The sequence below is a fragment of the Nonomuraea sp. NPDC003727 genome (assembly GCF_053586935.1).
Genome location: NZ_JBSFNE010000035.1, coordinates 1 through 57,671 on the forward strand (window position 1 = coordinate 1; position 57,671 = coordinate 57,671).

The 57,671-nt window shown below is 72.2% G+C and carries 51 protein-coding genes and 1 tRNA gene (1 of these 52 running past the window's edge); 16 read left to right on the top strand and 36 right to left on the bottom strand.

The features are described from left to right. Positions 1-200: 200 nt before the first annotated feature. Entirely contained in the window at positions 201-1,097 is an 897-nt protein-coding gene (locus ACWDLG_RS43205) for an RNA polymerase sigma-70 factor (RefSeq protein ID WP_449931188.1), read from the top strand. Between the two features lie 67 nt (positions 1,098-1,164). Here ACWDLG_RS43205 and ACWDLG_RS43210 read toward each other — a convergent pair whose 3' ends face one another. The 9 genes from ACWDLG_RS43210 to ACWDLG_RS43250 all read right to left on the bottom strand — a co-directional run bounded on the left by ACWDLG_RS43210 (position 1,165) and on the right by ACWDLG_RS43250 (position 7,954). Beyond that, positions 1,165-1,728 carry a GNAT family N-acetyltransferase gene (locus ACWDLG_RS43210; protein WP_449931190.1) on the bottom strand — a complete coding sequence of 188 codons (564 nt, stop codon included), beginning with the start codon at positions 1,726-1,728 and terminating at the stop codon, positions 1,165-1,167. 327 nt (positions 1,729-2,055) lie between these two features. After that, on the bottom strand, positions 2,056-2,595 hold the full coding sequence (locus ACWDLG_RS43215; RefSeq protein WP_449931192.1) for a Clp protease N-terminal domain-containing protein: 540 nt from the start codon (positions 2,593-2,595) through the stop codon (positions 2,056-2,058). A gap of 2 nt (positions 2,596-2,597) precedes the next feature. Next, positions 2,598-2,813: an RNA polymerase subunit sigma-70 gene (locus tag ACWDLG_RS43220; protein ID WP_449931194.1), complete on the bottom strand. Its 216-nt coding sequence runs from the start codon at positions 2,811-2,813 to the stop codon at positions 2,598-2,600. 62 nt (positions 2,814-2,875) lie between these two features. Further along, positions 2,876-4,054, bottom strand: coding sequence for an amidohydrolase (locus ACWDLG_RS43225; protein WP_449931196.1), 1,179 nt, complete (start codon positions 4,052-4,054; stop codon positions 2,876-2,878). A gap of 57 nt (positions 4,055-4,111) precedes the next feature. Further along, entirely contained in the window at positions 4,112-4,948 is an 837-nt protein-coding gene (locus ACWDLG_RS43230; protein ID WP_449931198.1) for a metal-dependent hydrolase, read from the bottom strand. Further along, positions 4,945-6,204 carry a CynX/NimT family MFS transporter gene (locus ACWDLG_RS43235; protein WP_354916470.1) on the bottom strand — a complete coding sequence of 420 codons (1,260 nt, stop codon included), beginning with the start codon at positions 6,202-6,204 and terminating at the stop codon, positions 4,945-4,947. Before ACWDLG_RS43235 ends, ACWDLG_RS43230 begins: the two co-directional genes overlap by 4 nt. 281 nt (positions 6,205-6,485) lie before the next feature. Beyond that, positions 6,486-7,115: an SRPBCC family protein gene (locus ACWDLG_RS43240; RefSeq protein ID WP_449931200.1), complete on the bottom strand. Its 630-nt coding sequence runs from the start codon at positions 7,113-7,115 to the stop codon at positions 6,486-6,488. A 31-nt stretch (positions 7,116-7,146) separates the two neighbouring features. Further along, the gene (locus ACWDLG_RS43245) at positions 7,147-7,530 is read right to left on the bottom strand and encodes a hypothetical protein (protein ID WP_354916465.1); all 384 of its coding nucleotides are present in this window, start codon (positions 7,528-7,530) and stop codon (positions 7,147-7,149) included. 61 nt (positions 7,531-7,591) lie between these two features. Next, positions 7,592-7,954 carry a hypothetical protein gene (locus tag ACWDLG_RS43250; protein WP_449931203.1) on the bottom strand — a complete coding sequence of 121 codons (363 nt, stop codon included), beginning with the start codon at positions 7,952-7,954 and terminating at the stop codon, positions 7,592-7,594. A 120-nt stretch (positions 7,955-8,074) separates the two neighbouring features. Here ACWDLG_RS43250 and ACWDLG_RS43255 point away from each other — a divergent pair, with 120 nt between their 5' ends. Further along, the gene (locus tag ACWDLG_RS43255) at positions 8,075-8,236 is read left to right on the top strand and encodes a DUF6069 family protein (RefSeq protein ID WP_449931205.1); all 162 of its coding nucleotides are present in this window, start codon (positions 8,075-8,077) and stop codon (positions 8,234-8,236) included. A gap of 4 nt (positions 8,237-8,240) precedes the next feature. Further along, positions 8,241-8,735 (top strand): DUF523 domain-containing protein, encoded by a 495-nt coding sequence (locus ACWDLG_RS43260; protein WP_449931207.1) that lies wholly within the window; start codon positions 8,241-8,243, stop codon positions 8,733-8,735. Here the strand turns inward: ACWDLG_RS43260 and ACWDLG_RS43265 are convergent. Further along, a complete protein-coding gene (locus tag ACWDLG_RS43265; protein ID WP_449931209.1) occupies positions 8,711-9,091 on the bottom strand; it encodes a hypothetical protein in 381 nt (126 codons plus the stop codon). The genes ACWDLG_RS43260 and ACWDLG_RS43265 overlap by 25 nt on opposite strands. A 185-nt stretch (positions 9,092-9,276) precedes the next feature. Between ACWDLG_RS43265 and ACWDLG_RS43270 the strand changes: the two genes are divergently transcribed. The 6 genes from ACWDLG_RS43270 to ACWDLG_RS43295 all read left to right on the top strand — a co-directional run bounded on the left by ACWDLG_RS43270 (position 9,277) and on the right by ACWDLG_RS43295 (position 15,814). Beyond that, the gene (locus ACWDLG_RS43270) at positions 9,277-10,266 is read left to right on the top strand and encodes a serine hydrolase domain-containing protein (protein ID WP_449931211.1); all 990 of its coding nucleotides are present in this window, start codon (positions 9,277-9,279) and stop codon (positions 10,264-10,266) included. A 56-nt stretch (positions 10,267-10,322) separates the two neighbouring features. Next, entirely contained in the window at positions 10,323-11,558 is a 1,236-nt protein-coding gene (locus tag ACWDLG_RS43275) for an alpha/beta family hydrolase (RefSeq protein ID WP_449931213.1), read from the top strand. A 106-nt stretch (positions 11,559-11,664) separates the two neighbouring features. Further along, positions 11,665-13,038 carry a Dyp-type peroxidase gene (locus ACWDLG_RS43280; protein ID WP_449931215.1) on the top strand — a complete coding sequence of 458 codons (1,374 nt, stop codon included), beginning with the start codon at positions 11,665-11,667 and terminating at the stop codon, positions 13,036-13,038. 236 nt (positions 13,039-13,274) lie between these two features. Then, a complete protein-coding gene (locus tag ACWDLG_RS43285) occupies positions 13,275-13,670 on the top strand; it encodes a hypothetical protein (protein ID WP_354916439.1) in 396 nt (131 codons plus the stop codon). A gap of 543 nt (positions 13,671-14,213) precedes the next feature. Next, a complete protein-coding gene (locus ACWDLG_RS43290; RefSeq protein WP_354916437.1) occupies positions 14,214-14,384 on the top strand; it encodes a hypothetical protein in 171 nt (56 codons plus the stop codon). A gap of 137 nt (positions 14,385-14,521) precedes the next feature. Continuing rightward, positions 14,522-15,814: a nucleobase:cation symporter-2 family protein gene (locus ACWDLG_RS43295; RefSeq protein ID WP_449931218.1), complete on the top strand. Its 1,293-nt coding sequence runs from the start codon at positions 14,522-14,524 to the stop codon at positions 15,812-15,814. Here the strand turns inward: ACWDLG_RS43295 and ACWDLG_RS43300 are convergent. Continuing rightward, the gene (locus tag ACWDLG_RS43300) at positions 15,805-16,254 is read right to left on the bottom strand and encodes a MarR family winged helix-turn-helix transcriptional regulator (RefSeq protein ID WP_354916431.1); all 450 of its coding nucleotides are present in this window, start codon (positions 16,252-16,254) and stop codon (positions 15,805-15,807) included. The two genes, ACWDLG_RS43295 and ACWDLG_RS43300, sit on opposite strands and share 10 nt — an antisense overlap. 72 nt (positions 16,255-16,326) lie before the next feature. Here ACWDLG_RS43300 and ACWDLG_RS43305 point away from each other — a divergent pair, with 72 nt between their 5' ends. From ACWDLG_RS43305 to ACWDLG_RS43320, 4 genes are all read left to right on the top strand, one after another. Then, complete coding sequence (locus ACWDLG_RS43305; protein WP_354916429.1) at positions 16,327-16,701, top strand: cupin domain-containing protein; 375 nt, start codon at positions 16,327-16,329, stop codon at positions 16,699-16,701. Continuing rightward, positions 16,701-17,078, top strand: a complete 378-nt coding sequence (locus ACWDLG_RS43310; RefSeq protein ID WP_449931220.1) for a cupin domain-containing protein — start codon at positions 16,701-16,703, stop codon at positions 17,076-17,078. The genes ACWDLG_RS43305 and ACWDLG_RS43310 overlap by 1 nt, the downstream gene beginning before the upstream one ends. 333 nt (positions 17,079-17,411) lie before the next feature. Next, positions 17,412-22,238 (top strand): amino acid adenylation domain-containing protein, encoded by a 4,827-nt coding sequence (locus ACWDLG_RS43315; protein WP_449931222.1) that lies wholly within the window; start codon positions 17,412-17,414, stop codon positions 22,236-22,238. Continuing rightward, positions 22,235-27,493 carry a non-ribosomal peptide synthetase/MFS transporter gene (locus ACWDLG_RS43320; protein WP_449931224.1) on the top strand — a complete coding sequence of 1,753 codons (5,259 nt, stop codon included), beginning with the start codon at positions 22,235-22,237 and terminating at the stop codon, positions 27,491-27,493. Before ACWDLG_RS43315 ends, ACWDLG_RS43320 begins: the two co-directional genes overlap by 4 nt. A 144-nt stretch (positions 27,494-27,637) precedes the next feature. On the opposite strand, the gene ACWDLG_RS43325 is transcribed toward ACWDLG_RS43320, so the two are convergent. Continuing rightward, positions 27,638-28,165 carry an anthrone oxygenase family protein gene (locus ACWDLG_RS43325; protein ID WP_449931226.1) on the bottom strand — a complete coding sequence of 176 codons (528 nt, stop codon included), beginning with the start codon at positions 28,163-28,165 and terminating at the stop codon, positions 27,638-27,640. Continuing rightward, positions 28,162-28,920 (bottom strand): hypothetical protein, encoded by a 759-nt coding sequence (locus tag ACWDLG_RS43330; RefSeq protein WP_449931228.1) that lies wholly within the window; start codon positions 28,918-28,920, stop codon positions 28,162-28,164. Before ACWDLG_RS43330 ends, ACWDLG_RS43325 begins: the two co-directional genes overlap by 4 nt. Before the next feature lie 180 nt (positions 28,921-29,100). Here ACWDLG_RS43330 and ACWDLG_RS43335 point away from each other — a divergent pair, with 180 nt between their 5' ends. Both ACWDLG_RS43335 and ACWDLG_RS43340 read left to right on the top strand, forming a co-directional pair. Beyond that, the gene (locus ACWDLG_RS43335; RefSeq protein WP_449931230.1) at positions 29,101-30,246 is read left to right on the top strand and encodes a sensor histidine kinase; all 1,146 of its coding nucleotides are present in this window, start codon (positions 29,101-29,103) and stop codon (positions 30,244-30,246) included. Continuing rightward, complete coding sequence (locus ACWDLG_RS43340; protein WP_449931232.1) at positions 30,221-30,871, top strand: response regulator; 651 nt, start codon at positions 30,221-30,223, stop codon at positions 30,869-30,871. The genes ACWDLG_RS43335 and ACWDLG_RS43340 overlap by 26 nt, the downstream gene beginning before the upstream one ends. A gap of 127 nt (positions 30,872-30,998) precedes the next feature. Here ACWDLG_RS43340 and ACWDLG_RS43345 read toward each other — a convergent pair whose 3' ends face one another. The 5 genes from ACWDLG_RS43345 to nadD form a co-directional block, all read right to left on the bottom strand. Further along, positions 30,999-31,664, bottom strand: a complete 666-nt coding sequence (locus tag ACWDLG_RS43345) for a hypothetical protein (protein ID WP_449931234.1) — start codon at positions 31,662-31,664, stop codon at positions 30,999-31,001. 95 nt (positions 31,665-31,759) lie between these two features. Continuing rightward, positions 31,760-31,832: transfer RNA gene (locus ACWDLG_RS43350), tRNA-Ala, on the bottom strand. Between the two features lie 128 nt (positions 31,833-31,960). Next, positions 31,961-32,590 (bottom strand): histidine phosphatase family protein, encoded by a 630-nt coding sequence (locus ACWDLG_RS43355; RefSeq protein ID WP_354916405.1) that lies wholly within the window; start codon positions 32,588-32,590, stop codon positions 31,961-31,963. Further along, positions 32,587-32,982 carry a ribosome silencing factor gene (gene rsfS / locus ACWDLG_RS43360; protein WP_449931236.1) on the bottom strand — a complete coding sequence of 132 codons (396 nt, stop codon included), beginning with the start codon at positions 32,980-32,982 and terminating at the stop codon, positions 32,587-32,589. The genes ACWDLG_RS43355 and rsfS overlap by 4 nt, the downstream gene beginning before the upstream one ends. Before the next feature lie 198 nt (positions 32,983-33,180). Further along, on the bottom strand, positions 33,181-33,795 hold the full coding sequence (gene nadD / locus ACWDLG_RS43365; protein ID WP_449931238.1) for a nicotinate-nucleotide adenylyltransferase: 615 nt from the start codon (positions 33,793-33,795) through the stop codon (positions 33,181-33,183). Between the two features lie 86 nt (positions 33,796-33,881). Between nadD and ACWDLG_RS43370 the strand changes: the two genes are divergently transcribed. Further along, positions 33,882-34,904, top strand: coding sequence for a M48 family metallopeptidase (locus tag ACWDLG_RS43370; protein ID WP_449931240.1), 1,023 nt, complete (start codon positions 33,882-33,884; stop codon positions 34,902-34,904). A gap of 135 nt (positions 34,905-35,039) precedes the next feature. Here ACWDLG_RS43370 and ACWDLG_RS43375 read toward each other — a convergent pair whose 3' ends face one another. The 18 genes from ACWDLG_RS43375 to ACWDLG_RS43460 all read right to left on the bottom strand — a co-directional run. Next, the gene (locus ACWDLG_RS43375; protein WP_449931242.1) at positions 35,040-37,070 is read right to left on the bottom strand and encodes a protein kinase domain-containing protein; all 2,031 of its coding nucleotides are present in this window, start codon (positions 37,068-37,070) and stop codon (positions 35,040-35,042) included. A gap of 78 nt (positions 37,071-37,148) precedes the next feature. Continuing rightward, complete coding sequence (locus ACWDLG_RS43380) at positions 37,149-37,325, bottom strand: hypothetical protein (RefSeq protein ID WP_354916391.1); 177 nt, start codon at positions 37,323-37,325, stop codon at positions 37,149-37,151. A 51-nt stretch (positions 37,326-37,376) separates the two neighbouring features. Further along, a complete protein-coding gene (locus tag ACWDLG_RS43385; RefSeq protein WP_449931244.1) occupies positions 37,377-38,657 on the bottom strand; it encodes a glutamate-5-semialdehyde dehydrogenase in 1,281 nt (426 codons plus the stop codon). 18 nt (positions 38,658-38,675) lie between these two features. Then, on the bottom strand, positions 38,676-39,794 hold the full coding sequence (gene proB / locus ACWDLG_RS43390; protein WP_449931246.1) for a glutamate 5-kinase: 1,119 nt from the start codon (positions 39,792-39,794) through the stop codon (positions 38,676-38,678). Between the two features lie 86 nt (positions 39,795-39,880). Then, positions 39,881-41,233 (bottom strand): GTPase ObgE, encoded by a 1,353-nt coding sequence (obgE, locus tag ACWDLG_RS43395; RefSeq protein ID WP_449931248.1) that lies wholly within the window; start codon positions 41,231-41,233, stop codon positions 39,881-39,883. Positions 41,234-41,477: 244 nt separating this feature from the next. Beyond that, positions 41,478-41,735, bottom strand: coding sequence for a 50S ribosomal protein L27 (gene rpmA, locus ACWDLG_RS43400; RefSeq protein ID WP_012893687.1), 258 nt, complete (start codon positions 41,733-41,735; stop codon positions 41,478-41,480). A 15-nt stretch (positions 41,736-41,750) separates the two neighbouring features. Then, positions 41,751-42,053 (bottom strand): 50S ribosomal protein L21, encoded by a 303-nt coding sequence (gene rplU, locus ACWDLG_RS43405; protein ID WP_184973140.1) that lies wholly within the window; start codon positions 42,051-42,053, stop codon positions 41,751-41,753. Positions 42,054-42,327: 274 nt separating this feature from the next. Beyond that, positions 42,328-45,207, bottom strand: coding sequence for an Rne/Rng family ribonuclease (locus ACWDLG_RS43410; RefSeq protein ID WP_449931250.1), 2,880 nt, complete (start codon positions 45,205-45,207; stop codon positions 42,328-42,330). A gap of 221 nt (positions 45,208-45,428) precedes the next feature. Continuing rightward, on the bottom strand, positions 45,429-46,172 hold the full coding sequence (locus ACWDLG_RS43415; protein WP_449931252.1) for a TIGR03936 family radical SAM-associated protein: 744 nt from the start codon (positions 46,170-46,172) through the stop codon (positions 45,429-45,431). Between the two features lie 108 nt (positions 46,173-46,280). Next, positions 46,281-48,191: a TIGR03960 family B12-binding radical SAM protein gene (locus tag ACWDLG_RS43420; RefSeq protein ID WP_449931254.1), complete on the bottom strand. Its 1,911-nt coding sequence runs from the start codon at positions 48,189-48,191 to the stop codon at positions 46,281-46,283. A 45-nt stretch (positions 48,192-48,236) separates the two neighbouring features. Continuing rightward, positions 48,237-49,400 (bottom strand): rod shape-determining protein RodA, encoded by a 1,164-nt coding sequence (rodA, locus tag ACWDLG_RS43425; RefSeq protein ID WP_449931256.1) that lies wholly within the window; start codon positions 49,398-49,400, stop codon positions 48,237-48,239. Next, complete coding sequence (gene mrdA, locus ACWDLG_RS43430) at positions 49,397-51,508, bottom strand: penicillin-binding protein 2 (RefSeq protein WP_449931258.1); 2,112 nt, start codon at positions 51,506-51,508, stop codon at positions 49,397-49,399. Before mrdA ends, rodA begins: the two co-directional genes overlap by 4 nt. Beyond that, the gene (mreD, locus tag ACWDLG_RS43435) at positions 51,505-51,969 is read right to left on the bottom strand and encodes a rod shape-determining protein MreD (protein WP_449931260.1); all 465 of its coding nucleotides are present in this window, start codon (positions 51,967-51,969) and stop codon (positions 51,505-51,507) included. Before mreD ends, mrdA begins: the two co-directional genes overlap by 4 nt. Beyond that, positions 51,966-52,844: a rod shape-determining protein MreC gene (mreC, locus tag ACWDLG_RS43440; RefSeq protein WP_354916361.1), complete on the bottom strand. Its 879-nt coding sequence runs from the start codon at positions 52,842-52,844 to the stop codon at positions 51,966-51,968. Before mreC ends, mreD begins: the two co-directional genes overlap by 4 nt. Before the next feature lies 1 nt (position 52,845). After that, complete coding sequence (locus ACWDLG_RS43445; RefSeq protein ID WP_354916358.1) at positions 52,846-53,877, bottom strand: rod shape-determining protein; 1,032 nt, start codon at positions 53,875-53,877, stop codon at positions 52,846-52,848. A 789-nt stretch (positions 53,878-54,666) separates the two neighbouring features. Then, positions 54,667-55,077 carry a nucleoside-diphosphate kinase gene (ndk, locus tag ACWDLG_RS43450; RefSeq protein ID WP_354916355.1) on the bottom strand — a complete coding sequence of 137 codons (411 nt, stop codon included), beginning with the start codon at positions 55,075-55,077 and terminating at the stop codon, positions 54,667-54,669. A gap of 100 nt (positions 55,078-55,177) precedes the next feature. Further along, positions 55,178-57,544 carry a hypothetical protein gene (locus tag ACWDLG_RS43455; RefSeq protein WP_449931263.1) on the bottom strand — a complete coding sequence of 789 codons (2,367 nt, stop codon included), beginning with the start codon at positions 57,542-57,544 and terminating at the stop codon, positions 55,178-55,180. 11 nt (positions 57,545-57,555) lie between these two features. Continuing rightward, a protein-coding gene (locus tag ACWDLG_RS43460; protein WP_354916349.1) for a DUF4233 domain-containing protein crosses the window boundary here: on the bottom strand, positions 57,556-57,671 show its 3' end. The gene runs 226 nt beyond the window's last position; the window shows 116 of its 342 coding nt (coding positions 227-342); its start codon lies off the right edge, out of view — the gene reads right to left on this strand; it ends in the stop codon at positions 57,556-57,558.

The following is a 57,671-nucleotide window of genomic DNA, read 5'->3' on the forward strand; positions in this document are numbered from 1 at the left end:
GCGTCACTTCGGACAGGGAGGGCATATGCGGGCCATGGCTGAGTTCCTGACCGACATCAAGACCATCCGCGAGCTCGAACTCCTGACCCCCTCCATGCCATGGAGGTGCGCTACCAACTGCGCTATAGCCCCTTGCGATGTTGGACAGTGTAGCCGAATCCGCCACCGACCACGAATCGGCGCCGTGCCAGGCTCTGTCCATGTCGATCGAAGTTTTCGAAGATCATCGCAAACTCCTGACAGGGGTGGCCTACCGGATCCTGGGCAGCGTCGCCGACGCCGAGGACGTGGTGCAGGAGGCGTGGCTGCGGTGGGCGGGGGTGGAGCACGAGACGGTCGAAGACGCCAGGGCCTACCTGATCCGCGTCACCTCGCGCCTGGCCGTCGACCGGCTCAGGTGGGCGCGGTCCCGGCGCGAGTCCTACGTGGGGCCGTGGCTGCCCGAACCGATCGGCACCACGCCGGACGCGGCCGAACGCGCCGAGCTCGCCGACACGGTGGAGCTGGCCCTGCTGGTGGTGCTGGAGACGTTGTCGCCGCTCGAACGGGCGGTGTTCGTGTTGCGGGAGGCGTTCGACCTGCCGTTCCCCGAGATCGCCGAGGTGATCGGCCGGAGTGAGGCGGCAACCAGGCAACTGGCCAAGCGGGCCCGGGACCACGTGCACGACAGGAGTCGCAGGTTCGACGCCGACCGGGGGCGGCGGCGGGACATCACCGCGCGGTTCCTCGAGGCGGCGGCCGGCGGCGACCTCGACGGGCTGATCGCGCTGCTGGCGCAGGAGGTGACGCTGGTCGGCGACGGCGGCGGCAAGGCTCGCGCGCCGCTGAGGGTACTGGTCGGCCAGGACAAGGTGGCCCGCTTCCTCGCCTCGGTCGGCAGGCCTGGCGAGATGGACAAGTTCATGGCGTCGGTCGGCGCGCAACCGCAGGCGGAGCTCGCGATGGCGGTGACCGAACTGAACGGGGCGCCCGCAGCGGTGTTGAGCGCGGCGGGCCGCGTGGTCACGGTGGTGTCGCTGGCGATCTCGGACGGGAAGATCGACACGATCTACCTCATCGCGAACCCCGACAAGCTGGGCCACCTCCGCCCCGCCTGACCGGAGCCCGGGTCCCGGGCGGTGGTCGCTGCCTGCGACACCGCGGACGGGCGGCGATCTCCAGCCGTCAAGCAGGAGTGTCGGCCCGTCGTACATGCAGGTGGCCGTCCCTCGGGAAAGGCGGCCGAGCCGGAAGGACCTGGTGATACTGGTATCTCGCCTTCTCCGCGACCCGGCACGAGGCGAGATTGTCCACCTGGTGGAGCAGGTCGAGACGTTCCAGGCCTTCGACCGCGAAGACGTCGAAGGCCCACGTGGTGAGCGCTTCGAGAGCGCGGGGGGCCACGCCCAGGCCACGGGCATGCGCTGCCGTCCAGTAGCCGACCTCCGCGGATTCCTTGCCGGGACCGGTCCGCTTCATGACCACGTTGCCGACCAACCGCATTCCGTCGGTGCCAGGATGATCGTCATGCACGGCGAAACTCAGCCGTTCTCCGGTCTCCCAGCCACGTCTCTGGAGCTCCAGCCACTCCGCCGCATCCTTGACGCTCTCGACCGGGAGCCTCGTCCAACGACGCAGCGTGGGATCGCGATAGGCCTTGATCAGCGGTTCGACGTCGCCATCATTCCAGGGGCGCAGGAAGAGCGCGGAGGCGGACGGCGTCGCGTCTGCCCACAAGGTGACATTCATCAAGGCCCTCCCTGAAAGATTCAACTGATCATCTCTCATCCGCGACCCCGCGCCCCCGCGTGAAAGCACCACCTCGACGAGAGGGGCCGATCTCTGTGACCCGCTCCAGGTCGTACGGCTAGTCAGAGCTCTCCACGCCCGCGGGGTGAGGAGCTGGTTCTCGGCCTGCTCGGTGACGCTGCGGTCGATTTCCGCGTCGTATGTGGCGACGCCAGGCAGCCCGCCTCACGTCGTGAGCTTGCGGTGTGCCGTGACGGCCGAGGCGAGGATCGCTCTGAGGTGCGGGGGTGGGGCAGGCGGCGGACTGGCGGCCACCGAGGGGTCGGTTCAGGCGGTACGGCGGGGCCGGTGGACGGGGATGCCCGCGGCCCGCACCAGCGCGGGCACGTCGGCTCCGCAGCGCCGCAGAAGGGCGGCGGTGCCGTCGGCGCCGTCGGCCAGCAGCCCCCACAGCAGCCGCTCGCCCGTCACCGGACCTGGCTTCCACATCGCCACCTCGATGACCTTCCGCGCGTGCGGCTCGAGCGCCAGCATGCCGAGCGGGCCCGACAGTGTGACGCGCAGCGGGTTGACGCGGGAGCGGCCGAGCCGCCAGCGGGCGGGGTCGTCGGCGCCGTGGCGGGTGCGCCGCCGTACCTCGTCGACGTCGATGCCGATGGCGGCGAGCAGTTCGCGGGTGCGGCCGGTGTCGAGGTGCGGGCGCAGCGTCTCGGCGGCGGGCAGGTGGGGCAGCGGGTGCTCCTCGGCCAGGCCGAGGAGCATCAGGTCGGGGGCGAGGGCGGTACGGCCCGCGTCCATGGACAGGATCCCGGCGCGCATCACGGCACGGCGGGCCGGTTCGGTGAATCTCTCGAACATCGAGAACACGGCTACCTCCCGATCCTGCGGGCGTGCTTGCGGTGCGCGGACTGCCGCCTGACGCCCAGCGCGTCGGCGATCTGTTCCCACGACCAGCCCTGTGCCCGCGCGTTGGTGACGTGGACGGCCTCCAGCTCCTCCAGCAGGCCGCGCAGGGCCGCCACCGCGGCGAGCCCCACGCCGGGGTCCCTGTCGGCGGCCGCCTCGGCGAGCTCGGTGACGTTCATGAGTGTCAGCATGTGCTGACAAGCACCCGCTTGTCAACCCAAGCTGACAGAGCGGCCTCGTGTCAGACGAGAGCGCCGTCGCGGGCGACGACCCGGCCCGCCTTCAGCACCAGCGACCTGGCGGGCCGGACGCAGACCGCCTCGGCGGCGTTGCGGGCCTCGATCACGACCAGGTCGGCCACGTCGCCCACGCCGAGGCCGTAGCTGTCCAGCCCGGTGACGCGCGCGCCGCCGTAGGTGGCCGCGTCGAGGGCCAGCTCGACGTCCTCGTCGAGCGGACCGGTCTGCTGGGCCTGCAGCAGCGCGCGGTCGAGCATGCACCCGGTGCCGAACGGGCTCCACAGGTCGCGCACGCCGTCGTTGCCCAGGGTCATCGGCACGCCCGCCGCCGCCAGCTCCTTCAGCGGCATCGCCCGGCCCGGCGGGGCGATGGAGGCGATGGCGACGCCCGCCTCGGCCAGCCCGTCGAGCAGTTCGGCCCGTACGGCGGGCGAAGCGTCGGAGAGCGCGAACCCGTGACTGACGGTGACCTTGCCGCGCAGGCCGAGGACCTTCGCGCGCTCGATGATGAGGCGGTACTGCCATTCGCCGAGCGAGCCGCGGTCGTGCAGGTGGATGTCGACGCCGACGCCGTGCTTGTCGGCCAGGCCGAACACGATGTCGAGGTGCTTGACCGCGTCGCTGTCGAGACCGGCAGGGTCGAGGCCGCCGATGAGGTCGACGCCCTGCTCGAGCGCCTGCTCCAGCAGGCGGTCGGTGCCCGGCGCGATGAGCAGGCCGGCCTGCGGGAAGGCGACGAGCTGGGCGGTGATGCGGCCCTCGTGGCGCGCGAGCGCCTCGCGGACGGCGTGGACGGCGTCCAGGCCCATGAGGGTGTCGACGTCCACGTGCGTGCGGACGTGGGTGGTGCCCAGCGTGATCATGTTGGCCAGGAGGGCGGAGATGTAGTCGGCGCTGGGGATGCCGAGTTCGGGACGGCGCTCCTGGCCGCCGCGGATCTTGCCCATGAGGCCGGGCGCGGAGCTGTGGGGCGTCCACGGGCCGCCCCACAGCGTCTTGTCGATGTGGGCGTGGCCGTCGATGAGGCCGGGGATGACCAGCTTGCCGCCGAGGTCCTCGACGGCGGCCGCGCCGCCCTGGAGCCCGGACCCGATCTCGGCGATGCGGCCGTCCCTGATCACCAGGTCGGCGGGGCCCGCGCCCCAGAGGTTGGCGTTGCGCAGCAGCAGCTCGGTCGTCATGGGAGTTAATGGTATACCGCTATGCCCCGCACAGGACGCGGGCAGCGGCCTCGGACCTCAGCCCGCGGGCGCGACCGTCGTGCGCATCGTGAGCGCGCTGCCGTCCGGCGACAGCGTGAGCGCCACGCTCACCGCGCCCAGCAGCGAGGTGCGCTTCACGTGCGTGCCGCCGCACGGGATGGAGACCTCCCCCTCGGGCAGCGCGCAGTGCCAGGTACGGCGGGCGGTGAGCCCCTGGTCCGGCACGTCGATCCAGACCGGCGCGTCGGCGCCGATCCACTCCTTGAGCGTGTCGTCGGCCCGCCGGGCGACCTCGTCGAGGTCGAGCCCCTCGGCGGAGAAGCCCTTCTTGCGCAGCGACTTGCCCAGCCGGTACTCGTCCACGCTGCCGTCGGGGATGATCCGCGACGAGGTGATCGCGCTCTGGTCGAAGTCGGGGTGGCCGAGGGCGTCGAGCCTGGCCTCCTTGCGCCAGTGGCCCGCCAGCGCGGCGTTGAGGGCCAGCGCGGCCAGGTGGCAGCCGGTGTGCCCGGCCGACAGCGCCCGGCGGTGGGCGGCGTCGACCTCGAGGTGGACCTCGGTCCCGACCTCGATCGGCGCCTCGGTGACGTGCACGACGAGCCACTGCCAGCCGTCGGTGCCCCGCCGTACGGGGATGTCCTCGCCGAGGAAGACCTCGCCCTCGGCCGACACCGCGCCGGTCACGCAGTCGACGACGGGCAGCCCGCCGATCGTGCCGCGATCGGCGGGCTGGTCGGGCCAGGTGTGGTCGAGCGGGTGGAAGGGAGTGGAAGCGGTGACGAGGCCGTGCCGTACCCCCGCCGGCACGGACCCCACGATCTCCGAACGGCCGCTGACCTGGCCTTGCGGGAAAGTGACAACAGTGGATCTCACACCGCTATGGTCTCAGCCTTCTCCTTCTCGGCCGGCACGGGGCGGCGGGCGCCCTCGTCCTCGAGGAAGCGGTTGCCCCCGGCGTACCAGCCGGTGAGAAGCTGGACGCCGACGACGGCGAGCATCATCAGGTACGGCACCTGCCACCCGCCGGTGACCTCGTACAGCACGCCGACCAGGAGCGGGCCCGCCCCGGCGATGAGGTAGCCGACGCTCTGTCCGAAGGCAGACAGCGCGGCGGTGGCCTCGGCGGTGCGGGTGCGCAGCGCGAGCATGGTCAGCGCCAGCGGGAACGAGCCCATCCCGATGCCCACGAACAGCACCCACACCCACGCGGTCGACGACGGGGCGAACCACAGGCCGAGGAAGCCGACCACGTAGAAGCCCACGAGCCCCGCCACGACCGGCCGCTGGTCGCGGAAGCGGGTGGCCAGCGAGGGCAGCACCAGGGAGACGGGAATGCTCAGCGCGGTGAAGACGCCGAGGATCATCCCGGCCTGGCCGGTGGTGTAGCCGCTGTCGGTGAGGATCTTGGCCAGCCAGCCGAACATGATGTAGGCGATCATCGACTGGGTGCCGAAGTAGACGGCCACCGCCCACGCCAGCTTGCTGCGCACCAGACGACCGCGGCTCGCCTGCGACCTGGTGGTGTCCCGCTCCGGCTCACTGCGCAACAGCGCAAGCCACGGAATGGCGGCGACGACCGCCAGTGCCGCCCACACGCCGAGCGCGACGTGCCAGTTGCCGTCGGCGGCACGCTCGATCGGGACGGTGGCGGAGGCGGCGAGCATGGTGCCCACCGCCAGGGCGGTGGTGTAGACGGTGGTCATGGCCCCCGCGCGGGCGGGGAAGTGGCGCTTGATCAGGGTGGGGATGAGCACGTTGCCGATCGCGCCGCCGGACAGCGCGACCGCGCTGCTCAGCAGGAAGACCGGGGCCGAGTCGACCGACGCCCTGACCACCAGCCCGACGCCGAGCGTGACCAGCGCCAGCAGGAGCAGGCGGTGCTCGCCGATCCTGCGGGCGAGGGACGGCGTGATCGCGCCGACCGTGGCGAAGGCGAGCACGGGCAGGGTGGTGAGGAGTCCCGTTCCGACGCTCGACATGCCGAGGCCTGCGGCCAGCCGGTCGAGCAGGGGGCCGACGCTGGTGACGGCGGTGCGCAGGTTCAGCGCCGCGAGGACGATTCCCAGTACGAGCAGCCAGGCCAACGAGCCGGTTCTGCCGCCTCTGGACTCTTGGGTGAGCACGCTCATGCTGGACCGATTCCTCCAGTCGTTGAATCATGGGATGACTTGATGAGTCACCAGCCTAACAGGACTGAAACAAACGTTTATTCCTGACCCATGAGACGGCGCGGCACGGCGGAGGCCGCGCGCGCACGAAAGAGCCCCCATCCCGGAGGGCGGGATGGGGGCGGGGGATGCGCTTCTCGCCAGGTCACGTACCGGCGGGCTCACGCGGCGACGTCCCGGGGGCCCTTGTGCGACGACGCCCCACGCGCCCGCGTGGTCACGCGACCCCGTACGACAAGCGACTAGAGGATCGGGCCGGGAGCCGGCGGCGGCTCCTCGCCGGGACGGCGACCGGCGGGCGGGACCGGTCCAGGGCCGGGCGGGGGCAGCTGGGGCTCACGGGGGTAGCCGTCACCGCCGACGACGTTCGGCGGTGCCGGCTCGCCGTAGCCCGTGCCCGCGCTGGAGCCGCGCTGATGCCTGCCCGGCACGTCACCGCGCCACGCGCCGGTCTCGCCGCCGCGCGACTCGATGAAGTCCTTGAACCGCTCGAGGTCGCCGCGCACGCGGGCGCGCACGATCTGCAGCCAGTCGCCGACGGTCTCGAGGAAGCCCTCGGGGTCGTACTCCATCTGGAGCGTGACCCTGGTGGTCGTGTCGTCGAGCCGGTGGAAGGTCACCACACCGGCCTGGTGCGGCTTGTCGACCGAGCGCCATGCGATCCGCTCGTCCGGGTGCTGTTCGGCGATCTCGGCGTCGAACTCCCTGGTGACCCCGGCGATGTCCACCAGCCAGTGCGTACGCGTGTCGGTCACCTGTTTGACCGACTCCACGCCCTCCATGAATTCGGGGAAGCTCTCGAACTGCGTCCACTGGTTGTAGGCGACGGAGACCGGAACCTTGACGTCAACTGAATGTTCGATGGTGCTCATGGCATCCCGAACTGCCCAGAAGGGCGGCCGGCTAACGCCTGCGCAGCAACCAGTAGAGGCCGACGAGCGGCAGCACGAGCGGAATGAACAGGTAGCCCCTGCCGTAGGCAGACCAGACCGTGTCGTGCGGGAAGGCCGACGGCGCCAGCAGGCTGGCCGTCCCGATGACCAGGACGCCCGCCAGCTCGATGCCGAGCGCCCACAGGGCCAGGCGGCGCGCGCCGCGGGCGAGGGCGACGGTCAGCAGGACGTAGACGGCGGCGGCGAAGGCCGACAGCGAGTACGCCAGGGGCGCCTCGCCGAACTTGGTCAGGATCTGCACGGCCGCCCGCGACCCGGCGGCCAGCGCGAACAGTCCGTAGAGGGCCAGCAGCGCCCGCCCCGGGCCGGTGCCGATGCCGGTGGGCCCGCTCACGCGCCGCCCCGCCCCGCCGTGCCCGCCCGGCGGCCCCGGCGGGAGCGCGGTCCGCTCGCCGTCATGCCACGCCCTGCCAGATCTGCAGCAGCCGTCCGGTCATCACCGCGATCGCGAACCCGGTGACGACCAGGATCGCCGACCCCCACCTGCTCCGCTCGGCCAACGCCAGGAACGCGCCCGCGGGCGGGATGAGCACGGTGCCGGCCAGGTAGCCGAACAGCGTGGCCTTGTCCTGCGGGCCCTGCCCGGCGGCGACGGCGGCGATCGCCACGCCCGCCTGGGCCAGCACGGCCACTTCCAGGACGGCGAAGCCGATCAGCAGGACCATGCCCATCGCGCGGTTGCGGATCGCGACGATGAGGCTCGTCAGGGCCAGCAGCAGGGAGCCGACGATGACGCAGGTCGCCAGGGTGGTGTTCATCGCGGGACAGGCTACCGCGCGCCCCTGCCGGTCTCGATACCGTCCGGCACCCGGCGCACGCGTGCGCGGAGTGCCGGCCGCGACGCCCGCCGCCCGAACCGGTCAGCGCTGCGCGGGCTGGTGTCCTTCCTGCCGATCGTCGCGGCGGAGGCGTCGGGCGGCACCAAGGGCGCGCTCGCGCTCATGCACCTGGCCGTGGCCGCCGTCCTCATCCCCGGGCTGCGGAGCGCGGGGGTCGCGAGGGCCGCCGGGCGATCCCCTGAGCGCGGCGCCTACGATTGATGGAGTGGAACGAATCCTGGTCAGCGCCTGCCTGATGGGCCGCCGTGTGCGCTACGACGGAGGCGCCAAGACCAGCACCGACGCCCTGCTCGCCGAGTGGCGCGAGCAGGGCAGGCTGGTGCCCTTCTGCCCCGAGGTCGAGGGCGGGCTGCCGACGCCCCGGCCGGCTGCCGAGATCGAGGGCGGCGCGGGGGGCGCGGCCGTGCTGGCGGGCGCCGCCCGCGTGCTCGACACCGAGGGCAGCGACGTCACCGGCGCCTTCCTGGCCGGCGCCCAGGGCGCTCTCACAGCCGCGAGCTCCTTCGGCATCAAGATGGCCGTCCTGAAGGAGGGCAGCCCGTCCTGCGGCGCGCTGACCATCTACGACGGCACCTTCCGCGGCCGCAGGACCCCTGGCCAGGGGGTCACCGCCAGCCTGCTGGAGTTGCACGGCATCAAGGTGTTCACCGAGGACCACATCGCCGAGGCGGGCGACTACCTGCGCGCCCTCGAGGCGTAGAGGGATCCCGCCAGACCCAGCACGAGCAGGGTGGCGATGATCCGGTGGTACCAGTCGTTGAGCGGCGTCGACTGGCCCGCGTCGAGGGTGCGGGCGACGACGCCGAGCAGGACGCCGCCCAGCGCGACGGCGTGGCCGAGCCGCAGGCCCGTCCAGGCCCAGGGCCTGGCCGCGAGCGCGCCGTACGCGCCGGTGACCAGCGCGGTGCCGCAGAGGGTCTCGACGATGACGGCGGGCACGATGACCGGCTCGGCGACCGGGCCGATGGCCACGCCGGCGTGCAGCAGCGCGCCGAGGTAGAAGCTGAGGGCGTAGCCGGCGGCGAGCGCGCCGAGGATCTTCCTGAGGCTGTTCACGCTTCCACGCTTGCAAGCACGGCCGCCGCCGCAATCCGCCCGTCGTGGGCATCGCCGCTACGCCCGGGGGCGTACCAGTACTCCCGGGTGCCGGTGCGGTCCGGCGCCGACCCCACCCTTCCCTTCTCCGCGTGGGCTTGACCCTGACACCGTGTCAGCCCATAGGTCCTGGCACCATGAAGCCGATGAAACACATCAGCCCCGGCGAGGCGGGGTTCGCACCGGACCTGGAGGAGCGGCTCGCGGCCAGGTTCGGCGAGTTGCACGGGCTCGTGGTGCTCAAGGACGGCGCGCTGCTGTTCGAGCGGTACGGCGCGGGCGAGGACCACTCGTGGAACGTCTCCCTCGGCGTGGTGACCTTCGGCCCCGACACGCTGCACGACATCAGATCGGTCACCAAGAGCGTCGTCGGCCTCCTGTACGGCATCGCGCTGGCCGACGGCCTGGTGCCCGATCCTGAGCAGCCGCTGCTCGCGCACTTCCCCGAGTACTCCGACCTGGCCGCCGACCCGCGAAGGGCGGCGCTGAAGGTCGAGCACGCGCTGACCATGACGCTGGGCCTGGAATGGCGGGAGGACCTGCCGTACACGACGCCGGAGAACAGCGAGATCGCGATGGAGCTCGCGCCCGACCGGCACCGCTTCGTCCTGGAGCGGCCGATCGTCGAGGAGCCGGGACGGCGCTGGCACTACTGCGGCGGCGCGTCGGCGCTCCTGGCCCGGCTCATCGTCAAGGGCTCCGGCCTGCCGCTGCCCGAGTTCGCGCGCAGGCGGCTGTTCGAGCCGCTCGGCATCGGGGCCTTCGAGTGGCTGGCGGGCGACGACGGGGTGCACTCGGCCGCCTCGGGCCTGCGGCTGGCGCCACGCGACCTGGCTCGGATCGGTCAGGCCGTGCTGGACGACGGCGCGGGCGTCGTGCCCGCCTCGTGGCTCGGCAGGGCGCTGCGCCCGAAGGTGGAGGTCGACGAGGGCACCGCCTACGGCTACCAGTGGTGGCTGGGCACGGGCAGCCCGCCGTTCGTGGCGGGTAACGGCAACGGCGGCCAGCGCCTGGTCGTCCACCGCGATCTCGGCCTGGTCGTGGTCACCACCGCGGGCGGTTACGACTCTCCCGAGGTGTGGGAGACGACCCAGGCCGTCCTGGACGGGCTGCTGGCGGCGCGCGTCACGAGTTGACCCCGCTTCACCAGGGCGTCCGGTGTCAAACCCGGACGGCGGGGAAGCTCCATGGCATGTTCATCGATCGGGCGGACGCTGGGCGGCGGCTCGCCGCCCAGCTGCGGCATCTGGCGAAGGAGGATCCCGTCGTCCTGGGGCTGCCGCGCGGCGGGGTGGCCGTCGCCTTCGAGATCGCCAGGGCGCTCGACGCGCCGCTGGACGTGGCGCTGGTGCGCAAGCTGGGTGTGCCGGGCCGGCCGGAACTGGGGTTCGGCGCCCTCGGCGAGGACGGCGTGCGCGTCGAGAACGAGTCGCTGATGCGGGCGGCGGGCGTGACACCCGAGGACGCCGCGCGGGTGGCCGAGCGGGAGCGCGCCGTCATCGAGCAGCGGGCCGAGCGGCTGCGGGCGGGACGGGCGAGGGTCCCGCTGGCCGGCCGTACCGTCATCGTGGTCGACGACGGCATCGCGACGGGTGCGACGGCGCGGGCGGCGTGCGCGGTGGCCAGGGCGCACAGGGCGGCGAAGGTGGTCGTGGCCGTGCCGGTGCGGGCACCCGGCACGGTGCTGCCCGAGGCCGACGAGGTGGTGTGCCTGAGCGAGCCGCAGGGGCTGCGGGCGATCTCGCAGTGGTACGAGAACTTCGACCAGGTCAGCGAGGACGAGGTGATCGAGCTGCTCGACCGGGCGTCCTCGGGCGTGCCGCACGAGACGCTGTCGGACGCCGACGTCTTCGTGGGCGAGGTCGAGCTGACCGTGCCGCAGGGGGCGGGCGGGATCGTGGTGTTCGCGCACGGCAGCGGCAGCGGCCGGCACAGCCCCCGCAACCAGCAGGTCGCCGCCACGCTCAACCACGCGCGGCTGGGCACGCTGCTGTTCGACCTGACCCGCCAGGACGAGGACGTCTTCGACATCCCGCTGCTGGCCGAGCGGCTGCTCAGGGCCACGGCCTGGGTGCGCCGGCGGATGCCCGCGGCGCGGATCGGCTTCTTCGGCGCCAGCACGGGCGCGGCGGCGGCGCTGTGGGCGGCCGCCGAGCTGCGCGACGAGGTCGCCGCCGTCGTCTCCCGCGGCGGCCGCCCCGACCTGGCGGGCGCCCGGCTGCGCGAGGTGACCGCGCCGACGCTGCTCGTCGTGGGCGAGCGTGACCACACGGTGCTGTCGCTGAACCGCGCGGCGCAGCAGCAGCTCCACTGCCCCAACAAGCTGGAGATCGTGCCCGGCGCGACGCACCTGTTCGAGGAGCCGGGAACGCTCCAGGTGGTGGCCGAGCTGGCGAGCGCGTGGTTCGCGCGGCATCTCAACCGTTGAGCACCTCGACAGGATGATCCAAACCTTTTGCCGATTTCCCGAGTCAAACAGTGACACCGGACATGGGGGCCCGGCGACACATCGCTACGGGGAAGGAAATCGGCACATGCCTGTCGACCTCACCAACGCACGACCTCTGGCCTGGGATTCGGCCACGCTCGACGCGGACACCAAGGAGATGCTCGACAATCTCCAGCCGAACATCCTGCGCGCTCATGTTCGCGAGCACCTTTCTCTCCTTTTCATCAGATTCAACGACATTTCAGATGGCAAGCGCTTTTTACGGACAATTGCCACCAGGCATCTCAAGTCCGCCCGCAAGCACCTTGAAGAGGTGCGGGCCTTCGGCAAGGACGGGCGGCCCGGCACGCCGTACGTCGGGATCGGCATCAGCAAGGCCGGCTACCGCGACCTCGGCCACAGCGTCGAGGACCTGCGCAGGTTCGGCGACCGCGCCTTCCGCGACGGCATGAAGCGCAGGATCACCGAGGTCAACGACCCTGCCGTGACCGAGTGGGAGGCGGCCTACCAGCGCGAGATCCACGCCGTCGTGCTCATCGGCGACGCCCGGCCCGAGCCCGTCGCCAAGCTCAGGAAGGAGATCCTCGGCCAGCTGCCCGGCACCGCCCGGGTGCTCGGCGAGGAGACCGGCGCCGGCATGCGCAACCCGGCGGGCGACGGCATCGAGCACTTCGGCTACGTCGACGGCCGCAGCCAGCCGCTGTTCGTCGCCGACGAGGTCGCCAAGGAGCCGCGCAAGCACTGGAACCCGGCCTTCCCGCTGGGCAACGTGCTGGTCGCCGACCCGTTCGCGCCCGACGCGAACCGGCACTTCGGCAGCTACTTCGTCTTCCGCAAGCTGGAGCAGGACGTCAGGGCCTTCAAGGAGATCGAGCGGGACCTGGCCGACGCCCTCCGCCTGACCGGCGCCGACCGCGACCGGGCCGGCGCGATGCTGGTCGGCCGCTTCAAGGACGGCACCCCGATCACGGAGAAGGCCAGGGCGGGCGGCGGCCCGGTCGGCAACGACTTCACCTTCGACGCCGACACCGGCGACAGGTGCCCGTTCAGCGGCCACATCCGCAAGACCAACCCCCGGTTCGACAGCATCAGGAACGTGCTGATGGCCCGGCGCGGCCAGACCTACGGCGAGCGCGCCGACCGGCCGTGGGACGACGCACCGCCGGAGACCAGGCCGAGCGGCGGCGTGGGGCTGCTGTTCATGGCGTTCAACTCGAGCCTGGAGAACCAGTTCGAGTTCACCCAGCGCGACTGGGCCGACAACGCCGACTTCCTCAACCCGGGCACCGGGCACGACCCGGTGATCGGGCAGGGCGTCCGCGACATCAAGGTCGCCTTCCCCAAGGTCTGGGGCAGGCCGGAGCAGTCGGCGCCGCAGGCACAGGTCGCTCAGACGGTCACGATGCGGGGCGGGGAGTACTTCTTCATGCCCTCCCTGGCCTACCTGCGCGCCCTCTGACCCTCCCGGCTCGGGGTACGGCCGGCCGTACCCCGGGCTATCCCCCGCCCGTCCGTCCCCAGGGTCGTCCCTCGCCCGTCCGTCCCCAGGGTCGTCCCTCGCCCGTCCGTCCCCCGGGTCGTCCCCCGCCCGGTCGTCCCCGGGTCGTCCCTCGCCCGGCCGCCCCGGGCGGTACGGGATCCACGGCCTGCGGAGGCCTGTGCGGATCAGGCCTGATGCCGTAGCATCCACGGCTTATGAGCATCGGCAACGCCTTCATGGGGCTCCTGTTCATCATCCCGTCGCTGATCCTCTCCGTCGTCGGCATCGTGCTGACCGCCCGCGCCAGGGGCGAGCACGGCAGGGCGGCCACGTTCGGCCTGACCGGCTGCGTCTTGCTGCTGCTGGGCGCCATCCTGCAAGGGGTATGGCAGGTCCTGCTCCCCGCGGTCGTCGAGTCGGCCGGCTACGAGATGTTCGCGCTGGTGAACGCCGTGGCCGGGTTCGTGTTCATGATGGTCGGCGTGATCGGCACCGGTCTGCTGATCGCCGGCGTGGTCGCCCGCCGCACCCCACCGCAGCGCGAGCCGTACCAGCAGCAGGCGCCGGGCTGGCAGCAGCCGCCCCCGCCCGGTCAGTGGCCCACCCGCTAGTCCCCGCCCCCGCATGGCCGGGTCGCCGTGCCCGCCCTCCGCTCCTGTCACCAGAATTCGTGGCATGCGAGCAATGCCGGATCGGTATCGCGATGTGGGACCGCTGGCTATATTCAGCGGGAGAGATCGTCGAGGTTCGCGGGGGGATGCATGACGTCAGAGGGCGATCCCGACCACACGGTCCGCATCCGGCGTCCGCAGCCGGGCCAGCCGCTGCCGGTCCAGCCTCCGGCGAGACCGCCCGCCCCGCCACCCACAGGACCACACGCCGGGCCACCCACGGGACCGCACGCCGGCCCGCATCCCGGGCCCTATGCCGCGCCGCCGTCCACCGGCCCTCATGTCGGCCCGCCCACGGGGCCGCACGCCGGGCCTCATACCGGGCCTCATACCGGGCCCCATGCCGGGCCGCCGTCCACCGGGCCTCATCCCGGGCCGCCCGCGGGGCCGCGTCCGGGCTCGCCTGCCGGGCCGCCGGGGCAGTCGGCCTTCGAGGGGCCGGGGACGGTCCGCCTGCCGTACACGCCGGACGAGCTCCCGCCGGTGGTCTACGGCCCGCCGCCGAAACCGCGCCGGCACCTGGTGGTGATCGGGGTGATCCTGTTCCTGCTCCTCGTGGGCGCTTTGGTGTTCGGGGCGCTCCGGCTGACCGCGGCGGCCGCCGACACCGGCCGCCCGCACGGCACCGCCCAGGGCCTGGCCGGTCCCCGGTAGGAACGCGCTGGAGGATCCTCCAAAACCGCCACGGTTCACGGGCCCGAGTTTCGTGAGCGGGGGACGCGCGCGGGAGACACGCGGTTGATGTACTGGCCGCATCCCCCCGACCTCCGGAGCGCCACATGACACACCCGGTGGACCAACGCTTACCCCTCCCCCAGACCGCCGCCCTCGGCCTGCAGCACGTGCTCGCGATGTACGCGGGAGCGGTCGCGGTGCCCCTCATCGTCGGCGGCGCGATGAAGCTCCCGCCCGCGGACCTCGCCTACCTCATCAACGCCGACCTGCTCGTCTCCGGCATCGCCACGCTGATCCAGTGCGTGGGTGTGTGGCGCTTCGGCGTCCGCCTGCCGATCATGCAGGGCTGCACCTTCGCCGCCGTCACGCCCATGGTGCTCATCGGCACGACCGGCGGCGGGCTGCCCGCGATCTACGGAGCCGTGATCGTCTCAGGACTGCTGGTGGTGGCGATCGCGCCGTTCTTCAGCAGGCTGCTGCGCTTCTTCCCGCCGCTGGTGACCGGCACGGTCATCACGATCATCGGGATCTCGCTGCTGCCGGTGGCCGCCACGTGGGCGGCGGGAGGCGCGGGCGCTCCGACGTACGGCGAGCCGCGCAACATCGCGCTCGCCGCGGGCGTCCTGGCGCTCGTCATCGCCCTCCACCGGTTCGCCCCGCCCGCGCTGGCGCGCATCGCCGTGCTGCTGGGGATCGTGATCGGCACGCTGGCCGCCATCCCGTTCGGGTTCACCGACTTCTCCCATGTCGGGCAGGCCGGCCTGCTCGGCGTCAGCACGCCGTTCCACTTCGGGATGCCCACCTTCGAGGCGGCCGCCATCGTCTCGATGACCATCGTGATGCTGGTGTCGATGACGGAGACGACGGGCGACTTTATCGCGGTGGCCGAGATCACCGAGTCGGAACTGCGGCCGGGGCGGCTGGCCGACGGCCTGCGCGCCGACGGCCTGTCGACGGCGCTCGGCGGCGTCTTCAACACCTTCCCCTACACCGCCTTCGCGCAGAACGTCGGCCTGGTCGGCCTGACGGGCGTGCGGAGCCGCTGGGTGGTCGCGGCGGCCGGCGGCATCCTGGTGCTGCTCGGGTTGTTCCCGATGCTCGGCGCCATCGTGGCCGCGGTGCCGTCCGCGGTGCTCGGCGGGGCGGGGCTGGCGATGTTCGGCACGGTCGCCGCCACGGGCATCCGCACGCTGTCGAGGGTGAGCTTCGCCGGCAACTCCAACCTGCTCGTCGTGGCGGTGTCGATCGGCATCGCGCTGGTGCCGCTGGGTGCCGAGGGGATCTACGACAGGTTCCCCCACTGGTTCCAGATCATCATGCACAGCGGCATCAGCGCCGGTTGTGTCGCGGTCATCCTGCTCAACCTGCTCTTCAACCACACCGGCAGGAAGGTGGCCCCTCAGAGCTGACGCAGCGTGCGGGCCAGGCCGTCGGGCGAGTCACTGCGCGCCACCACCGCGCCGAGCACCTCGCGCAGCGTCGCCACCTCGGCCTCGCCCAGCTCGGCGGCCATCCGCCGCTCGAAGTCCACGTGAAAGTCGTGCGCGGTCGCCATCAGCGCGCGGGCGGCGCCGGTGAGGTGCAGCATCTTCACCCGCCCGTCGGCGGGGTCGGCGACCCGTTCGACGTATCCGGCGGCCACCATCTCCTCGACCGTCTTGGCGGCGCCCTGCGGGGTGATCTGCAGCTTGGCGGCGAGCCCGCTGGTCGTGGTGGGCTCCACCGCCAGCACCTTGAACGCGTAGCCGAACGTGGGCCGCAGGTCGGTGAACCCGTGTTCGGCCAGGTGCTCGTGGAGCTCGGCGACGAACTGGTTGAAGGCGAGCCCGAGCAGCACACCGAAATCCATTGACAACCCCTCCTCGGATATACAACCATGGTTGAACACCTTGGTTGTAGATCTGCGGAAAGGATACCACCCATGCCCATCGTGAGCGGAGCGGACGCTCCCGTTTACACCATCGGCACCACCCGCTTCACCGGCCTGGCGGCGCCGAGCCGGGGCGCGTCGGAGACCTGCGTCTGGCGCACCACGGTCGCGCCGGGCACCGAACCGAACGAGCACTCCTTCGACCGCGAGGAAGTCCTGGTCGTCATCGCGGGCAGCGGCGTGGCGCGCCTCGACGGGACCGAGCACACCATCACCTCGGGCGACGCGATCGTGGTGCCGGCGGGCGTCCGGTTCGGCCTGGGCAACCCGCACGCCGAACCGATGGAGCTGATCGTCGCACTGCCCGTCGGCGCCCTGGCCACGCTGGCCGACGGCACCACCCTCGTCCCGCCGGCGGCGGTGTGATGACCGTCGTCCGCGGCGCAGACGCGCCCACCTTCACCGTCCCCCACGTCACCGCCACCGGCCTGGCGGCGCCCAGCAGGGGCGCGCGAGAGACCTGCGCCTGGCGCTTCACGATCGCCTCGGGCGCGCCCGAGGACAACGTCCACATGGTCGACAGGGAGGAGATCTTCGTCGTGCTGTCCGGCGGCGTGCGCGCGACCGTGGCGGATGAGGCGCATGCGCTCACCGCCGGCGACGCGCTGATCGTGCCGCCGCACACACCGTTCGCCCTGGGCAACCCGTACGGCGAGCCCGCCGAACTCGTCGCGGTGCTGCCCGTCGGCGGCCGGGCCATCATGCCGGGAATGGAGCCCTTCATCCCACCATGGGCGCAGTGAATGGCCCCTGACTCTCGGAAACCGAGCCCGTACGGTTGGGCGTCGAGAACGGACGGGCCATGACCGGAACTCGCCCCGGGGCCACAAAACGGCCTCCGACATCGGCGAACACGCCGCCACACCGCAGGCCCGGCCGGTCGCGAATACAGCGCGACATGGAGGGATGACCATCCGTAGGTAAAGTTTTTACCGCACGCAGTCAGAGGAAACTTTCTTAACTTCTGACAAGATCATCGTTCTGGTAACGAAACGTGTCATATACCCCGAACCCTCCCGCACGGTGCAAATGTGTGCCCCGGAAAAACAGGCACTCTTGCTGGGGGAGATCCCTTGGTGATCGAACGAGTTCACGAGGCATTCGCCGCGCAGGTGCGACGCACTCCTGAGCGCACCGCGGTGGTGGCGGGCACCACCCGCCTCACCTATGCCGAACTGGACGAACGGGCCGAACTGGTCGCCGCCGAACTGCGCCGCCGGGGAACGGGGCGCGGAGATTCGGTGGGCGTGTGCCTCGACAGGGACGAAGGACTGCTCGCCGCCGTCCTCGGGGTGTGGAAGGCGGGGGCGATCTATGTCCCGCTCGACCCCGCCTACCCCGCCGACCGGCTGGAGTTCATCGCCGCCGACGCCGAGATGGCACAGCTGATCACCTCGACACCCGTCGCCCGCAGGCAGGAGGCGGTGCTGCGCTCGTCGGGCGCCGCCCCGCTCCTGCTCGACACACTCACCGCCGTCGAGGGCGCGGCCGTCGAGGGCACGACCGGTGAGGGCGCGGCCTTACCCGGCCCGGCGGAGACCGGCGACGGCTCGGACGTCGCCTACGTGATCTACACCTCGGGCTCGACCGGCCGGCCCAAGGGCGTGGTCATCGAGCACCGCAACGCGATGGCCCTGCTCACGTGGGAGACCGGCGTCTACGCCGACGAACTCCACGGCATGCTCTTCGCCACCTCCGTCTGCTTCGACCCGAGCATCACCCAGATGTTCATGCCGCTCATCGCCGGCGGCACGGTGATCGTCGCCGACACCGTGCTGTCGCTGCCGTCGCTGCCGGCCCGTGACGAGGTGCGCGCCCTGTACGGCGCGCCGTCCGCCCTCACCGCCCTGCTCAACGAGCCGCTCCCGCCGAACGTCCGCACGGTCATCGCCGGTGGCGAGGCGCTCACCAGGGCGCTGGTCGACCGCTTCTACGCCAACCCCGGCGTGCGCCGCGTCGTCAACGTGTACGGCCCGACGGAGTGCACCGTCACCTGCACCTCGGCCGAGATCACCCGCGACGACACGGCCGAGCCGACCATCGGCGGCCCCTACGCGGGCTCGATCCTGTCGGTCCGCGACGAGCGGGGCGAGCCGCTGGGCGACGGCGAGCCCGGCGAGCTGTGGGTGGCCGGGCCGCTGGTCGGGCGGGGATACCTGAACCGCCCCGACCTGACCGCCGAACGCTTCGTCGTGGACGCCGAGGGCGTGCGCCACTACCGGACCGGCGACCTCGTCCGGCGCGAGCCCGGTCGAAGCAGCCAGGACGAGCAGGCCGGGCCGGACGGGCAGGGCGCGCGCTACGTGTACCTGGGACGCAACGACGACCAGGTGAAGGTGGCCGGCTTCAGGATCGAGCTCGGCGAGGTGCAGGCGGCGCTGGTCCGCCACCCGTCGGTCAACCACGCGGCCGTCCTCACCCAGACCGACCGCAACGACGTCCGCCGCCTGGTCGCCTACGTCGAGCCGGCGCCCGGCGCGGCACCGGGATCTCTCACCGAGGTCGAGCTCCGGCAGTGGCTGCGCGACCGCCTGCCCGACTACATGGTGCCCACCCGCATCACGGTCATGGACCGTCTCCCCCTCGGCCCCACCGGCAAGATCGACAGGGCCGCGCTCCCGGCCGCCGACCTCACCGCCGCTCGCGGCGAGTACACCGCCCCCTCCACCGACACCGAGCGGCGCCTGGCCGACATCATCGGCACGGTCCTCGGCGTCGAGCGGGTGGGCGTCCACGACCACTTCACCGACCTGGGCGGCCACTCCCTCGCCGCCGCCCGCGTCTGCGCGATGATCGAGCGCGACCTCGGCGCCCGCGTGGTCCTGACCGCCTTCCTCGGCCGTCCCACGATCGCCGAGCTGGCCCCGCTCGTCGAGGTGGCCGAGCGGTCGACCGGCGCGGCCGCCCTGGTGCGCCACCACGGCGCGACCCGCTACCCGCTGACCGCCGCCCAGCACGGCATGTGGCTCCTGCGCGAGGTGAGCCACACCCGCAACGCCACCACCCTCGCCTTCCGGCTGCGCCTGGCCGGGCTCACCGACGCCGCACCCGTGAGGGCGGCCCTCGACGGGCTGGTGCGTGACCACGAGGTCCTGCGCAGCGTGATCGTCATGGGTGAGGACGGCGAGCCGGTCGCCGAGGTCCGCCCGCCGGCGCCCGTCCCGTTCGAGGAGGACGGCGAGCCCGACATCACCCACGGCTTCGACCTGTCGGCCGAGGTCCCGCTGCTGCGCGCCTGGCTGCAGTGGCAGGACGACTCCACGGCCGAGCTCGTCGTCGTCACCGACCACATCGCCTACGACGGCTGGTCGAACGCCACGCTCCTGGCCGCCCTCACCGGCGCGGCCGGGCAGCCGCCCGTCCAGGTGGGTGACGTGGCCCTCATGGAGAAGGAGGTCGACCTCGAGCCGCTGCGCGCGTTCTGGGCCGAGGAGCTGGCGGGGGCGGCGCCGCCGTACGAGCTGGCCGGGCGCGCCGGCGGCGGGCCGAGCAGGTTCCGCGGCACGCGGCTGACCCGTCCCGTCCCCGCGCGGACCGTGGCGGCCGTGCACGACCTGGCCGCCGCGACGGGCACCACGCCGTTCGCGGTGTACTTCACCGCGCTCGGCCTGCTCGTCGCCGCCCAGACCGACCGGCCCGACGTGCTGCTCGGCGCGGCCGTCGCCGACCGCGCCCATCCCGACCTGGAGTCGCTGGTCGGCCCTCTGGTGGACGTGCTGCCCGTGCGTGTCAGGCTCGACCCCGACCTCCCCGTACGGCAGGCCGTCGCGCGCACCGCCGCCGCGACCGCCCGCTCGCTGGACCACCTGGGCCTGTCCCCGCAGGAGCGCCTGGCCGTCTCCGGCATCGAGCGCCCGCGCGGCTCCCTGCTCACCCCTGTCGTCCTGTCGCTCCAGCCGCCGAACGTGCCGGTCACCGCCACCGGCGGCGGCCTGACCGTCGAGCTGCTCGGCGAGCTGAGCGGCGGCGGCGCGCAGGCGCCGCTCACCGTGTTCGTCAACACCACGGTGGACGGCGTGGAGGTGCAGCTCGAGTACGACCTCGACCTGGTCGGGCGGGCGGCGGCCGAGGCGTTCGCCGACCGGCTGATGCGGCTGCTCGACACCCTCCTGGACGGCCCCGACCTGCCGCTGTCGGCTTTCGAGCTGGTCACCGCCGAGGAGCGACAGCTGCTGAGGCAGTGGGGCACGGGGGCGCCGCTGCCCGAGGACGTGCCGCCGACGGTGGCGCATGCCGTCCTCGAGCAGGCCGCCCGGCAGCCCCACGCCGCCGCCGTGGTGGACGACGAGGGGACGCTCACCTACAGCGAGTTGGCCGCGCTGTCCGGCCGGATCGCCGGCGCGCTGGGCGCCGAGGCCGCGGGCGCCACCGTGGGCGTGTGCCTGCCGCGCGACCGCTTCCTGCCCGCCGCGCTGCTCGGCGTGGCCCGCGCGGGCGCCGCCTACGTGCCCGTCGAGCCCGACCAGCCCGCCGAGCGGCTGCGCTACCAGCTGGACGACGCGGGTGTCACGACGATCGTGTCGGCGGGCGAGGCGCTGGCCGTGGCCCGCGAGGTGGCGGGTGAGGCGCGCGTGCTCGATCTGGCCGGCCTTCCCGAGGACGCCGGCCACGCGGGCCTGCCGGGCCCCGACGACCTGGCCTACGTCCTCTACACCTCGGGCTCGACCGGCCGGCCCAAGGGCGTGGAGGTCACGCACGCGAACCTGGCCGCGTTCGTCGCCGCCATGCGGGTCACCCCCGGCGTCCGGCCGGACGACGTCATGCTCGGCCTGACACCGTTCTCCTTCGACGTCTTCGGCTTCGACCTGTGGGCCGGGCTGGCCTGCGGCCTGCGGATCGAGCTGCTCGGCAGGGACGACGCCGTCGACGGCCACGCGATCGCCCGCAGGATCGACGAGTCGGGGGTCACGCTGTTCACCGCGACGCCGACCACGCTGCGCATGCTGGTGGCCGCGGGCTGGAAGGGCGGGTCGCGCGTCCGCGCGATCAGCATCGGCGAGGTGCTCGACCCGGTGCTCGCCGGCGACCTGCTGGCCAGGGTCGGCGAGATGTGGAACTCCTACGGCCCCACCGAGACCACGATCTACTCCACGATGACGCTGCTGACCGCGCCGGTCGGCGACAGCGTGTCCATCGGCGGCCCGCTGCCCGGCGAGGACGTCCAGGTCCTCGACCAGGCCGGCCGCCTGGTGCCGCCGGGCATGCAGGGCGAGCTGTGGATCGGCGGCGCCGGCGTGGCGCGCGGCTACCGCGGCCTGCGCTCCCCCGCCTTCACCGGCGGCCGCTACCGCACCGGCGACCTGGTGCGCTGGCGGCCGGACGGCACGCTCGACTTCCTCGGCCGCCGCGACCAGCAGGTGAAGGTCCGCGGTCACCGCATCGAGCTGGGCGAGATCGAGACGGCGCTGCGCGAGCTCGTGCCCGACGCGGCCGTGACGGTCCACGACGACCGGCTCGTCGGCTACCTCGTCGACGGCGGCGACATACCCACCGACGCCGAGCTGCGGGAGTCGTTGCGGGCGCGCCTGCCGGACTACATGGTGCCCCGCCAGTGGATCCGCGTGGCGGCCCTGCCCACCACCTCCTCCGGCAAGCTCGACCGGGCGGCGCTGCCCAAACCCGATCACGACGCCGGAAGGGAGTACGTCGCGCCGGCCTCGCAGGCGGAGCTCCTGGTCGCCGACGTCTGGCAGGCGGTGCTGAACCTCGGCGCCGTCAGCGCCGACGACGACTTCTTCGCCCTCGGCGGTCACTCGGTGGCCGCGACGCTGGTCACCGGCAGGCTCATGGAGGCTCTCGCGCTCCAGGTGCCCGTCCGGCTGCTGTTCGAGCACCCGACGCTGGCCGGCTTCGCCGCCGCCGTGGAGGAGTTGCTCATCGCGGACATGGAGGCGGGACAGTGACCGAGCTCCAGGACCGCCTCGCGGAGCGCCTGGCCGCCGCCCGCCGTACGGTGGCGCGGGCCGAGCCGGGGATCCCCGCCAGGACCGGCGAGGGGCCCGCGCCGCTGTCGCCCGCCCAGGCGCGGCTGTGGTTCCTGTCGCAGCTGGACGAGCGGGCCGCCTACAACGTGCCCACCGCGGTACGGCTGCGCGGCCCGCTCGACACGAGCGCCCTGCTCGACGCGGTCAGGGACCTGGTGGAACGGCATGAGGTGCTGCGCACCCTGGTCGGCAAGGACGGCACCACGGTCGTCCCCGCCGACCGGGTGCCCATCGGGCTCGCCGGCGAGCACGCCGACCTGGAGACGGCATTGGACACGGCATTGGAGACGGAGGCCTACCGGCCCTTCCGGCTCGAATCCGAACCGCCGACCAGGGCCACGCTGTTCGCCGGCGGCGAGGACGAGCACGTGCTGCTGCTGACCGTCCACCACGTCGCCTTCGACGCCTGGTCGCGCGACCTGGCGATCAGCGAGCTGGCCGCCCTCTACACCGCGCGGCTCGGCCTGGCCGAGCCGCCCGAGCCGCCGCGGGTCAGGTACGCCGACTACGCTGAGTGGCTGGCCGGACGGCCGGAGCCGGACGCGACCTGGTGGGTGGAGCGCCTGGCGGGTCTCGAACCGGTGCTCGACCTGCCCACCGACCGGCCGCGTCCGTCGGTGGCCGACTGGTCGGCGGGCGAGATCCCGTTGCGCGTCGACGCGGCGGTGATCAGGCGGGTGGCCGCCGAGACCGGATGCACGCCGTTCATGGTGCTGCTGGCGGTCTGGCAGGAGCTGCTCGGCCGCGTCTCGGCCACCGACGACGTGCCCGTCGGCGTGCTGGAGGCGGGCCGGCTGCATCCCGACACCGAGCGGATGCTGGGCTGCTTCGTCAACACGCTGGTCATGCGCGTCGACAGGTCCGGCGGCCCGACGGGACGGGAGTTGCTGTCCCGTACCCGCGACGTGGCGCTCGAGGCGTTCGCGCACCGGGAGACGCCGTTCGAGCGGGTGGTCGAGCAGGTCAACCCCGACCGCAACCTGGCCACCACGCCGATCTTCCAGGCGGTGCTCAACGTGGTGGACTCCCCCGCCACCCCGCCGCGCTTCCCTGGCCTGGAAGCGGAGGTGTTCGAGCCGCCGCTGCGCACCGCCAAGTACGACCTCAACCTGGCGCTGAACAACGCGGGCGACTCCTACGTCGGATCGCTGACCTTCCGCCGCGACCTGTTCGACGAGGACACCGCCCGCAGGATGGCGGGATGGTACGTCACGCTCCTGGACGGCATGCTCGCCGACCTCGACGCGCCGGCGGGCGCCGTACCGCTCGAACCGGTCACCGGGCCGCTGGCCGCCGGGCCGAAGCGCGACTACGACCTGTCACGGCCGCTCCACCGGCTGTTCGAGGAGCACGTGGCCCGCACCCCCGACGCCGTCGCGGTGGGCGGGCTGACCTACGCCGAGGTGGACCGGCAGGCCAACAGGATCGCCCACCGGCTGATCGCCGAGGGCGTCGGCCGCGACGACGTGGTCGGGCTGCTGCTCGACCGGCGCGCCCCCCTCATCCCCGCCATCCTCGGCGTGCTGAAGGCGGGAGCGGCCTACCTGCCGCTCGAACCCGCCTCTCCCGACGAGCGGCTGGCCTACATGGTCTCCAGCGGCGAGACCCGCCTGGTGCTCGCCGACCGTGACCTGGCGCCCAGGATCGCGGGCGCGCTGGTGCTGGAGGACGTCCTGGCGCAGGACCTGCCGGACACCCCGCCCGAGGTGACCGTCTCGCCCGAGGACCTCGCCTACGTGCTGTTCACCTCGGGCTCCACCGGACGTCCCAAGGGCACGGCCGTCGAGCACCGGGCCATCGTCCACTTCCTGCTCGCGGTGGCCGAGCGCCTGACCGGCGAGTACCGCTCCTACGGCGTCGTCTCGACCTTCGCCGCCGACCTGGTCCTGACCTGCCTGCTCGGCGGGATCGTCGCAGGGGCCACCGTCCACCTGGTCGACCAGGACACCGCCACCGACCCCGAGGCCTACAGCGCCTACCTGGCGGCGCATCCCATCGACGTCATCAAGATGGTGCCGAGCCATCTGGAGCTCCTGGCGGCGCACGGCGACCTGGCCGCGATGCTTCCGGAGAAGGTGCTGATCCTCGCCGGCGAGGCGACCTCCTGGGAGCTGGCCGAGCGCATCAGGGCCGCCAAGCCGGGCCTGGAGCTACAGATCCACTGCGGCCCCACCGAGACGACGGTGTCCGTGCTGGCCTGCGTGGCACCGGACACGCCGACGGGCTCGGCCGTCGTCCCCCTGGGCACACCCCTGGCCGACGTCACCTGCTACGTGGTCGACCCCGCGGGACGGCCGCTGCCCCGTGGCGTGCCCGGTGAGCTCTGGATCGGCGGGCCCAGCCTGGCGCGCGGCTACCTGGGCCGTCCCGAGCTGACGGCCGACAGGTTCGTCCAGCACGCGGGCGAGCGCGTCTACCGCACCGGCGACCGGGTCAGGCTCGACGCCGGCGGCATGATGGAGTTCCTCGGCCGCGTCGACGACCAGGTCAAGATCCGCGGCTTCCGGGTCGAGCTGGGCGAGGTCAAGGCCGCGCTCCAGGACCAGCCGGGGGTGGCGGAGGCGGTCGTGCTGCCGATCGGCGAGGCCCACAACCGGCGGCTGGCCGCCTGGGTGGCGCCCGCCACCGCCGACCCGGCCGCGATCAGGGCGGGCCTGCGCGAGCGGCTGCCGGAGTACATGGTGCCGCCCGCCATCGTGGTCCTCGACAGCCTCCCGCTCACGCCGATCGGCAAGGTCAACAGGGCCGCGCTGCCGATGCCGGAGGTGGCCGCGGCTGGCGAGCGGATCCCGCCGAGCACGCCGGCCGAGCTGAGAGTGGCCGCCTCGTGGGCGCAGGTCCTCGGCACCGACGACTTCGGCGTCGACGACGACTTCTTCGCCCTCGGCGGCGACTCCTTCAAGGCGGTCCGCGCCGTCAGGGACATCGACCCCTCGCTGCGCGTCATCGACCTGTTCACCAGGCCCACGATCAGGGAGCTGGCCGCCTACCTGTCCGCCGACGCGGGTGAGGCGGGGATCCTGCACCGGCTCGCCGGGCCCGCCACGGCCCGCCGTACCGTGCTCTGCATCCCCTACGGCGGCGGCTCGGCCGCCGCCTACGGGCCCCTGGCGACCGCGCTGGCCGAACGGGACGCCGGCACCGCCGTCCTGGCGGTCGAGCTGCCGGGACACGACCCCGCCCGGCCAGACGAGCCCATGCTGCCGCTGCCCGAGCTGGTCGACGCCATCCTGGCGGAGCTGCCGCGCAGCGAGCAGGTCGTCGTGTACGGCCACTGCGTCGGCTCGGCCCCCGCCACGGAGGTCGCGTTACGGCTGGAGGAGGCGGGCGTGCCCGTCGCCGGGCTGTTCCTCGGCGGCAGCTTCCCCGACGCCCGGCTTCCCGGCAGGCTGTCGGCGTGGTGGAACCGCCGCTTCCCCTCCTCGCGGTGGAGCTCCGACCGCTCGCAGCGCGACTTCCTGCGCACGCTCGGGCTGGAGGAGGACGCGGCCGACGTCGACCTCATGATCCGCGCCCTGCGGCACGACGTGGAGGAGGCCACCGCCTGGTTCACCGGGGAACTGGCCGCGCCACGCAGGCTGCAGGCGCCCGTGCTGTGCCTGATCGGCGAGCGCGACCGAGCCACCGAGCTCTACCAGGAGCGCTACCGGGAGTGGGGCGCCTTCGCCGACCGGGTCGCGCTGGCGGTCATCCCCAAGGCGGGCCACTACTTCCTCAAGCACCAGGCCGACCAGGTCGCCGCCCACATCGACCGCCACCTGTCGGCCTGGTCGGCCGGCGACCTGCCCGCGCCCGCCGACGACGCCGGGGTCACCGGTGCCGACGCGCGCAGGGACCTGCGCCGCTTCTACACCGTCGCCGCCGGGCAGACGGCCTCGCTGCTGGGCAGCGCGCTCACCTCGTTCGCACTGGGCGTGTGGGCCTACCAGAGCAGCGGGCGCGTCGCCGACTACGCGCTGGTGACGATGCTGGCCGTACTGCCCGCCCTGCTGGCCGCCCCGCTGGGCGGCGCGGTCGCCGACCGGATCGACCGCAGGCTGGTCATGCTGGCGTGCGACGCGGTCTCGGCCGTGGCGACCACCGCGCTGGTGCTGCTGCTGTGGCTCGGCGACCTGCGGATCTGGCAGGTCGGCGTCATATCGGGGACGCTGTCCCTGGTCACCGCCTTCCACCGGCCCGCCTACCTGGCGGCGGTCGCCCAGCTGGTGCCCAAGCCGTACCTGATGCAGGCCAACGCCCTCGCCAACCTCGGCACCGGGCTCGGCATGCTGCTGGCGCCAATGGCGGGCGCGGCGCTGGTCACGCTGTTCGGCCTGCACGGCGTGGTGGCGATCGACATCGTCACGTTCCTGATCGGCCTGGCGACGCTGCTGGCCGTCCGCTTCCCCGACCGGCTCTTCCGCCGGCTGGAGGAGAGCTTCGCCCAGTCGATCGTGGGCGGCTGGCGCTTCCTCGTACGGCGCCGCCCGCTCATGATCATGATCGCGTTCTTCACCGTCGAGAACTACCTCGGCATGCTGGCGCTGGCGGTCACCGTCCCCACGTTGCTGTCGTTCGGCGACGTGACCGCGGTCGGCACCGTCACCGCCGCCCAGGGCCTCGGCGCCGTGCTCGGCGGCGTGGTGATGGTGTTCTGGGGCGGCACCTCCCGCAGGGCGATCGGCATGGTCGGCTTCGTCAGCGGCTTCGGCCTCGGCGTGCTGCTGATCGGGCTGCGGCCCTCCGTCGTGCTGGCGGCGATCGGCGGCCTGGTGTCGTGGGTGTGCCTCAGCATCCTGAACACCCACTGGATGGCGCTCATCCAGATGAAGGTGGGCCTGGAGCTCCAGGGACGCGTGCTGGCCACCAACCAGATGCTGGCCGTGTCGATGACGCCGCTGGCCTTCCTGACGGCGCCGCCGCTGACCGCGTTCTTCGCCCCGCTGCTGGAGCCGGGTGGAGCGCTCGCCGACACCGTCGTCGGCACGATCGCCGGCGTGGGACCCGGCCGTGGCATCGGGCTCCTGCTGGCGGCCACCGGTGCGCTGCTGGTGCTGTGGGGGGCGCTCGGGCTCTGGTACCGCCCGCTGCGCCGGATGGAGGACGATCTGCCCGACGCGGTGGCCGGTGCCGAGATCGCCGACTCGCTCGACGCCGTCCAGGCCGAGGCCGACCGCTCCCTGCGCGCGGCCTGACCGACCCGCCCGGAATCCCAACCGCCGGACTTCTACCCCTCCCGGACCCGATCCTCGGTTCTCAACCCCCTCCCGGACCCTAGCCCTCGGCCTCAACCCCCTCTCGGACCCCGGCTCGCCGTCACCGGCGACCGGGGTCCTCTGTCAACCGGCCCTCCTCGCGTCAGCATCGTCGGCATCGTCGGCCTCGATCGCCGGGGAAGAGCGCGGGGCGCGGAACCTGGGCGCCCGCGCCGCCGCGAGGCAGCCGAGGGCGATGATGCTCAGCGCCGCCCTGACGACGTGCCAGGTGTTCCATCTGTCGCGGATCTGGGCCCAGTCCGCCGGGATGCGGCCCGGCCATTCATGGATCATCTGCCCGTTGATGGGCACGTTGACCACGAGCGTCGTGGTGATCGCCCCGAGCAGGCACAGCAGCGCCACGGCGGTCGCCGCGACCCGGCGAGGGCGGCGCCTCCACAGCATCGTCAGCAGCGTCGCGGTCGCGGCGATGGCCACCAGCGCGACGGCCGTCATCGGCAGCGCGAAGGTCTGGTGCGTCGGCCGGGCGACCGCGGCGTACACCGCGGCGGGTTGGCCGAGCATGGCCCGAGCGGTGAGCACACCCCCGGCCATGATGCCTGCCATCAGCCCGGTCGCCGTCAGCGCGGCGAACCACACGACGCGCGTCATCGCGCCTCCCAGCTGGACAAGGACGGCCCGGCGGCCCGCCGGTCGGCACGATGGTCGGCACGATGGTCGGCGCGATGGTCGGCACGGTGGTCGGCCCGGTGGTCGGCCTGCCGGTCGGCCCGCTGGTCGGCCCTCCGGTCGGCCCGCTGGTCGCGGTCCGCGCGCCCCCGTTGTCTCCGGGCGGCCACGCGGCGTCCCCAGCGGGTCCTTCCCCACGGCTTGTAGATCGACAGGACGGTCGCCGCGGCCAGCAGGGCGAAGGCGGTGAGATTTCCCGCGATCAGCAGGCCCCTGGCGACGTCGGCGCCACGACCGCCGGAAGCCGCGGCCGGTCCCGCCGCGGCGGCCAGGGCCTGGCCGGTCCAGCCGTGCAGGAAGAAGAAGCCGTTGGCCATCGTCAGCACGACCAGGGCCAGCTTGGCGACCACCCAGTGGTACCTGACGACGCCCCACGTGCTGAGCAGCCCGCCGGCGATGCCGGTGACGAGGCTGAGCAGCCCCGCCGGAATGACGATCACGTCGTCGATGACCGTCATCATCAGGTAGCCGCCCCGGGTGACGGCCGGGTCCTGGGTGTACCGGAGCGTGATCCCCAGGACGATCATGACGACGGCGACGCCCAGCCAGCCGACCGAGGCGCCGACGTGGACGACGAGCACCGCCTTGCGCAACCGTGGCCTGCGCGGCGGCCACCCGGTCGGGCCGCGGCTCGTCGGATGTGCGCGGGAACCATGGGCAACACGTTCATCGGACATGGACGCCAGCGTTCCCCCGCCCGGCCGCCGCTGTCGTCGGCCTGCCGGCGCATCGTGGTCTGCGGGCCGCGCCGTAGGGGCCCTGCCACATCCGCCGTAGCCGGGTGACGACCGGAACGTACGGCGCATACGTCCGGACGTTGATGACGGCCGGGCCGCCCGCTTCCTAGGCTGGCAGGCGTGAGATCATCCCGAGCCCGGCTGTGGGACGGCGCGGTGGCGGCCGTCGCCGTGCCGCTGTTCGTCCTGGGGAGCGTAGAGGCGTCCCGTACCAGGGTGCCGCCCTTCCGCGCGCTCGACGCTCTCGCCTACACGCTGCTGGTCGTGGCCGGCCTGGCGCTGGCGGCCCGGTCGCGCCATCCGGCGGCGGTCCTGGCCGTCACCCTCGCCTGCGGTGCGGGGATGCTCGCGCGGCACCACGCCTACGGGCCGATCTTCCTCGCGCTGTACGTCGCCCTCGCCACCGTCGTGGACCGCCACGGCCTGCGGCGCGGGCTGCTGGCGGCGGGCGTCTCAGGAACCGTGCTTCTGGTCGCGGACATGATCGGCTGGGGTCGCGCGTGGGTCGTCGAGGACGCCGGCGCCTGGATCGCCTGGAACGCCTCGATGCTGCTTCCCTTCGCGGCCGGCGCGGTGATCCGTCTGGACCGGGACCGGCGGGCCGGGGCGGCGCGGGCCGAGGAGGAGCGGCGGCTGCGGCGCGTCCAGGACGAGCGCCTGGCGATCGCCCGGGAGGTCCACGACGTGCTCGGGCACAGCCTCAGCGTGATCAGCATGCGCGCCGGCGTCGCGCTCCACGTCGCCCGCCGTCGCCCTGACGAGGTGCTGGACGCGCTGGAGGCGATCAGGAAGACCAGCAAGGACGCGCTGGACGAGTTGCGGGCGACGCTCGACCTCGTCAGGGACCGCGGCGCCGCCCCCGGCCCCGAACACGTCGCCGGCCTGGTGGCGTCGATCAGGGCCGCCGGGCAGCCGGTCGAGCTGGCCGTCGCCGGCGATCCGGCCCGCCTCCACCACGCGACGGGGCGGGCCGTCTACCGGGTCGTGCAGGAGGCCCTCACCAACGTGGTACGGCACGCGGGCCCGGCCACGGCGACCGTGACGATCGACTATGGTGCCGACGACGTCAAGGTCTCGGTGACCGACGACGGTGCCGGGCACGCGCGGCACACCCCCGGCAACGGGATCACGGGCATGCGCGAACGGGTGGCGGCGCTGCGCGGCACGCTCACCGCAGGCCCCCGGCCGGAGGGCGGTTTCGCCGTGCGCGCGCGGCTGCCGGTGACGAGAGGGGACGACCGTGATCCGGGTGCTGATCGCCGATGACCAGCCGCTCATCCGGATCGGCCTGCGGGTGCTGATCGAGACCGAGGACGATCTGGAGGTGGCCGGAGAAGCCGCCGACGGGGAGCGGGCTCTGGAACTGACCCGGCGGCTGCGCCCCGACGTGGTGCTCATGGACATCCGGATGCCCGGCGCCGACGGCCTGGCCACGCTCCGGGACATCCTGGCCGACCCCACGCTGGCCGGGACACATGTGATCATGCTGACCACGTTCGAGATCGACGAGTACATCTTCGCGGCGCTGCGCGAGGGGGCCGGCGGCTTCCTGGTCAAGGACGCCGACCCGGAAGAGGTGCTCAGGGCGATCCGGGTGGTGGCCGACGGCGGCTCGCTGCTGTCGCCCTCGGTGACGCGCCGGGTGATCGGCGCGTTCGCCTCCCGCCGGGCGCCGGTGGCGCCGAATCGGCGGCTGGACGAGCTGACCGAGCGCGAGCGCGAGATCGTGGGGCTGGTCGGCGAGGGGCTGTCCAACGACGAGATCGCCGCGCGCCTGGTGGTCAGCCCGGCGACGGTCCGCACCCACGTGGGAAGGGCCATGGTCAAGCTCGACGCCCGCGACCGCGCGCGACTCGTGGTGATCGCCTACCAGTCGGGTCTCGTCCGCTGACCGGCCCACACGCCCGAGGGCAGGAATCGTCATCGCTGGACTCCGTTCAGGCCCCTCACGGCGCACGGCCTGACCCACGGATCGGATCCCGGCCCACCCTCTCCGGCGGGCCGGAACACCACCTCGCCTAACCGCGCGACGAGCTCTCCAGAGCCTCTCGGAGCCTTGTCGCCGCCTTCTCGGCGGCGGGTCTGGTGAGATCGGGATCGAACCGGCCGTAGAAGCCGCTGTGTTCCAGCGCGATCATGGCGTCGCCGACCTTGATGATCACGATGTCCACGGCCATCACCGGGCCCTGGTCCGTGGCCGGGTTCTCCGCCCAATACCTGATCCCGTACGCGCTGTCGCCGAGCCTGCCGACCGGCAGCTTGGTGATCGTCTTCTTCATGTTCTTGGTGCCGGCTCTGACCTGGCCGCAGTCACGGACCATGACCTTGGCCGCCCGCTCCAGTGTGGAGAGCTGCGCGCGAGTCCCGCTCACGATGAACTCCCTGACCCCCTCGGGGACGCCGTCCCGCATCAGCCAGGTCGCGGCCTTGCTCCGCGAGAACGGAGCCAACCCCTTGATCGCCTTGGCGCACGCCTTCGTATGGGCGGTCTCGGCGTCCAGGAACTCCCTGTTCCGGATCTTGTTGTGGACGAATTCGGCGCCGAGGTCCTCCGGCAGGAGCAGGGCGGTCTTGAGTTCAGCCGGGGACACGGGCCCGGCGGGGCCTTCGGCCAGCGCGGGCGGGGACATGAGAAGCAGGCCGCCTAACAGGCCGGCGGCCACCGTCGAACGCTTGATGATCACCTGGCGCACTCTAGGCGATCGCCGCGAACGAGAGCACCACGAAAAACGAAACCGCCCCTTACCTGTCGCGTCAGGTAAGGGGCGGTTCTATGTTGTGGAGCTAAGGAGACTCGAACTCCTGACCCCCTCCATGCCATGGAGGTGCGCTACCAACTGCGCTATAGCCCCTGGTCACCGCTCCGAGTTCTCTCGTTGCGGCGCTCGGAGAGCATATAACCTTCTCTCCCGTTTCGCATAATCGAACGTTCGGGCCGAGTTCACCCGCCGTCAGGGGACGCCCGGGCGCCCCCTGACGGTCACGACGCCGCTTCGGGGATGTCGTCGCTGTTGATCGGCTCGGGCAGGGTGCCCGCGTTGTGCTCGAGCAGGCGCCATCCCTTGCGCCCCTCCTCCAGCACCGACCACGAGCAGTTGCCGAGCCCGCCGAGCGCCGACCACAGCTCCTGGGGCAGCCCCAGCAGGTGGGCGATGCCGAGCCGCAGCGCCGCGCCGTGGGAGGCGACGACCAGCAGCCCGCCGTCGCCGAGCCTGCCCGTCCACCTGCGCAGCGCGGCCCCGACCCGATCGGCCACCTCGGACACGGGCTCGCCGTCAGGCGCTTCCCACGAGGCGTACTCGACCGGCCAACCGGCGGCGATCTCGTCGCGGGTCAGGCCCTCCCACGCGCCGCCGCCGCGCTCGCGGAAGTCCTTGTCGACCGAGACGTCCAGACCGACCAGCCGGCCCAGGGCGAGCGCCGTGTCGTTGGCGCGCCGCAGGTCGGAAGAGACGATCATGGTGGGTCGCAGCGACGCCAGCAGCGAGGCCGCCCTCGCCGCCTGGGCGAGGCCCGTCTCGTCGAGCGGGATGTCGGTGTGCCCCTGGAAGCGGTGCTCCACGTTCCACAGGGTCTGGCCGTGACGCAGGCAGACGATCCGCTTGCTCACGTACGGGCCCTCTGGGCGGCGGTGTTGGTGACGCTCTCCGGCAGCGCGATGGAGGGGCAGTCCTTCCAGAGGCGCTCGAGCGCGTAGAAGGTGCGGTCCTCTTCATGCTGCACGTGGACGACGATGTCGACGAAGTCGAGGAGCACCCAGCGCCCCTCCCGCTCGCCCTCGCGGCGGACCGGCTTGGCATCGCATTCGATGCGGAGTCTGTCCTCGATCTCGTCGACGATGGCGCGCACCTGGCGGTCGTTGGTGGCGGAGCAGAGCACGAAGGCGTCGGTGATGACGAGTTGCTCGCTCACGTCATAGGCGAGGATGTCATCGGCCAGCTTGTCGGCGGCGGCCTCGGCCGCGACCCTGACCAGCTGAACGGATCTTTCGGATGCTGTCACGATGCGGGTCTGTCCTCCTGTGTGACTACGTGTATAGACCACGCTTACCCTGATAGTATCCCCGGCTTTTGCCGGACATAGCTTCTCGCCCGCAGGCCGTACATGTCGGCTCATGTCCCACCGATGCCCGAGCGAGCGGCACACGCCTCCGCTGCCCCGGCCGGGGACGCCCATGCGGGTCCGGCTCTCCTCGTGCGGCTAGGCCGTGTGGTAGAGCCCGCGCTTGCCGATGTACTGCACGATCCCGTCGGGCACGAGGTACCAGATCGGCTCGCCCTTCGAGACCCGGTACCTGCACTCGGAGGAGGAGATCGCCAGCGCGGGGATCTCGACCAGGCTTACCTTCCCCTCCGGCAGCCCCGGGTCGCGCAGCGTGTGGCCCGGCCGGGTGCAGCCGACGAAGTGCGCCAGCTCGAACAGCTCGGAGGCGTCCTGCCAGTCGAGGATCGCGGCCAGCGCGTCGGCGCCGGTGATGAAGAACAGCTCGGAATCGGGGCCGTAGATCCGCTTGATGTCGCGCAGGGTGTCGATGGTGAACGTCGGTCCCGGCCGGTCCACGTCCACCCTGCTGACCGAGAAACGCGGGTTCGACGCCGTCGCGATGACCGTCATCAGGTACCGGTCCTCGGCCGCCGACACCTCCCTCTCCGCCTTCTGGTACGGCCGGCCGGTCGGCACGAAGACGACCTCGTCGAGCTCGAAGTGGTGGGCGACCTCGCTCGCGGCGACCAGGTGACCGTGGTGGATCGGGTCAAAGGTTCCACCCATCACCCCCACGCGTCGCTTTCCCTGGACACTGGGCGCGTTCATCATGGAACGGACCTTACGCGGATGCCATATCCCGCCATTCAGCACCCCCCTTTCCGAGAAACGCGCATCACACCCGCCGCCGACGTAGCATGCCGGACATGACGACCACCCCGGATCGCAACCGCGTGCAACTGCCCGGCATCTCGTCCCGTGCCTACGAACACCCCGCAGACAGGTCCGCTCTGGTCGCTCTGCGCAAGCTCAGTGGGTTCGACACGGTTCTCAAGCAGATGTCCGGGCTGATCAGCGAGCGCCGGCTGCGCCTGATGTACCTCGCCTCCGCCGTACGAGTGAGCGAGACCCAGTTCCGCTCCCTGTACGACATGGGCCGCGACGCGGCCTACATCCTCGACCTGCACCGGGTTCCGGAGATCTACGTCCAGCAGGACCCGCAGGTCCAGGCCAAGGCGATCGGCTTCGACGACCCGTTCATCGTGGTGACGACGGGTCTGCTGAACCTCATGAACGAGGAGGAGCAGCGCTTCGTCATCGGCCACGAGACCGCCCACATCCTGTCGGGCCACGCCGTCTACCGGACGATGCTCGACATCCTCACCCGCCTGGCCACCCGCGTGGCCTGGATCCCGCTCGGCTACATCGGCCTGCGCGCGATCGTGGCGGGCCTCGAGGAGTGGTACCGCAAGTCGGAGCTGTCGGCCGACCGCGGCGGCCTGCTCAGCGGGCAGGACCCCGAGGCGGCCAAGCGGGCGCTGATGAAGCTCGCGGGCGGCGCCTACACCCACGAGATGAACATCGAGGCCTTCCTGGCCCAGTACCAGGAGTACGACACCGCGGGTGACCTGCGCGACGGCTTCCTCAAGGTGCTCAACCTGCTCGGCACCACGCACCCGTTCGCGGTGGTCCGCGTCGCCGAGCTCGACAAGTGGCAGCGCAGCGGCGAGTACGAGCGCATCGTCGGCGGCACCTACCCGCGCCGCGAGGACGACGCCGGCGCCCGTGTCACCGACGAGGTCAAGGCGGCCGCCGAGTCCTACCGCCGCTCCTGGTCGGAGTCCCAGGACCCGTTCATCGGCGTCCTGCGCGACGTCGCCGAGGGCGCGGTCAACGCGGGCGAGCGCATCTTCAACCGCTTCTCCCGCCGCGACAACTGACCCGGCCCACCGGCAAGGTCTGGAAGTGCCGCCTTCCAGACCTTTGTCATGCCCGTCAGAGCAGTCATTTCCCCGTCAGAGCGGTCACGTGCCCGTCAGAGCGGTCATGTACCTGTCAGAGCGATCATGTGCCCGTCAGAGCAGGAGGGCGATCGCGCGGACGGCGGCGGCGCACACCGCGACGAAGCCGCCCAGCACCGCCAGCGCGCGCAGGCCCTCCTTGCGCAGCTCGGGCAGGCCGGCACCGGCCCGCTCGACCTCCCTGCCGGTGATCGCCCCGCACAGCACGCCGAACACCACGCCCGCCGCCGTCACCGGCGCCGGCTGCTGCCACCAGTCGGGCCCCAGCTCGCCGCCCGCCACCATCCACAGCACCCCGCCGGCGGCCGCCGCGACGGGCAGCCCCGGCCAGCCCGCCGAGGTGACCAGCGAGAAGACGAGCGCGAACGGGAACAGCAGCACCCGCAGCGACACCCGCACCCGTTTCGAGGTGCGGTTCCTGACCAGCCAGTGGCTGGTCCACACCGTGCGCACCAGCACGACGAACGCCCCGGTGATCGCCACACCGGCGATCGGCCAGATCACGGTCGTCACCACGCAGGGCACCGCCAGCACCGCCAGCAGCAGCAGTGCCGCGTTCCCCGCGGGCAGCGTGGTGGGGGCCGGCTCCGCCTGCGCCGCCGCGGCCCGCCGGACCCGTGCCGCCCTGGCCTGCGCGCGGGCCGCCGCCTTGCCGTCGTCGCGCGCCCGGCCCCGTGCCAGGCCCGGCATCCGGCTGCGGACGAGCTTCGGCTCCTCCGCCGCCCGCCCGCGCCCCGCCTTGGGCTCATCGGCGGCGGCCCTCCCGCGGGCGGCCTTGGCGTCGTCGGTCACGCGCGCCCTGCCCGCCTTGCCCTCCTCGGCGAACCGGGACCGGACGGCCTTGCCGTCCTCGCCGGCCCTCGTCCTGGCCGCCTTGGCCTCGTCCTGGGCCCGTGGCCTGGCCGCCTTGGCGTCGTCCTGGACTCGCGCCCGGACCGGCTTGCCGTCCTCCTGGGCCCGTGACCTGGCCGGCTTGCCGTCCTCCTGAACCCGTGGCCGGACCGGCTTGCCGTCCTCCTGGGCCCGTGGCCGGACCGGCTTGGCGTCGTCCTGGGCCCGGGCCCGGACCGGCTTGCCGTCGTCGGGGGCCGGCCGCGGTCTGGCGACCTTGCCGTCCTCGCCGGTCCTGGGCCTGATCCCCTTGGCGTCATCGGCCGCCCGCGGCTTGACGACCTTGGGCTCCTCGGCCTTGCTCCGGGCGGGCTTGACCTCCTCGTCGGCGCGTGCCCGCGCCGTCCTGGCCGCGTCGGCGGCCCTGCCTCTGAGCGCTTTCACGTCCTCGTCGGCGGCGACGGTCGCCCTGGCGAGCCTGGCCAGCCGGTCGGCCAGCAGCGCGGCGGTCGGCCGCTTGCCCGGCTCCCTGTTGAGCGCCGCCCGCACCAGCGGCAGCAGCCCGGCCGGCACCCCCTTGAGGTCGGCCTGCCCGTTGAGCACGGCGTACATCTGCGCCTCGACCGTGCCTCGCCCGAACGTCGGCCGCCCCGTCGCGGCGAAGGCGACCGTCGCCGCCCACGCGTGGACGTCGGCGGGCTCGCCCACGTGCTCGTCGGCGAACAGCTCCGGAGCCGCGTAGCCCGGCGTGCCGAGGAAGGTGCCGGTCATCGTCAGCCTGGTGGCGTCGATCACCTGGGCGATGCCGAAGTCGATCAGCACCGGCCCCTCGGCGCCCATGAGGATGTTGGCGGGCTTGAGGTCGCGGTGGATGACACCCGCGGCGTGCACGATCGCCAGCGCCGCCGCCACGCCCTGCGCCACCTCCACCAGGTCGGCGCCGCGCAGCGGGCCGCTGCGCCGTACCCGGTCGAGCAGGTTGTCGCCCTCGATGTGCTCCATCACCAGGTACGGCCTGGCGCAGTCGAGATCGGCGTCGAGCACCCTGGCGACGTAGGGGCTCTCGACCCTGCGCAACGCGCGTACCTCGCGCTCCAGACGGATACGCGAGGCGGAATCCTCGATCAGGTCGTGCAGCACCTTGAGGGCGACGCGCTCTCCCTTGCGGGTGCTGGCCAGGTACACCTCGCCCATGCCGCCCCGGCCGAGCCGTTCGAGCAAGGTGTATGGCCCGACCTTGCCGAGCTTGCTCACGCTCCCTCCCCGCTCGGCGCGCCCATAAGGGACACAACCTTAGCGGTGTGACGCCTGTTTACGATCGCGGCGCGCCGGTCATCGGTGGGAAGTGTCGGACAGCATGGCGTCGAGCCCCGTCGTGGGCTCCTCGGCGAGCTTCTTACGGCCTTTCCTGCGCCAGTTGATGTGTCCGCGGCTCTCCATCCACAGCAGCAACCGGTCGGCGGCGAACAGCACCACAACCGCGAAAATGATCGCTATCACCAAAGCCATGGGGGCCAGTCAAGCCGCCATCGCCGCCGCGTGCCAACTCGGACACGCGGCTCAGCCGCAACTCGGCGGAATGACCGTACCCTTTGACGTGCGAAGATGCCCTTCGCCGGTGTAGACCCATTTGGTCGAGGTCAGCTCAGGAAGACCCATCGGTCCGCGCGCGTGCAGCTTCTGGGTGGAGATCCCGATCTCCGCGCCGAACCCGAACTCGCCCCCGTCGGTGAACCTCGTGGAGGCGTTGACCGCGACGGCGGCGGAGTCGACCAGCTGGACGAACCTGCGGGCGGCGCGCTGCGAGCGCGTGACGATCGCGTCGGTGTGGCCCGAGCCGTACTTCCTGATGTGGGCGACCGCCGCCTCCAGAGAGTCGACGACGGCGGCGGCGATGTCGAGCGACAGGTACTCGGTGAGGTAGTCGTCCTCGGTCGCCGGGACCACCTCGCCGAAGGCGGCCACGCGCGCGTCGCCGTGGACGGTGACGCCCGCCTCGGCCAGCGCCGCCAGCGCCTTGGGCAGGAAGCGGTCGGCCGCGTCGGCGTGGACGAGGAGGGTCTCGGCCGCGTTGCACACCGACGGACGCTGCGCCTTGGCGTTGACCAGGATCTCCACGGCCAGATCGAGGTCGGCGTCGGCGTCGACGTAGACGTGGCAGTTGCCCACGCCGGTCTCGATCACCGGAACCGTCGACTCCTCGACCACGGAGTTGATCAGCGAGGCGCCGCCCCGCGGGATCAGCACGTCGACCAGGCCACGGGCCCTCATCAGTTCCTTGACCGAGTCGCGGGTCAGCCCGGGCACGAGCTGGACGGCTCCGGCGGGCACCTCGGTCGCCTCCAGCGCCGCCTGCATGACCTTCACCAGCGCGGTGTTGGAGGAGTAGGCGCTGGACGAGCCGCGCAGCAGGACCGCGTTGCCGCTCTTGAGGCACAGCGCCGCGCCGTCGACGGTGACGTTGGGACGGCCCTCGTAGATGATGCCGATCACGCCCAGCGGCACCCTGAGCTGGCGCAGCTCCAGGCCGTTGGGCAGGGTGCCGCCCCGCACGACCTCACCCACCGGGTCGGGCAGCTCGGCGATGTCGCGGACGGCCTGCGCGATGGCCTCGACCCTGGCCTCGTCGAGCCGGAGCCGGTCGATCATCGCCTCGGAGGTGCCGGCCTCCCTGGCCTTGGCCACGTCGGCGGCGTTGGCCTCGATGATCTCCGCATGGTGCTCGACCAGGGCGTCGGCGATGGCGCGCAGGGCCCTGTCCTTGGCCGCCCGCGGCAGCGGGGCCAGCTCGGCGGCGGCCTCTCGCGCCGCGTGGGCAACCTTCAGGAACTCCTCGGACATCGCGCCCTACCTCTCGAGCTAGCTGTGGGCTTCCAGTATGACGATGTCGTCTCGGTGGATGAGCTCGCGTTCATATTCCGGACCGAGCCGGCTGGCCAGCTCCTTCGTCGAGCGCCCGAGCAGCCCGGGGATCTCCCCGGCGTCGAAGTTGACCAGCCCGCGCGCCACCACCCGGCCGCGCGGACCGCACAGGTCGACGGGGTCGCCCGCGGCGAAGTCGCCCTCCACCGACACGACGCCCGCGGGCAGCAGCGACTTGCGCCGGGTGACGACCGCCTCGACCGCGCCTTCGTCGAGCGTCAGCCGCCCGCGTCCGGTGGTCGCGTGGGCCAGCCACAGCAGCCGGGTGCCGGGGTGGCGCCCGCCGGGGTGGAAGAAGGTGCCGACATCGGCTCCGGCCAGCGCCTGCGCGGCGTGCGCCGCGGCGGTGAGCACCACGGGCACGCCCGCGCCGGTCGCGATGCGCGCGGCCTGCACCTTGGTCACCATGCCGCCGGTGCCGACGGCCGCGCCGTTCTTGCCCAGTTCGACGCCGACCAGGTCCTCAGGGCCGCGCACCTCGGCCAGCCGGGTGGAACCGGGCCGCGAGGGCGGCCCGTCGTAGAGCGCGTCGACGTCCGACAGCAGCACCAGCGCGTCGGCGCGGATGAGGTGCGCCACCAGCGCCGCCAGCCGGTCGTTGTCGCCGAAGCGGATCTCGTCGGTGGCCACCGTGTCGTTCTCGTTGACGACCGGCATGATGCCGAGCTCCAGCAGCCGGTTGAGCGTGCGCTGGGCGTTGGCGTGGTGCGAGCGGCGCATCATGTCGTCGGCCGTCAGCAGCACCTGGCCGACGCGCAGGCCGTACCGGGCGAAGGAGGAGGTGTAGCGGGCGACCAGCACGCCCTGGCCGACGGAGGCGGCGGCCTGCTGGGTGGCCAGGTCGCGCGGTCGCGCGGACAGCCCCAGCGGGCCGAGGCCCGCCGCGATCGCGCCGGAGGAGACCAGCACGATCTGCGTGCCGGCACGGCGGCGCGCCGACAGCACGTCGACCAGCGCGTCGACCCGGTCGACGTCGATCACGCCCTGAGGGGTGGTGAGCGAGGAGGATCCGACCTTGACGACGACCCTCGACGCTGAGCTGATCTGTTCCCGCACGTCCCGCACCCTATCCGAGGCCCGCTGCCGCGCCCGGGACTCCCCCGGGCCGTGCGGACACCTTACCGATCTACGCGATCATCTCGTCAGCCGAGCCTGTTGTCGGTGCCCCGGGGCCCCACGTGGACGGACTCGGCGTTGAGCGTCGGCTGCCAGTCGAAGATGTAGCCGTCCTCCATGGACCCGATGACGACCTCGGCGCCCGCGACCGCCCCGGCCTTGACCAGCTGCTCCTCGACGCCCAGCCGTTCCAGGCGGTCGGCCAGGTAGCCCACGGCCTCGTCGTTGGTGAAGTCGGTCTGCCGGATCCACCGCTCCGGCTTCTCGCCGGTGACCTGGAAGAGGTTGTCGTTGACCTTGCGGACGGCGAAGCCCGCCACGCCGAGCTGCCTGGGCCGCAGCACCAGCCGCGTCGGCTCCTCGACCGGCTTGTTGGCGCGGGCCGCGGCCACCCACTCGCCCATCGCGAAGGTGAACTCGCGCAGCCCCTCGTGCGTGGCCGCCGAGACCGTGAACACCTTCAGGCCGCGCGCCTCCAGGTCGGCGCGCACGATGTCGGCCAGCTCACGGGCGTCGGGCACGTCCGCCTTGTTCAGCACGACCATCCTGGGCCGGTCCTCGAGCTGGCCGTAGGCGTGCAGCTCGGCCTCGATCACCTCGTAGTCGGTGATCGGGTCGCGACCCGGCTCCATGGTGGCGCAGTCGATCACGTGCACGAGCATGTCGCACCGCTCGACGTGGCGCAGGAACTCGTGGCCGAGCCCCTTGCCCTGCGAAGCGCCGGGGATGAGCCCCGGCACGTCGGCCACCGTGAACACGGTGTCCCCCGCCGTGACCACGCCGAGGTTGGGGATCAGGGTCGTGAACGGGTAGTCGGCGATCTTCGGCCGGGCCGCGCTCAGCGCCGCGATCAGCGACGACTTGCCGGCGCTGGGAAAGCCCACCAGCGCCACGTCGGCGACGCTCTTGAGCTCCAGCACCACGTCGAGCGCGTCACCCGGCTCGCCGAGCAGCGCGAACCCCGGCGCCTTGCGCCTGGCCGTCGCCAGGGCGGCGTTGCCGAGGCCGCCGTGCCCGCCCTGGGCGATCACGTAGCGGGTGCCGGCGCCCACCAGGTCCACCAGCACCTCGCCGGTCCTGGCGTCCTTGACCACGGTCCCGTTGGGCACCGGCAGGACGACGTCGCCGCCGTTGGCGCCCTCCCTGTTGCTGCCCTGCCCCTGCTTGCCGTTGTCGGCCTTGCGGTGCGGGCGGCGGTGGTAGTCGAGCAGCGTGGCGGTGTTGGGGTCGACCTCGAGAACGACGTCGCCGCCCCGCCCGCCGTTGCCGCCGTCGGGCCCGCCGAGCGGCTTGAACTTCTCCCGGTGGATGGAGGCGCAGCCGTTCCCGCCGTCGCCGGCCTTGATGTGCAGGACCACCTGGTCCACGAAGTCCGCCACTACCCGTCTCTCCATCCTCTACGTTTCATCTGGTACGGCAAGCCGGCGCAAGCCCACCCTCGGCGCGGGGCCGGCGTCCCTCCAGGGAGACGCTCCTCCAGCGCGCGGGGCCGGCCGTCGCGACGCGGCCCGCCCGGCCCGGCCCGCTCGCCTGCCGTACCGGAGACCCTCAGGGCTCCGAGAACGCGAACAAGGGGTGGACCATGACGATCCACCCCTTGCTACAACGTTCGTCGGCGGCGGATTACTCCGCGACCGGGACGATGCTCACGGCGCGACGGCCGCGCTTGACGCCGAACTGCACGTGGCCGGCGGCCAGCGCGAACAGCGTGTCGTCGCCACCACGGCCGACGTTGTCGCCGGGGTGGAAGTGGGTGCCGCGCTGGCGGACGATGATCTCGCCCGCGTTGACCAGCTGGCCACCGAAGCGCTTGACGCCCAGGCGCTGGGCGTTGGAGTCACGGCCGTTCCGGGTGGACGACGCGCCCTTCTTGTGTGCCATCTCTCAAACTCCCGATCAGGCCTGGTTGATACCGGTGATCTTCACCTGGGTGTACCGCTGGCGGTGACCCTGGCGCTTCTTGTAACCGGTCTTGTTCTTGTACTTGAGGATGCGGATCTTGGGGCCCTTGGTCTCGCCGAGGATCTCGGCGCTGACCGTGAACTTGCCCGCCTCCGTGGTCACGTCGCCATCGTTGACGACGAGCACCGTCGGCAGCGAAACCGAAGAACCGACCTCGCCGGCGACCTTGTCCACCTCGAGGACGTCACCGACGGAGACCTTCTGCTGCCTGCCGCCGCAACGAACGATCGCGTACACCGCGGAACCCTTCTGCTGACTCTCTGAATGCTGCGCCCGGCATTCGATCACTGTCTGGAACCGACGAACCGAGTGGGCGCGCGAACAGGGCGCGTCACTGGACGCACCGATTGACTAGGTTACCGGATTACCGGCCCCCGGTCGAACCGGCTGGGTCGTCGGACAAACCGGCCATGCCCGCTGGCGTTCCGCCCGCCGAAAGGGACGCTCACGCCGTGGTGGGAGGCCGGCTCGGTTGGCGCCCCGCCGAAGCGGGGCGCCGCCGTAGCCGGCGCTACTCGGCCGACTTGGCTCGGCGGGAGCGTCGCCGCCCCCTGCCGGAAGTCTGGTTCGCCTGGTCGTCCTCCGTGGCGGGGACGTCATCAAGCGCACCGGTCACGGTATCACGGTTGGCGGAGTCATTGGCCGCCGAGACCTTCTCCGCCACCGCCTTTTCGATGGCCATCTTGCCCTGGGTGCCCCGCGGCTCCGGCTTGCCCTCGACCGGCTCGGTCGAGACGATCAGGCCACGCCCGTTGCAGCAGTCGCACGGCGTCGAGAAGGCCTCCAGCAGGCCCTGACCGACCCGCTTACGGGTCATCTGGACCAGACCGAGGGAGGTGACCTCGGCGACCTGGTGCTTGGTCCTGTCGCGGGCCAGGCACTCCAGCAGCCGCCGCAGCACCAGGTCGCGGTTGGACTCCAGGACCATGTCGATGAAGTCGATGACGATGATGCCGCCGATGTCACGCAGCCTGAGCTGGCGGACGATCTCCTCGGCCGCCTCCAGGTTGTTGCGGGTGACGGTCTCCTCGAGGTTGCCGCCCTGCCCGGTGAACTTGCCGGTGTTGACGTCGACGACGGTCATCGCCTCGGTGCGGTCGATCACCAGCGAGCCGCCCGACGGCAGCCACACCTTGCGCTCCAGCGCCTTGGCCAGCTGCTCGTCGATCCGGTAGGACTCGAAGACGTCGCCTTCCTCGTCCCAGCGCGTGAGCCGGTCGGCCAGGTGCGGCGCGACGTACTTCACGTACTCGTCGACGGTCTCCCACGCCTCCTCGCCCTGCACGACCAGCGAGGAGAAGTCCTCGTTGAAGACGTCGCGGACCACGCGGATGGTCAGGTCGGGCTCGGACGACAGCAGCTCCGGCGGGCTGGCGGACTTGGCCTTTTTCTGGATGGCCTCCCACTGCGCCGACAGCCTGGCCACGTCGCGCCCGAGCTCCTCCTCGGAGGCGCCCTCGGCGGCCGTGCGCACGATGACGCCGGCGTTCTCGGGCATGACCTTCTTCAGGATGCTCTTCAGCCGCGTGCGCTCCTTGTCGGGCAGCTTGCGGCTGATGCCGGTCATCGACCCGTCGGGCACGTAGACGAGGTAGCGGCCGGGCAGCGAGATCTGGCTGGTGAGCCGGGCGCCCTTGTGGCCGAGCGGGTCCTTGGTGACCTGCACCAGCACCGACTGGCCCGACTTGAGGGCGGCCTCGATGCGCTTGGGCTGGCCCTCCAGGCCGGCGGTGTCGAAGTTGACCTCACCGGCGTACAGGACGGCGTTGCGGCCCTTGCCGATGTCGACGAACGCCGCCTCCATCGACGGCAGCACGTTCTGCACCTTACCGAGGTAGACGTTGCCCACGTAGGACTGGCTGGCCTCGCGGTTGACGTAGTGCTCGACGAGGATGCCGTCCTCGAGCACCGCGATCTGGGTGCGGTCGCCCTGCCGGCGCACCACCATCATCCTGTCGACGGACTCGCGCCGCGCCAGGAACTCCGACTCGGTGATGATCGGCGGCCTGCGGCGGCCCAGCTCGCGCCCCTCACGGCGGCGCTGCTTCTTGGCCTCCAGCCGGGTGGAGCCGCGCACGCTCTGCACGCCGTCGGCGGAGGTGTCGAGCGAGCTCGACCGGCCGGTGCGCGGGGCGCGGATGCGCACCACGGTGTTGGGCGGGTCGTCGCTGGCGGGCTCGGCGACCTCGTCGCCGCCCCTGCGCCGCCTGCGCCTGCGGCGGCGCGACGTCGACTGCTCCTCCTCGTCGGCCGACGACTCCTCCGCCTCCTCGCCGCCGTCGGCGGCCTCCTCGTCCTCGTCGGACTCGTCGGCGTCGGCACTGTCCTCGTCACGCTCGCGCGACTTGCCGCGGCCCCTGCCGCCCCTGCGCCGGCGCCTGCGCCTGCCGCCGGCGTCCTCCTGATCGTCGCCGTCGGTCTCGTCCTCGACCTCGTCGAGCTCCTCGGCCTGCTCCTCGCCGAACAGCTCCTCGGCCTCGTCGGCCGCCGGCTTCACCGGCTGCGGCGGCTCGACCCTGGCGGGCTGGGCCTGGCTCGGGTCGGGCGCCTGGAAGAGCGGCGTGAAGATCGCGGCCGGACGCTGGAAGGTCGTGTCGGGCTCCTGGACCGCCCTGGCCGACAGGCCGAACGGGTCGGCGAACAGCGCGGGCCTGGCGGCCGGCTCCTCGTCGAGGTCCTCGCCCGCGGGCTCGTCGTCGAGCGGCTCGCTCTCCGGCAGCGTCTCGATCAGCTCGGCGGCCACCGCGGCCTCGACGGGCGAGGCCGTCTCGACGGACGGCTCAACCTCGGCGGTCGGCTCGGGCTCCGGCTCGGCCTTCTTGCGGGTGCGGCGCCGCTTCGGGGCCTCTTCCGCCACCTGCTCGGCGGCGGTGTCGGCGCCGTCGGGCCCCGCGGCGGCGGCCTGCTCGGCCGCCGGCGCCTCCTCGGCTGCCTTCCTCGTCGTACGGCGGCGCGTGGTCGTGGCGGTCGACCGGGACCGGGTGGCCCGCTTCGGCGCGGGCGCCTCCTCCGCGCCGGTCTGCTCCGCCGCGGCCTGCTCGGCGGCCTGCCCCACGGCGGCCCGCGCGGCCTGAACCGCGCCCTCGAGCATGCCGGCCGGCCCCTCGGCACCGGCGACCTCGGAGGAAGCCGGACCCTCGAGGGCCTCGTCAGCGGCGGCCGTGCCGTTGGCCTGCGCCGCGCTCGCCGGCGCGGAGGCCGGAAAACCGGTTGACGCCGCACCCGACGGACCGGAAGCCTGCGTGGTGACGACTACCGTCGGAACGTCGTCGATCTCCGGCGGCGGCCCCGCGGGCCTGCTCGCCGAGCGCCGGCGCTTCGGCGCGGCAGTCTGTTCTGTTGTTTCCCCGTCAGGGCCATGGGCCCCGGTGCCGGGCTCGTTGTCGAGCATGCGGGCGCTCTCCCGTCAGCCCCCGGGCGCGTCGCCGCGCCGCGCAGGAGCCCTCGTGTCTCGTTGTCCGTCCGCGCCTGCGACAGGCGCGGACGCCAAGTCCTGTCAGCGGTCGAGCCCTCCGGGCCCCGCCACCGTGCGGGGCTCGCAAAGCTCTCCCTTGCGGTGTGAGACGCGCAGCCGCCATGTCACGTTCGTGCCAGTGCGGCAGCTCACATCTCTCACCAGCCGTCGACGTGCGTGCCTGCCGGTCCCGCTGCGCCGCCGCGCGTCATGTCGCGGTCAAGGTCGAACGGGTCGGCGGGCTCACCGGTTACGGCGTCGAGCGGCCCCTGCGCCAGCCTGGTCACCTCGGGGGGGACCGGCGGCGCGAAGTCGGCCACCAGGCGCAGGCCCGTGAGCACGTCGTCGGGTCGAACGGCAGGAGTCACGTGCCGAACAACCATGCGCAGTATGACACACGACTGTCCTGGCACCTGAGCTGCAGTTCTTTCTGAAGCCAGTGTCAGCACCGCCTCGCGGGCGTCGAAGCGCCGCATCCCCTTCTTGGTGAGGCGTTCGACCTCGACGGTGCCCGCCGCGAGGAACTTCTCCACCGCCGCGCGCGCCAGCTCACTGTCGGCGCCCGGCAGCCGCAGCTCCCACGTCGAACCCTCCAGGCGGTCGGCGAGCGCTCCAGTGCGCGCCTCGACGACGTCGATCACGTCGAGACCTGGAGGCAGCGAGGCGTCGAGATCCGCGCGGATCCTGCCGGGATCGCACGGCTCGGTCAGGCCGAGCTCGAGGTATTCGGCCTCGCTGGCGACGCCCGTCGGCGCCGCACCCGCGTAGGAGATCTTCGGATGGGGAGAGAATCCCGCGCTGAAGGCCACCGGAATGCCGGCACGGCGGACCGCCCTCTCGACGGCCCGCGAGATGTCGCGGTGACTGGTGAAGCGCAGGCGTCCGCGCTTGGCGTAGCGCACGCGTAGGCGCTGCACCGTGGGCGCGGGCGCGGGCCCCTCGGGAACAGGCTTCAGAACGTCGTCTTCCTTCCCGTGTCAGAGTTTCTTCGTTTCAGGATAAGGCCGTCTCTATACCACAGTGAGCGGCAGCAGCTTGCGGCCCGTCGGGCCGATCTGGATCTCGGTGCCCATGGTCGGGCAGACACCGCAGTCGTAGCACGGCGTCCACCGGCAGTCCTCGACCTCCGCCTCGTTGACGGCGTCCTGCCAGTCCTGCCAGAGCCACTCCCGGTCGAGGCCGGCGTCGAGGTGGTCCCAAGGCAGGACCTCGTTCTCCTCGCGCTCGCGCGTGGTGTACCAGTCGACGTCGACGCCCGCCTTCGCCGCGGCGGTCATCCAGCGGTCGTGGGAGAAGTGCTCGCTCCAGCCGTCGAAGCGGCCGCCGTCCTCCCAGACGGCCCTGATGACCGCGCCGACCCTGCGGTCGCCGCGCGAGAGCAGCCCCTCCACGATCGAGGGCTTGCCGTCGTGGTAACGGTAGCCGATCGCCCTGCCGTACTCCCTGTCGCCACGCAGCGCCTCGCGCAGGGCCTTGAGCCGCCGGTCGACGGTCTCATGGTCGGCCTGCCCGGCCCACTGGAACGGGGTGTGCGGCTTGGGCACGAACCCGCCGATGGAGACCGTGCAGCGGATGTCGCGCGAGCCGGTGGCCTCGCGGCCCGCCTTGATGACCTTCTTGGCCAGGTCGGCGATGCCGAGCACGTCCTCGTCCTGCTCGGTGGGCAGGCCGCACATGAAGTAGAGCTTCACCTGCCGCCAGCCCTGGCTGTAGGCCGTGCTGACGGTGCGGATCAGGTCTTCCTCGGTGACCATCTTGTTGATCACCTTGCGCATGCGCTCGGAACCGCCTTCGGGCGCGAAGGTCAGGCCCGAGCGGCGGCCGTTGCGCGAGAACTCGTTGGCCAGGTCGATGTTGAAGGCGTCGACCCTGGTCGAGGGCAGCGACAGCGAGGTGTTGGTGCCCTCGTAACGGTCGGCCAGCCCCTTGGCGATGTCGGCGATCTCGGAGTGGTCGGCCGACGACAGCGACAGCAGGCCCACCTCGTTGAAGCCGGACTCGTTGATGCCGTTCTCGACCATGGCGCCGACCGTGGTGATCGACCGCTCGCGGACCGGGCGCGTGATCATGCCGGCCTGGCAGAACCTGCAGCCCCTGGTGCAGCCGCGGAAGATCTCCACGCTGAACCGCTCGTGCACCGTCTCGGCCAGCGGGACGAGCGGCTTCTTCGGATACGGCCACTCGTCGAGGTCCATGACGGTGTGCTTGTGCACCCGCCACGGCACGCTGCTCCGGTTGGGAGCCACGCGCTTGATGCGGCCGTCGGGGTGGTACTCGACGTCGTAGAACTTCGGAACGTAGACACCGCCCGACTCGGCGAGCCGCATGAGCAGCTCGTCACGGCCGCCGGGCCGCCCCTCCGCCTTCCACTCGCGCACGACCTCGCTGACGGCGATGGCGATCTGCTCGCCGTCGCCCAGCACGGCCGCGTCGAGGAAGTCGGCGATCGGCTCGGGGTTGAAGGCGGCGTGACCGCCCGCCAGCACGATCGGGTCGTCGTCGCCGCGGTCGACCGACAGCAGCGGGATGCCGGCCAGGTCGAGCGCGGTCAGCATGTTGGTGTAGCCCAACTCCGTGGCGAAGGACACGCCCAGCACGTCGAAGGCGCGCACGGGGCGGTGACCGTCCACGGTGAACTGCGGGACGCCCTGCGCGCGCATGAGCGCCTCGAGGTCCGGCCACACCGAGTAGGTGCGCTCGGCCAGCGTGTCGGGCAGCTCGTTGAGGATCTCGTAGAGGATGGCCACGCCCTGGTTGGGCAGGCCCACCTCGTAGGCGTCGGGATACATCAGGGCCCAGCGCACCGAGGCCTCGTCCCAGTCCTTCACCGTCGAGTTGAGCTCACCCCCGACGTACTGGATCGGCTTCTGCACCTTGGGCAGCAGCGCTTCCAGGCGTGGGAACAATGACTCGACAGACATAGCACCAAGGGTAATGGAGCGACAACACCACTGGGTCGGCCGCCGTCAGTACGCTCTCTCCCTGATCCTGATCGCCTGCAGCATCCCCACCGCGATCAGGTTGGCGAAGGTCGCGGTGCCACCGTAGGAGACGAACGGCAGCGGCAACCCGGTGATCGGCATGATGCCGATGGTCATCCCGATGTTGACGAACGTCTGGAACCCGATCCAGCACACGATCGTGCCCGCCACCAGCGTGCCGAAGCGGTCGTCGCACTGCTTGGCGATGTGCAGGCCGCGCAGCAGCACCACCCCGAGCAGCGCGACGACCGTGACCGAGCCGAGGAAGCCGAACTCCTCGCCGGCGACCGTGAAGATGAAGTCGGTGTGCTGTTCGGGCACGAACCTGCCGTTCGTCTGCCCGCCCATGAACAGGCCCTTGCCGAAGAACTCGCCGGAGCCGATCGCGATCATCGACTGGGTGCTGTTGTAGCCGACGCCCCGGGGATCCACGCTTGGGTCGAGGAAGGCGGTGAAACGCGCCACCTGGTACGGCTCCAGCAGCTCGAAGAGCCACACGCACGCCCCACCGGCCACGCCGCACAATGTCAGCAGAACCAGCCACCGCTTCCTGATGCCCGCGATGACCAGCACCGACGCGGTGATGACGGCCAGCACGAGCGTCGTGCCGAGGTCGGGCTGCAGCATCACCAGGCCCATCGTGCCCACCGCCAGCGCCAGCGAGAACGCCACGTCGAGCCCGCGCGGCCGATCGGTGCCCTCCGCTGGCTGGGCCAGCAGCATCGCCAGCATCAGCAGCAGCCCGACCTTGGCGAACTCCGAGGGCTGGATCGCGAACCCGCCGCCGAGCATGATCCACGAGTGCGAGCCGTTGACCGTCGTGCCCACCGGGGTGGCCACCAGCACCAGCCCGATCACCGTCACCAGGTAGGCCATCGGCGCGTAGGCCCGCAGCAGCCGGTGGTCGACCATCGACACGACCCCGCACATCACCGCCCCGAGCAGCAGGTTGAGCACGTGTTTCTTGACCAGCCCCGTCGCGCCCGGCGCCCACGTGCGGGTCGACGACCAGACCAGCAGGGTGCCGATCACGCCCAGCGCGGCCACCGCGACGAGCATGACCCAGTCGAGTCGCCACAGCGCCGACTGCGCGCCCACGGCGGCCAGCGCGAAGTGCCGGCGCGGCCTCAGCTGCGTGCGGGCCGTCATCGCGCCACCGTGCCGTCACTCTTGATCTTCGGCAGCACCCCGGTCGGCAGCTCGGGCCGCCCTCCCTTGGACCGGTCCTTGTCCTTCGCCGCTTCCTTCGCCGGGTCCGTCACCGCGTCCTTCTTCTCGCCGTCCGCCGCCGACGGGAATCCGTAGATCCCCTCGTAGATCTCCCGTACGGCGGGCGCCGCGGTCGAGCCGCCCATGCCGCCCTGCGACACCATGACCACGACCACGAACCGGGGATTGGCGGTCGGCGCGAAGGAGGCGAACCACGAGGTGTCGGCCTTGCCCCAGACCTCGGCCGTACCGGTCTTGCCGCCGACCCGCACCTTGTCCATCGGGAACCCGGTGAAGGCGCCCGCCGCGGTGCCGTCGGAGGCGACCTGGCTGAGCGCGTTCTTGATGTAGGCGCGCTCCTTGGGGCTCAACGGCAGCTCGCCCCTGACCGGCACCTCGATCTTCTTCACCAGCGTGCCGTCGGGCCGTACCAGCGCCCAGCCGATCCTCGGGCTGCGCAGCTTGCCGTCGCTGACCAGCGCCGCGTAGGCGGTGGCCAGCTGCAGCGGCGTGACGAGCACGTCGCCCTGCCCGATGGAGAAGTTGGCGGCGTCACCGGGCCTCAGCAGGTAGCCCTCCAGGCAGTTCTCGTAGGCCAGGCGCTTGAGGAAGGCGGCCCTGGCCCTGTCGGCCACCTCGGGGTAGCCGGTGCGGGCGCGGCGGCAGTTGACGGCGCTGGTGGCCGCCCACATCTCCTTCTTCCAGGTCCGGTCGGGAATGCGGCCTGACGACTCGCCCGGCAGGTCGACACCCGTGGGCCGGCCGAACCCGAACGATCGGGCCATCGCCGCGAACCGCTCCTTCGGCGGCTTCTTGGGCCGCAGCCCGCCGTCCTTGAGCCACTGCTCGTAGGCGGACTTGTAGAAGATCGTGTCGCACGAGCGCACCAGCGCGGTGTGCAGGGTCAGCGTGCCGAGCCCGATCCCCCGGAAGTTGTTGAACGCCCTGCTGCCGACCATGTACGAGCCGGGGCAGGAGTACTGGCCGTGCAACGGGTAGCCGGCGCGCAGCATCGCCGACACCGACGACACCTTGAACGTCGAGCCGGGCGCGAACTGGCCGTTGATCGCCCGCGACACCAGCGGCTTGCCCTCCTTGTCCGACAGCAACCGCTGGTACTCCTTCTCGGAGATCCCGCCCGTCCAGATGGCGGGGTCGTATCCGGGCGCGCTGGCCAGCGCGACCACCCTGCCGGAACGCGCGTCGAGCACCACCCCCGCCGCCCCGTCGGCCTGGGGCGCCTTCTTCATCGCCCCGTCGATGGCCTTCTCCACGATGCCCTGGATCCGCGCGTCGATGCTGGTGATGAGGGTGTCGCCGGGAACGGGCGCCACCCGCTGCCGCACCCCGAGCGACTTGCCCATCCTGTCGACCTGGACCTTGCGCAGCCCGCTCTTGCCGCGCAGCGCCTCGTCGTAGACGTACTCCAGGCCGTCGCGGCCGACCACGTCGACGCCCGAGAACTCCGCCTTCAGCCCCTCGCGCTTCTCCAGCTCGTCCTCGGTGGCCGGCTGCAGGTAGCCGAGCATCTGCGCGCCCGCCTTCCCGCCCGGGTACTCCCTGACGGCCTGCACCTCCGCCGTCACGCCGGGGAACTCCTCCTGCCGCTCCAGGATCTGCAGCGCCTCGCGGGTGGTGGCCTTCTGGTCGATCGGGATCGGGCTGTACGGCGAGCCGGTCCAGCAGGGCCTGGTCACCTTGGGCCCGCACGGCTGGATGCGCTTCTCCAGCAGCCTGGCCGGCGTGCCGAGCACCTCCGACAGCCGTTGGAGCACCTTCGCACCGCCGTCCTTCATCCTGGTCAGCGCCGTCCTGTCCACCGAGATGACCAGCGCCGTCCGGTTGCGGACCAGCGGGTGGCCCCATGCGTCGAGGATCTGCCCGCGGACGGCGGGCACCACGACGTTCCTGTTCCTGGTCTCGTCGGCCGCGCTGACGAACTCCGCGCCGCGCATCATCTGGACCTGCCACAGCCGTACGGACAGCACCGCCAGCAGCGTGACGACGAGCACGTGGAGCACGAACAGCCTGGTGCGCATCCTGGTCATGACGCGTACCTCTCCGACCGGCCGGCGATGATCAGCCGGATGACCAGGGGCGCGAGGAGCAGCGAGTACAGCACGGTGACCGGCACCACCGAGGTGACCGAGGCGGCCGTGACCCGCGGGTCGCCGATCAGCCAGCCCACGGCGGCCGCCAGCAGCGGCGCCGCCAGCACGCACAGCATGACGGTCACCAGCGTGCCGCCCGGCCGGCGGCCCGCCACGTAGCCGACCAGCGCGTAGACGAAGGCGTACTGGCCGAGCACGTGCGCGGTCGGCGGCATCACGTCGATGAGGATCCCCGCGCAGAACCCGATGACCGCGCCCGTCACCGGCCCTCTGGCCAGCGCCAGCCCGATCACGACGAGCAGCACCAGATCAGGCCCGCCACCGGGCGGCAGCGGGAACCTGTTGACGACCGTGACCTGCACCAGCAGCGCCACGACGACCACCAGGATCGCGATCACCGCTCGCCCGCCAGCCTGGGCAGGACCACATCGCGCGGGTCACGCCGGGGCGCGGCCACCACCACCCCCACCGCGTCGAGCCCGCTGAGGTTGGCGAAGGGCCGCGCGTAGGCGATGCGGGTCAGCTCGCCGGGCGTCGCCTCCACCCGCTCGATCACCCCGATCGGCACCCCCGGCACGTACGGCACGCCGCGCTGCGAGCCGAAGCTGACGATCCTGGTGCCCGGCGTGAGGCGGGCGGTCGAGTCGAGCAGCCGGAACTGCACCAGCCTGCCGTACTCGCCGACGCCGTGGATGACGCCGATCTCGTTGTCGCCCTCCAGCCTGGCGCCCACCGACGAGGCGGGATCGCTCAGCAGCATGACGGTCGCGTTGTCCGCCGTGGCCCGCACCACCCGGCCCACCAGGCCGTCGCCGTTGATCACGGTCATCTCGGGCCGCACCCCGTCGCTGGTGCCGGCGTCGATCTCGACGGCGTCCTCGAAACCCGGGTGCCCCCTGCGGGCGACCACGGTGGCGGGGACGACCGTGTAGCCGCCCCGCTGCGCGGTGCCGAGCAGCCTGCGCAGCTCCGCCGAACGGGCCTTGTCGAGAGCGGCCGCCACCAGGCCGGCGCGAAGCTCGGCGTTCTGCGCCTCCAGCTCCTTGATCCGCCGACGGGCTCCCGGAGCGCCGGCCAGCGCGCCCACGAACTCACTGACCGGTGTCACGACCCCGGCCACGAGCCGCTCAGCCCCGCCGAACAGCGACGAGCCGACTCCACGCAGCAGGGCGAACGGCGAGCTGCCGCCCGCGCGGTGGTCGACGGTCAGCACGACCAGCGCCACGGTCAGCAGCAGCCCGAGGATGAGCCGGGCACGGCGCGTGTCCCTCATCTCAGTGACGTGGTTCCGGGACCAGCACCGAGTGAAGCGCCTCGAACTCCTCCACGCACTTGCCCGAACCGAGCGCGACGGAGTCGAGGGGGTTCTCCACCATGTGGACGGGCATGCCGGTCTCGTCCCTCAGCCGCTCGTCCAGGCCCTTGAGCAGGGCGCCGCCGCCGGTGAGCGCGATGCCGCGGTCCATCAGGTCGCCCGACAGCTCGGGCGGGCACTTGTCGAGCGTGGTCTTGACCGCGTCGATGATGGTGTTGACCTGCTCCCTGATCGCCCTCCTGATCTCCTCGGCCGAGACCACGATCGTCTTGGGCAGCCCGCTCACCAGGTCGCGGCCCCTGATCTCGGCGTTGAACTCGTCGTCGGAGGCGCAGGCCGAGCCGATGGCCATCTTGATCTCCTCGGCGGTGCGCTCGCCGAGCATCAGGGAGTACTCCTTCTTCGCGAAGGTGATCACCGCCTGGTCGAGCTCGTCGCCGCCGACCCTGATCGACTGGCTGGTCACCACGCCGCCCATCGAGATGATGGCCACCTCGGTGGTGCCGCCGCCGATGTCGACGACCATGTTGCCGGTCGGCTCGTGGACGGGCAGCCCGGCGCCGATCGCGGCGGCCATGGGCTCCTCGACGATGTAGACCTTGCGCGCGCCCGCCTGGTAGCCGGCCTCCTTGACCGCCCGCTGCTCCACCCCGGTGATGCCGCTGGGCACCGCGATGATGATGCGCGGCTTGGCGAAGTGGCGGCGCTTGTGGACGCGCTGGATGAAGTAGCGCAGCATCCGCTCCGTCACGTCGAAGTCGGCGATCACCCCGTCCTTGAGGGGGCGCACGGCCACGATGTTGCCGGGGGTGCGGCCGATCATGCGCTTGGCCTCGATGCCCACGGCGACGATCTTGCCGGTCGTGGTATTGATGGCGACGACGGACGGCTCGTTGAGCACGATGCCGCGGCCACGCACGTAGACCAACGTGTTGGCGGTACCGAGATCGACCGCCATGTCACGGCCGAGAAAGGCGAGCCTGCTGCTCATGGGGAGCCCCGTAACGTCGTCGCGAATAATTACGGATCGCATTTGAATCGTAACGTGACGTACCCGCATGTGAGCGCAATGAGCCCGGGTGGCCCTCAAAAATCTTCTCGCCTCCCCCTCACCACCCGTTTGCCCGCAAACCTGCACCACGTCAGACCCGGTGTTCACGGATCCTCGGGGCAGGCGCGTCGAGATCATCGAGCGTGGCACCCGACGTGCGGATTGACCTGATTTGTCAGGGTTTCTCGGTGGGGTGATTTGCCCCCTTTCGTCACAGACTGGAGGGCAAAGGAAAGGCAAAGCCGGGAGCCACGGAGATCGTCTCGGGGGTCCGTGACGGCGGCCCGCCGGCGGCTCCCGAGAAGCGTCCCCTGGACGGGCGCCGGTCGGTGAACACGGAGGCGCCCGGGGCGGCTTGCCGTACGGGATGGGACCCGATGAAGCCGCCCCTCACCCCACGGAACGGCGCCTCCATGCAGGACCGGCGCGAGACGCCCCGCCCGGCCCACCCACGGACAGCGCCTCCGCGCACGACCGGCGCGAGACGCCGCCCGAGACGATCGGCGACCGGCAGAGCGGACGGGAAACGGCACCGCCGCCCCGTGAAGGAGGCGACGTTCTTCAAGAGACCGTCAACACCTTCAAGAAGCCGTCAAACCCGCAGGCCACCGGACGTTCAGCAGCCGTCGATGACCGTTCGAGGCTCATGGAGCGTCGAACACCCAACGGGGCGTCAAACGCCGGACGCCGGCCCCGCGGTGGTGCGGGGCCGGCGTCCGGGACGGAACCTCAGAAGCGGTCCGGGAAGAAGATCTTGATCTCGCGCGCGGCCGACTCGGGCGAGTCGGAGCCGTGGACGACGTTCTCGCCGATCTCCAGCGCGTGGTCGCCACGGATGGTGCCGGGGGCCGACTTGACCGGGTCGGTCAGACCGGCCAGCGAGCGGAAGGCCTCGATCGCGCGGGGGCCCTCGACCACCAGCGCGACCAGCGGCGCGGAGGTGATGAACTCCACCAGCTCGCCGAAGAACGGCCGCTCGGCGTGCTCGGCGTAGTGGGCCTTGGCGGTCTCGGCGTCGAGCTGGCGCAGCTCCATGGCCACGATCTTGAGGCCCTTGCGCTCGATGCGAGCGATCACGTCACCGATGAGGCCGCGCTTCACCCCGTCGGGCTTGATCAGGACAAGAGTGCGCTCGGACACTGGTGGTTCTCCTTTGAACTGGATGTCTTGGTCGCGAAATGCGGCGAACGCGCGAAGCTTACCGCCCTCTCACGAATTCCCCGTGCTCGACGACACTCACCTAGTCGTCGGCGGCGTCTTCCGGGGACTGCGCGGGCGGCGGGACGACCGGCATCGGCCCCGTCCCCTCGCCCGGCCCTTCCGCTGAAGCACCCCTGCCGGCGGGAACCTCGCCCGACGGCCGCCGGTCGCGCGCGTCACCCGCGGACAGCCCGTCGGTCACCCCGCTCCCGGGCGCGCCGCCATCTCCCGCCACCCGGCCACGCGCACCGCCGTCGCCGACCGCTCGACCACCAGCCCCGCCGTCGCCGGCCGCTCGGCCTGCAGGGCCGCCCTCGCCGGTCGTCCGGCCTGCAGCCTCGCCCTCGGCGGTCGATCGGCCAGCCGCACCGCCGGCGCCGGGCGATCTACCTGCAGCGCCGCCGGCGCCGGTCGACGGGGTGGGAGCGCCACCTGGCGTGCCGGGCGCGGGCTGCCCCGGCGACGCCGACGATCCAGGCGAGCCGTCCGCGCGCCGGCCCGCGGTGCTCTCATCGGAGACGGCCCCGGCCCGTGAAGCCATCCTCCGGTCCTGCGCGGCGGTCACCCTGGGAACCTCACCTGTCGGCGTGTCCTCGTCCGGCACCCTCTCGCCACGCTCCGCCGACAGCCACGCCCTGCCGCCGGGTTCGGCGGACGCCTCTCGCGCCGCCTCCAAGCCGGCCGGCGCCTCTCGCGTCGTCTCGAAGCCGTCCGACGTGTCCCGGCCCGGCCGGGACCCGCCCGACGCCTCCCAGCCTGTTTCGCGCTCGATCGGCGTCTGCCGACTCGCCCATGTGGCCGACGTCCCGGCGGGTTCCTCCGGCGCGATGCCGTCGCCCGCCACCGGGAACTCCGCGGCCCGCTCCCGTGCCGTCCTCGCCGGCCACGGCGCCCGCAGGTCCGGCGAGGACCCAGGGAGGCCGTCGGCGGCGGAAGCCGTACCCACGAGGTCTCCAGGAGCCCCGCAGGGGGTCTCCTCGTCATCTCCGGCGGCAGCGGCGGCACGGGCGGCCGAGCGCCGCCCGAGCAGCGCCGCGAGCACGATGACCGCCACCACCAGGAACCCGCCGATCAACGCCCACAGGTGCAGCGCCTCCACGAACCTGTCCACCAGCTGCTGCGCCGACTGCGGCCTGCCGAGCAGCACCATCTGCACGCCGGTGCCGAGCAGGTATCCGGCCAGCACCCCGGGGAAGCACAGCGACAGCCCGTAGAGCGCCGCCCCCGGCCCCGACATGCGCAGCGCCGCGGTCAGCGCCACGGCCGCGCCCAGGGCCAGCAGCGCGAACGGCACGACCAGCAGGAAACCGTCGCTGGCCGGCACCATGAGCCGCACCGCGCACAGCCCCACCACGATCGTGACCAGGCCCGCCCTCGACAGCCACGGCATCGCCGCCCTGTCGAGCACGCCGACGGCCAGCGCCGCGCCCGCGCCCAGGACCGCGCAGATGACGAAGGGCAGCCACAGGCCGCTCAGCCCGGGCCCGCCGACCCCGCCCAGCTCCATGTAGGTGACCTGGGCGGCCGTCGGCAGCACCACGACGCCCACCGCGAACATCGCGTAGGCCAGAGCGCGCCCGGCCGGACCTTCGAACGTGCCGATCGAGGCCAGCGTCAGCAACGCCGCGATCGAGAACAGCGCCGCCAGGATGACCAGCCCCGCCGGCCAGCCGAAGGTGGTGCCGACCGCCAGCACCGCCAGCCCCGCCGCCGGCACGGCCGTCAGCGTCAGCCTGCTGCGTTCGGCCGCGCGCGGCCCGGGGGTGCCCGTGGCGCCCATGACCACGCCGAGAGCGAGGTAGACGGCCGCCAGGCCGAGCGCGATGCCGGTCAGCAGCGGGTACGGCTGCAGCGTGACCCGCCAGTGGCGCGCGGCGTCGAGCGGCCAGAGCGCCAGCGCCTGGGCGGCGAGGAGGCTGACGGCGAGCATGCCCGTCCAGAGCGCCCGCAGCAGCGGCGCCCGCTCCCAGGCGGCCATCAGCAGGGCGGGGACCAGCAGGCCCGCGCCGATGCCGTGGACCACCCGCAGCAGCCCCACGAGGAGCGCCGAGCCGGCGAAACCGCCGGCCGCGTCGGCCAGGGCCAGCACCGCCAGCCCCGTGAGCAGGATCGGCGCGGCCTTCATCCGCTGCACCAGCACCGATGCCAGCGGCACGGTCAGCATCATCGCCGGCAGCGCCAGCCCGTGCGCCCTGATCAGCTCGAGCCTGTCGAACTCCGGCGGCAGCAGTGCCGCGACGAGGGAGACGGTGTTGGGGATCGCGAGGATCGCCAGGGGCAGCGCGGCGACGATCAGTAGCCCGAGTGTCACGTCGAGCAGCCAGGAGAACCTGGCGCCTGCGGCGGGTCCCTCGAGGCCGACGGCCTGGGACCGCTCGATGGGGGGATCGATGGGGGGGACGGCCATGTTGGCCGACTTTAGCGGGAAGTCACGCCCTCGACACGGCGAGCGACGAATATCGCCGTGATCCACAGTGCCGCGAAGATCGCCCCGAGGAAGAACATCATGGGCACGAGGAACCCGGTGGCGATCG

Bases quoted from the DNA above. Each gene is read 5' to 3' on its own strand.
- mreC (WP_354916361.1), bottom strand. From the start codon at position 52,844: ATGAGGGACACGCGCCGTGCCCGGCTCATCCTCGGGCTGCTGCTGACC.
- ACWDLG_RS43220 (WP_449931194.1), bottom strand. From the start codon at position 2,813: ATGAACGTCACCGAGCTCGCCGAGGCGGCCGCCGACAGGGACCCCGGC.
- ACWDLG_RS43310 (WP_449931220.1), top strand. From the start codon at position 16,701: ATGACCGTCGTCCGCGGCGCAGACGCGCCCACCTTCACCGTCCCCCAC.
- ACWDLG_RS43210 (WP_449931190.1), bottom strand. From the start codon at position 1,728: ATGAATGTCACCTTGTGGGCAGACGCGACGCCGTCCGCCTCCGCGCTC.
- ACWDLG_RS43235 (WP_354916470.1), bottom strand. From the start codon at position 6,204: ATGAGCGTGCTCACCCAAGAGTCCAGAGGCGGCAGAACCGGCTCGTTG.
- ACWDLG_RS43250 (WP_449931203.1), bottom strand. From the start codon at position 7,954: ATGAACACCACCCTGGCGACCTGCGTCATCGTCGGCTCCCTGCTGCTG.
- ACWDLG_RS43455 (WP_449931263.1), bottom strand. From the start codon at position 57,544: ATGGCCGTCCCCCCCATCGATCCCCCCATCGAGCGGTCCCAGGCCGTC.
- ACWDLG_RS43280 (WP_449931215.1), top strand. From the start codon at position 11,665: ATGCCTGTCGACCTCACCAACGCACGACCTCTGGCCTGGGATTCGGCC.
- rpmA (WP_012893687.1), bottom strand. From the start codon at position 41,735: ATGGCACACAAGAAGGGCGCGTCGTCCACCCGGAACGGCCGTGACTCC.
- ACWDLG_RS43445 (WP_354916358.1), bottom strand. From the start codon at position 53,877: ATGAGCAGCAGGCTCGCCTTTCTCGGCCGTGACATGGCGGTCGATCTC.
- ACWDLG_RS43205 (WP_449931188.1), top strand. From the start codon at position 201: ATGTCGATCGAAGTTTTCGAAGATCATCGCAAACTCCTGACAGGGGTG.
- ACWDLG_RS43385 (WP_449931244.1), bottom strand. From the start codon at position 38,657: ATGTCCGAGGAGTTCCTGAAGGTTGCCCACGCGGCGCGAGAGGCCGCC.
- ACWDLG_RS43300 (WP_354916431.1), bottom strand. From the start codon at position 16,254: ATGGATTTCGGTGTGCTGCTCGGGCTCGCCTTCAACCAGTTCGTCGCC.
- ACWDLG_RS43325 (WP_449931226.1), bottom strand. From the start codon at position 28,165: ATGACGCGCGTCGTGTGGTTCGCCGCGCTGACGGCGACCGGGCTGATG.
- rodA (WP_449931256.1), bottom strand. From the start codon at position 49,400: ATGACGGCCCGCACGCAGCTGAGGCCGCGCCGGCACTTCGCGCTGGCC.
- ACWDLG_RS43420 (WP_449931254.1), bottom strand. From the start codon at position 48,191: ATGTCTGTCGAGTCATTGTTCCCACGCCTGGAAGCGCTGCTGCCCAAG.
- ACWDLG_RS43285 (WP_354916439.1), top strand. From the start codon at position 13,275: ATGAGCATCGGCAACGCCTTCATGGGGCTCCTGTTCATCATCCCGTCG.
- ACWDLG_RS43225 (WP_449931196.1), bottom strand. From the start codon at position 4,054: ATGACGACCGAGCTGCTGCTGCGCAACGCCAACCTCTGGGGCGCGGGC.
- ACWDLG_RS43370 (WP_449931240.1), top strand. From the start codon at position 33,882: ATGCCGGACATGACGACCACCCCGGATCGCAACCGCGTGCAACTGCCC.
- ACWDLG_RS43270 (WP_449931211.1), top strand. From the start codon at position 9,277: ATGAAACACATCAGCCCCGGCGAGGCGGGGTTCGCACCGGACCTGGAG.
- ACWDLG_RS43275 (WP_449931213.1), top strand. From the start codon at position 10,323: ATGTTCATCGATCGGGCGGACGCTGGGCGGCGGCTCGCCGCCCAGCTG.
- ACWDLG_RS43305 (WP_354916429.1), top strand. From the start codon at position 16,327: ATGCCCATCGTGAGCGGAGCGGACGCTCCCGTTTACACCATCGGCACC.
- ACWDLG_RS43410 (WP_449931250.1), bottom strand. From the start codon at position 45,207: ATGCTCGACAACGAGCCCGGCACCGGGGCCCATGGCCCTGACGGGGAA.
- nadD (WP_449931238.1), bottom strand. From the start codon at position 33,795: ATGATGAACGCGCCCAGTGTCCAGGGAAAGCGACGCGTGGGGGTGATG.
- ACWDLG_RS43240 (WP_449931200.1), bottom strand. From the start codon at position 7,115: ATGAGCACCATCGAACATTCAGTTGACGTCAAGGTTCCGGTCTCCGTC.
- mrdA (WP_449931258.1), bottom strand. From the start codon at position 51,508: ATGACCAGGATGCGCACCAGGCTGTTCGTGCTCCACGTGCTCGTCGTC.
- ACWDLG_RS43330 (WP_449931228.1), bottom strand. From the start codon at position 28,920: ATGTCCGATGAACGTGTTGCCCATGGTTCCCGCGCACATCCGACGAGC.
- ACWDLG_RS43380 (WP_354916391.1), bottom strand. From the start codon at position 37,325: ATGGCTTTGGTGATAGCGATCATTTTCGCGGTTGTGGTGCTGTTCGCC.